The organism is Butyricimonas sp. DFI.6.44 (assembly GCF_022132345.1).
GTDB lineage: Bacteria > Bacteroidota > Bacteroidia > Bacteroidales > Marinifilaceae > Butyricimonas > Butyricimonas muris.
In genome coordinates this window covers 57,476-115,146 of record NZ_JAKNJD010000001.1, presented here as the reverse complement: position 1 = coordinate 115,146, position 57,671 = coordinate 57,476, and the positions used below count along the sequence as shown (strand labels likewise).

Sequence of the window (57,671 nt, the reverse complement as noted above, 5' to 3'; positions counted from 1 at the left end):
ATTATCATCCTTATTGCCAGGAGAAGGTTCCATCGTGTGGGAGCAAGCCCTAAACGCATACAAAGGTACAAAAGAAAACAATCGTTCCGTACGCTTAAGAACGAACATGAAATTAGGTTACGAAATCATAGAGGGATTGAATATTTCTTCTTCCTTGGCTGCTGATTATGTCATTGACCGTCGAAACTATTTCCAACCGGCAAATTTAAGCTATTCCGGTTATTCTAAAAGCATCGGGGAAACGGGGATAAATCTCATGGTTCTAAATGAAAATTTATTGACATACAAAAAAGTAATTCATGAAGACCATCATGTTGACTTTGTAGCCGGTTTCTCTTACCAGTATGATCAAGAGGAATACAACGGAGGATACGCCCAAAATTCACCAAGTGATAAAATATATTATGCCCCGGATGGAATGCCGGATATCGGGTATGAAGATTGGGGAGGTGGCGAATCTCGTCCAATCGCTTTCAAAAATTATCAATCCGACATGCAAGAAAAATGTTTACTCTCTTATTTTGCCCGTTTGGAATACGGTTTTCGAGATAAATATCTACTTTCATTTAGCATTCGCAGGGACGGAAGTTCCACATTTGGAAAAAACAACCGTTGGGGAACTTTCCCCTCTATCGCAGCAGGATGGAATTTTTCTGAAGAAAACTGGATAAAAGAACACTTAGCATGGTTCTCTTTCGGTAAAATACGTGCAAGTTGGGGACGTTCTGGTATGCATTTCGCACAAAACTATTTAGCATTAGGAATCTTTGTCACGGATATTCCTTACATGGGTAACGGAATGATTCGTCCCCAATGGTTTGGAGGACTATATAATGATAAATTGAGTTGGGAAGAAACCGACCAATATGATTTTGGAACTGACTTGGATTTTTTTGACTATCGCTTAGGATTTACGGTTGATTATTATTACCGGCTTACAGACAAATTACTTGATAGAATCAATTTACCCACAGGCTCTTATCAACGATATGATTCCCAATGGCAAAATGCAAAAACAATTTCAAACGAAGGTATAGAACTAATGGTTCGTTACGAGATATTCCGACGTCCCGAGCTGTATTGGAAAATTTCTATCAACGCTGCCAAAAACTGGAATCGCTTCAAAAAATCCACGAACGGAAAAGATGACGGAGCCGAACGAATTATAGGAAAAGCTTTAAACGGAATTTATTTACCTAAAACAGACGGCTATATAAATTCACAAGATGAAATGCCCGTGTTCTATAATTCTGTTGGTGTAAGTCATTATCTAGGAGGAGATGAAGGTAATAGTACTTATTTCAAACCCGGGGATTACAAGTTCATTGATGTGAACGGTGACGGACAAATCGGTTTTGAAGACCGAGTATATTGTGGCAGTGCCTTACCCGAGATAAGCGGAGGAATTGTGAATGAAGTACGTTGGAAAAATTTTGATTTGAATATGCTGATATCCTATCAATTAGGACGACATATGATAAATTATATATCTAAAAGATGTTTGGGCATGCCCGGTGAATACCCCGCTATCGCAATGAATTTAAATAAAGTAACTTTCTGGGAAAAAAACGGAGATAAATCAGATTTCCCCATGTGGCAAGGAAATGCTGACCACAACTGGGGTAGCGTTAAGGATGACGTAGAAAAAGTAAACTGGTTAAAGCTAAAGACCGTAACTTTAGGCTATTCGCTCCCCCAAAATTGGATCAAACGTTGTGGGCTTTCAGAATTACGTTTCTTTGCCAGTGGAGAAAACTTGTTCACGTGGACAAACTATTCCGGTATAGAACCGGAAACGGTGGATATTCGCTCCGGAATAGATGGAAACAATGGAGCATTACCCTATCCATTGGCTCGCAAGTTTACTTTAGGTTTAACGATAAAATTCTAAACCATGAAACACATATATTATTTATTCCTCTTCACATTTTTATTGAATTGCACGGCTTGCGTGGATTCCTTGGACATGAGCCCGGAAAACTCTGTCACATTCATGAATGTTTTTGAAACAGAACGAGAACTAGAGATTGGCGTAATGGGTGCGGAAGCCTCTGTACGCAATGAATGCGTTGGTCAAGACCTTGCCCCCAATGGAGAATATTCGGATTACATTGAAGAAGGTTCATCGTCACTATTACAAGAACATGAACCCTTTATGTATATTGTAGATTGGGATTGGTTTTATCGTGTAATCTCATACGCTAATGTACCATTACCTTATATTGATAAAATTGACATGCCAAAAGAAAGACGCGATTTTTACAGGGGACAAATCTACTTCTTTAAAGCATTTGCTTACTTGCATATCGTTCGTCTATGCGGAGATTGCGTCTTGATTCGTGACGAAGTGGAAACCACCCCACAAGGGCAAACCTCTTGGATAAAAGTAATAGATTACGCCATTGAATTAGCTAAAGAAGCGGTACAACTTCTCCCCGAATGGGACAAATTAACGGACGCAAACGGCAATGCTGTAACTCATCGTGCCCGTCCATGCAAAGGTGCGGCAAATGCCTTGTTAGCCCATTTGTGCGCGTGGAAAGCTGGTTGTAAATACATGGCAAAACCGGAAGACCGAAATTATGATGAACAGGAACTGTGGAAAATAGCGGAACAAGCTTGCACGGACATCATCAAGCGGGAAGATATTTATAAACTAGCGGATACCCCGGAAGACATGTGTGAAACAACCTTCATGGGTGGTTCAAAGGAGAGTGTTTTCGAGAGTATTTTCCGAAATTATTGGGATGAATTGGCTCAGACAAAATGGGATCAACGTCTAGCTTCAACCGATATGGCAGTATTTTATCAAGGCTATCCAGTGGTTACGGGGGCAACGATGGCTAATATACAATACATGAGATTCCGAATCACGAATGAAACCGTTGAAAAAATGTTCTCCAAAGACGATTTAAGACGAGATGCTTGGTTTTATCGGTATGAATATATGCGTGATTCCGTGGATATTGATATAACAGGCGGATACGCTTACCCTTACAAACACCGTAAAGCCTATGTTTCCACGGACGGAGGTGCGGGCGGCGGAGAATTTATCAATTTCGACGCTAATAAAATCTGGTGGCGATTAGCCGATATTATTCTATTGAGAGCTGAATGCCGGGCTAGATTAGGTGGCAGTTACCTGCAAGGTGCGATAGACGACCTAAACACGATCCGGACTCGTGCAAAAGCAAAATTATATGATGCATCCGAGTATGGCGGTAACTTGCGTTATACAATATTTAAAGAACGGGAAAAAGAATTCCTGATAGAGGGTGGACGTTGGTTTGACGTGTTACGCAATGAATACTACAAAACGGAATTATATGGCGGTTTTCGTAACGTAAGCGCCCAAGATATTATTGACGGTGTATTCTTTGGTGCCCTTCAAAGTTCAAATTTTTGGGATAACCCCTTGTTAAGGCAAAATATATATTGGCAACGAAGAATGTAAATGGAACAACGTAAATCTATTAAATTGAAGTTTATGAAAAAAATATATAATATATTTGTTTGTATTAGTGCCGCAATCTTCCTGTCTTCTTGTACCGCACAAGATTGGTATGACAGCGGGGTTTCCAGCCCTTATCATGATTGTTCTATCATGGAGTATTTACGAAAAGATACATATAACTGGGAATTAACCGTAAAATTGATAGAACGGGCAGGATTAACCGATATGTTCGAGGGAAAAGACTCGAATTACAAAGAGATTACTTTCTTTGCTCCCCCGAGTTACACTATATTACGACATTTATGGAATAACGGTATGGAATCAGTGGACGAGATGAGTATAAAGGATTGTAAAGCAATCGTGCTACGCCACGTGTTGAACAAAAAATACTTGAAAGCCGACTTTGCATACCGTAATGTAGACTATATGATTGACGACGAATTACAAGACGGAGGAACGGATGTTGAAACTTTAGGCGGCAGTCATTTACGAATTTATCGAGATAAATCGGCTTATGGCGGAGTTCCTGATTTAGGTCCCGAGACCATGTACATTTATTCTTTTACAAAAGCAACAATGGTTCCTCTCGCCACCCCAGACATTCAACCTCTGAATGGAGTAGTTCATGCATTGAATTATAATTACGATTTGGGAAGAATATAATGGAGGTATTAAAAAATTAAAACTATGAAGAATATAATTATATTGACGATTATTGCCATGGTTACTTGGCTTGGAGTCGGGTGTCAAGATGTAACCATAGGCTATTTATTGACAGAAAATGCCAGTTATGAAACCGATTCAATGATTGTAAAAAAAGATTTAGATATTACACCTCCAAGTTGGGGTATTTGGTCGAACCCGGAATATTACGATTTAATCAACATGGGGATACCACCTGAAGAAATTCTCGAATGGGGAATCGAACCTACTTATGAAGGTATGGGAGGAGAAGGAGAAGATTATTATCGGTTAAAGTGGAAACAACCATGGGTAAGCGTACCTATCGAAGGCATTCAAGGAACTCAACAGATTTATGTTACCGTGAAAGAAATCAAAACAACGAATGGCGATGCTAATAAATTAGCGGATTGCCTAACTGTTAGAGGTAATGGAATATTCGAGGTTCCTATTGAACATGATATTCCCGTCGGACGTTACGTGATCTCCTTAAATTTCTCGAACGAGGGGTACTCGAAAGACGTAAATGATTGTTTCACCATCATCGTTAAATAAACCATCGTTGTGTGTCAGGAGGGCACTTTCACTAATGCCCTCCTCTACCCCTTCACAAAAATAATCCTTGTTTTCCCGGCGTTTGACAAGGAATGTTAAGCCTATAAAGTCGAAATAGACTTGAATTTATTAATCACCAAAGGAAACGAGCTCGTGTCTTTACAGGATTTGTCAAATGACCACCGGAAATATCTTGACCGGTTTCTCACCTTGCAACGAGAGTCTTTCGAAAGAACTAAAGCCAGCCTGCTCGGCACGACCTCTTTCCGTCCATCCGATTTCATGCTTGAAGGTACCGAAATAGACTTGAACGAATTAATCAATTTCCTATGGCATTCCGGTGCGGTGAAAGGCATCACTCCCGGTGTCACGAAAAAGGCTTTCGCGGGATACTTCTCGGCCATGATGAACCGGAAATGCGCCAATAATTTCGAAGATAGGATACACCAATCTCTCGGGCGTTACAACCCGCTTAAATACGTGGACAAACTGCGGGAGCAGTACCTCGATTATGCGGAGCAACGAGAACAGAGAAAAAAATAACTTCCCTTCCTTTTCACTAACCACAAATCTACAATATTATGGAAAAATATATTGACATCGAGTATCAACTCCACATGTTACTGGAATGTAACCACACGTTATTGAACCAAGTGGAAATATTGCTCAACCGAGTGGACCAACAAACGATAGCCCCAACTACAGAATGGCTGGACGGCAACGATGTCTGTCGCATTCTGAAAATATGCCCCCGAACATTACAAGTTTATTGCAACAAAAATATCCTCCCCTTCCGGCGTTTAGGAGGCAAAGTATTTTTCAGCAAAACGGACATCGAGGCAACATTGGAAGCGAAGAAATTTTAACGAAGAACACGTATTAAACAATCTGCATTTCTTGCAAATCCACTTGTTAAAAGTGGATTTGCAAAACAATGACAAGTTTATACTAAAATCAAAACCATTAAAGAATACATGAGAACCTTATTTTTCCACATATTCATCAGCAATCTCAATTAGGTCAAGTTTTATATCATCCCAATTTTTACCAAGCAAACATATAGGATCAGGAAATTCATCCGCAACACTAAAATCAGTGAACAATCGTAACAACTCTTTGGGCTCATGTTCCCACGGATGCCTTTTCTCATGAAAAGCAAACATTTCAGATAGTGGAAATCTAGCAAGCAAAAGATGTAAATCCCAAAAATCCTTTTTTCGTCCACCGCAAGACACCACATTCATTTTCATCGCAATAATATCACTTAGGCTAGCCATACGTATATTGTCAATGATTTCAATCTCATTTATAAAAGAATCCGTGTACATCAGATCAAGTTTTATATAATTATCAGCAGACAACCCTATATAATATGATCTGCCATTTCCCACTACCGAAGTTGTATCCGTGGATTCATAATATGGAAATCTAGCACGAAGATAAGATTCAAAATTCCGGTAATTTAGACTACCGTATTCTACATCTGTGAATAAATCAATATCTTCTGAAATACGATGACCAAATCGCAAACTGAGATTAGTTCCACCAACCAAACGAAACGGGTTAAACAATTCTTCCGCCATCAGCATATCAAGAATTTCCTTCAAATATGGTTTTACCGTTTCATAATGTAATACTGTCATTAGAATGTTTCGTTTTAGTAATCCGATAATAATTGTTCGATTTGTAACCTTCAAGTTCAGTAACCTCTATATTATAGAAACGTGCTATTTCTTTCTTCTCTGCTTTATTTCCTCGTTCTAAAACCCTTTGTATTACGGCTTTTTTGTATTTACCCCAGTCTATCGAATCAAAATCTACGTCCCAAAACAAAGACTTTCGGATATTGGGAATTCCAGATACAGACCGACTTAATTCCTTATTCTTAAATTCTATTACTAAATAATACGCCTGAAGAGCATATAAGAATCCATCTTCGTATCCCAATGCCTGTTCTATCTTAAGAGATAATTCAATTGTCAGTTGCCGCCGCCCGTTAATTATAGCATTAAGAGTTTGACTATGAACACCAATAGAAGCAGCGAAAGAACGCTGGCTGAGATTTTTCTTTTTTAAATCTCGGCTAATGATCTTTCCCGGATGAATTCCTTTTAATATGTCAATTTTATGCACCATAATTCTTTTTACAAAGATACGAAAATGCAAACAAATTTGTTTGCATTTTTATAACAAAAATCACAACACTAATTCCCGAAACAGTTTCTCGAACGTCACGTCAAGGTCGGCAGAGAAACCGGGATGAGGACGGGAGGTCTGTATTGAAGTACTCCGGACGGCGGTAAGCCAACGGAAACGTTCGGGAATTTCAAATTCGGCAATAGGACCGCCCTCTTTCGCACCGGAACAGATACGATCGAAAACACGCAGATTATTTTCTATCACCTCAACCTCCGCCTCCGGAAAAAGCGTTCTCAATTTATCCTCGTGCAGGATATATTTTGCCTTGAGGTATTTTTTCCGTTTGGAAAACAAAATGATTCCCACGTTCACAAATTCTTCCCGTTCCACCCGGGGCACAACCCGGATGACCGCATATTCATACAAGTATTTCTCTGGCATGTTGAGCTTCTTTTATAAATATTTCCGAATTTGCTACCCGCTCCACAAGGAAACGCACGTAAGTATCTTTAATCTCCGAAGGCAATACGCCGAAATCTTCCCAATTCAACCATTCGTCGGGAATCAAATGGACAATCTCCCGTATTTTTTCCGGCGTGAGCAAGGCTTTCAGTCCGGCATCCACTTCCACCAACCGGCTCGCCCGAGGCAACAAGACATGATCTTTTACCTGCCCGAAAGGACTCAAGACGTGTTTTTCCCAATTCACCCACGAGTAATGAAAATAAAGTGATGAACCGTGGTCTATCAACCAAAGTTCCTTGTGCCACATCAACAAATTGGTATTTCGTATCGTGCGGTCGATATTCGTGAGCAAGGCATCCAACCAAACAATTTTCGATGCCAATTCGGGATCAATTATATTCACCGTGGGATCGAACCCTAATGCCCCCGACAAGAAATGAAGCCCCAAGTTTAACCCCCGGCTCGCTTTCAGCAAATCCTGTATCTCCTCGTCGCCTTCCGCCTGCCCGAATGCTTCGTCCAGTTGAAGAAACACGATCTCGGGCACCCGTAATCCCAAAGCACGAGCCACCTCTCCCCCGATCAGTTCAGCGATCAAAGCTTTTGCCCCGTGACCTGCACCCCGGAATTTCACCACGTATTTGAATTCATCATCCGCTTCCGCCAATGCCGGCAAAGAGCCGCCTTCACGCAAGGGCATGATATACCTCGTAACATTTGCAGTCCGTAACTCCATATCGTTCCTTTATTTTAGCAAAAACAAAGATATAAATAAACGACAATTTTACCGGAGATTTCACTCGAAATACTCTATTAACTTTTTTTATTTAAGCAGTAATATTGTATGTACAAATTAAAAAACAAAAGATATGAAAGAAAAAAGTATGACAGACGAAAACATGAGTCTATTGTTGAAAAACAGCAGAACATTGATAGACAAAGTCAACTTGTTGCTGGAAAAACTGGAACATTACACTTACACCCCGGCAACCGAATGGTTGGATTCCGGAGAGGTATGGCGTTTCCTGAAGATGGGAAAAGAGGATATGAATTAAAAACAAGAAAGGGGTAAAAACCCCTTTTCTTCAAAAACTCCTCCGTCTGCTTCGCAGCCACCTCCTCTATAAACAGAGGAGGAGCTGGTGAATCTTTCCAAAAACGGCGAGTAACCAAGCTTCCCCTCTGTTTATAGAGGGGGTACGGCGTAGACGGGAAGAAGCTAAAATGACTTTTACCCCTTTCTTGTTTTTTAATATCTCCGATTGTTCCCGCCGCTTCTTTCAACACGGGGACGTGCAACGGTTACGCTAATTGTCTTTCCTTCAAATTCCGTTTCATTCAATTTAGCAATAGCCTCTTGAGCCTCCGGCTCATTCGCCATTTCAACAAACCCGAAACCACGTGACCTTTTAGTTTCGCGGTCTGTAATAATGTAGGCAGAAGTTACACTACCATACGCTGAAAATAATTCTTGTAAGCTTTCACTCGTCGTGCTATAGCTTAAATTGGATACATAGATGTTCATCATTTAGGTATTTAATTATTGATAATGGGTTATCCTTTAACTTGCAAGAGCGATTCTCACGGCATTCATGCCTTTACGACCGCGTTCCAACTCAAAAGTAACCATATTTCCTTCAACAATAGGGTTTTGGACGCTGGTAATATAGAAAAAATATTTTTCCGTACTATTGACATCCTTGATAAAACCGAATCCCCTGTCCTCGTTAAAATATTCCACCCGACCTCTCAACACGGTTTCTTCGGTTTCCTCTTTCTTTAATGTAGAGACAGCAATGTCTTCTATATTAATCTCCTGTTTGTTATTCATATCAGGAGGGGTATCGGTAATAAGACCATTTTCATCGACATAAGCGATCATATCCTCAAAAGATCCGTTACCGGCATTTGCTTTACGCTCCTCTTTGCGTTTCTGTTTTTCCAGTTTCTTACTCTGTTTCTTCTTTTCTAATTCTCTTTTACTAAACGATATCGCCATAGGCATTTATAAATTATTATAGTTATATTTATGCGGAGACAGATACCGCGTTCAATTCTTTTCCTGTCAGTTTCTGTATATTTTTAAGCATGATACTTTCTTCCTGTGAACAGAACGTCAGAGCAGTCCCGCTATTCCCGGCACGCCCGGTACGTCCGATCCGGTGCACGTAAGTTTCCGCCATATCAGGCAAATCGTAATTAATCACAATCTCCAGATTGGCAATATCTATTCCCCTTGCGGCAATGTCCGTGGCAATAATCACGCGAGTTTTACCCGATTTAAAATTCGAGAGTGCACGCTGCCTGGCGTTTTGAGTCTTATCACCATGAATAGCCTCACAGCCTATGCCCTGCTTGTTCAGCACCCGGGCAATTCTATCCGCCCCGTGTTTGGTTCTTGAAAAGACCAAAACCGTCTTTTTCTTTTCCTTTGCCAGAATCTCGACAAGCAATTTGCTCTTTTGAGATTTTTCCACGAAATACAATCTCTGGTGGATGGTATCGACGACCGACGACACGGGTGCCACCTCTATTCTAACGGGTTTGTACAGAATTGATTTGGATAGGTTAGCAATTGTCACGGGCATGGTTGCCGAAAAGAAAAGACACTGCTTTTGTTTCGGTAGCATAGGCAACAATCGTTTTATATCGTGTACAAAACCCATATCGAGCATCCGGTCTACTTCATCCAAGACGAAGTGACGGATATGGCTAAGGGAAATGTATTTTTGATTAATCAAATCCAGCAAACGCCCCGGCGTTGCCACCAGAACATCCACCCCGGATTGAAGTTGTTCTACTTGTGATCGTTGATTTACTCCCCCGAATATTACCGTGTGGCGTACACTCGTGTATTGGGCATAATCACGAAAACACTCATCTATCTGGATTGCCAATTCTCGTGTCGGGGTAAGGATTAATGCCTGAATCTCCCTTTTCCGGTTCTTGGGCATCTGTTGATCAAGCTGTTGAATAATGGGAATAGCGAACGCTGCGGTTTTACCCGTTCCCGTTTGTGCCAAACCTAATAAATCACGCCCCTCCAATGCGACCGGTATCGCCTGTTCCTGAATGGGAGTCGGCGTTTCATATTTCTTATTTACCAAAGCCTTCAATATCGGCTCCGAAATATTCAATTCTCTAAATGTCATAAAATATCTGCTACTTTACAGCTAGCTCTGTCTAATTAAAAATTTAAAACAAATAAGTTGATTTTGAAGTCAATTTTGACGATGAAAAGACCTGCCTGAATACGACAGAGCAAAGCACAGCTCTAAAAGATACAATATGAACTCGATTGTTTGTTCTGCAAAGATACGAAAAATAATTTAACAATCCAACTCACTCCCGCACTTCACTAGGGCAAACGCGTCAAAACGCTTTTCGCCCGGTTCATAAAGTTGAGCTTTCAGCTCCTAAAGTTTATAAAGTTCATAAAGTAACGGGCGTCCTTCGGACAAGGTTTACCGGCAGCCATGCTGCCGTGGACAAAGCGCCCGCTAGGGTCCATAAACCTTATGAACTTTATAGACTTTATAAACTTTTAACTAAAAGGGCGAAAAGCGTTTTGACGCGTTTGCCCTGCGCACTTCACCTTTGATTATGAATTGGAGGATGGGGCGGCGGGGATCGTTGCAGTAGAGCGTAATTTGTTTGCGTTGTTTGCCGATTCTTCCGGCGGAGTGGAAAACGACGTCAAGTTGAGTGGATTTGCCGGGGAGAATGACGCGTTGCCCGAGGACGACGGCGGTACAACCGCAGGTGGTTTCGATTTTGCGGAGCAGAAGGCTACCGCTGCCTGTGTTACGAATAGGGATGATGATCGATTTTTCTTCACCTTCCTTTAGCGTTCCGAAATCATATTCCAAAGAATCAACCTCTATTCGGGGAGCTTTGGCTTTTTCTTCCTCGCTCCACTCGTTAAAATTCTCCTTTACTTCAGCTTCGGCAACAACGCCGAAAGAATAATCCACTTCTCCATCAACCAAAAAACGGAGAACATTATAATATTCACCCAACAACATTTCATTTTCCGGTCGGAAAGTGATAATCAAAGTATCTATCTCACCGGAAGCAATATCATATCCTCCCAAACGCCAATCTTGAACGCTCCCTCCTATTTTCCGACAAGTCAACTCAGGGAAATTATTAAAGCCTTCCAATCGAACAGCCTTACTCTTGGGGTTATATACCATGACGGTATCCGTGTACTCCCGCCCGACATAAGTCGTACCTAAAGCAATATTCTCTTTATTGAACAACAGATCGCCCAAGGGGTAAATAAACCCTTCCGGAACTTTCTTCCCGGAACAGGCACACCCCCCCAAAGACAATATAAAAATCCAATAAAAATTTCTCATGACAAATCATAAATCGTTTATGAATTTCAAAGCTACTATTAAAATCTTAATTTCGTCCGGGCATTCTCCAAATTTTGTGGAGAAAACGTATTTTTGCCTCGAAAACAGCATAATTAATCAGAGAAAAGTAGTAATTAATGGTTTCGTTAGTGGATTATTTACTGTTCTGTTTATCCCTCCAAGATAAATTTGTTGCAGTAAAATGAAGCAAAATCTTTAATTATAAATTTTAATCCACCATGAAAACAAAGAATTTATTCATTGCACTTATTTCGATGTTGTTCGCCTTTCAAGCGTGCACGACGGATGACGTGTCATTAACAGAAACAGGTCCCGGTGACGGGACGAATCTTTATGCCATCAAAGACAATGCTTTCGGGGAATATCTAAAATACCTGAAGGTTGGCGGAGTTTATTCCCAAGTATCCAACGAGAGCGGGAACGCCGTTATCTCCTACGTGATCGACACGGTTGAATCCCAAGGCTACACGGGAGAGATCAACCTCAACAAGAGTAACAGTTCCATGACGAAACTGGAAACAGCCGGACTGACGACAGCTAAAGAGAAAATCAAAGACTTGGACGGCATCCAGTATTTTCCGGGAGCCACGTCATTAATCCTCACGTCAAACGAGTTGACATCCATCAATTTGAGCAAGTCTGTGAATCTAACCTTATTGAATTTGAACAACAACTGGATAGGTTCGTTGGATTTGTCGCAAAACACGAAATTAAAAACACTTTTATATAACGCCAGTAGCAGCGCATCTGCCCCGGAAAACAGCAAACTTATCGAGATTGATCTTACTCACAACGTGGAATTAGACACGATATCCATGACAAATCACGAGTTGGAAAATATCGACCTGTCACAGAACACGAAACTACGGGGAGTAAACTTTAAAGGTAACAGCAATACTTTGTACATACCGCAAGAAGTGTACGACAGATTGAATACGGCGACCGGATTACAGCCGAGCAAAGAAGCGGAAATCCCGGGAGAAGGGGATTACTACACGATTCCGGATAAAGCCTTCGGCGAATTTTTGCACTACCGTTTAAAAGATCAGGGTATCGTGGCAGAAGAAAACGGAACGTATAAAATTGACAAGACAAAAGCCGCCGCCTACACGGGAGAACTGGATCTGACCAAAAGCAAAAGCGCTATTACCGAACTCACGGAGGCCGGACTTGAAACGGCAGAAACCAAATTAACCGACTTGAGCGGTATCGAATATTTCACGGGAATCACCTCGTTGAAACTGGTTTCCAATCAAGTTACCTCTTTAGATATCACAAAACTCGTGAACCTCACTTATCTGGATTTGAACGCTAACTGGATCGGCAGTTTGGATTTAACCAAAAATACGAAGTTAGAATACCTGCGTTACGGGGCTAGTTCAAGTAAAGATGCCCCGGAAAACAGCAAACTTTCCAATCTCGACTTAACACAGAACACAGCATTAACCACCATTTTATTAAGCGGTCATTTATTGAATGACTTGGATTTAAGTAAAAACACGAAATTGACTGTCATTGACTTAAGTAAAAACCCGGGAGTTCCCTTTGTCGTTTCCTCTGAAGTTTACGACAATGTTGCAGCCGAAGGCAATAAGAACACGGTCATCGACAGTATCAAAAAATAACACCATGATTTACATAGGAGCACTTATTTCAATTCAATTCATTGCCCTGACTGCCTACTGGCTGTTCAAGAAATATCACGCGCAGGCGGTACTGCTTTTCAGCGGTTTGGCGATGTTGACCTTAGCATTGCTGCTGGGGTTCGATATTCCCGAACTGAAGAACGCTACCGGACTGAAAGAGTTCGATCTCTTCAAAGTGATACAGGAGATTTTCAGCGAGAAAGGTGCGGGAGTGGGATTGATGATTATGACCATCGGAGGATTCGTGGCTTACATGAAGCACATCAAGGCAAGCGATGCCCTCGTGTACGTTTCCATGCAGCCGCTGTCTATTTTCCGGAAGTACCCCTATCTCGCCGCATCACTGGTGATACCTATCGGGCAACTGCTGTTTATCTGCACTCCCTCGGCGACGGGGCTGGGACTACTGCTGGTAGCTTCCATCTACCCGGTTCTCGTGAGTCTGGGTGTCAGCAAACTGTCTGCCGTATCGGTAATCTCGGCATGCACGGTATTCGACATGGGGCCCGCCTCGGCAAATACAGCCAGAGCATCGGAACTCGTGGGGATGAATAACGTGATGTACTTTATCGAACACCAGATGCCGCTGACCATCCCTATGACGATACTGCTCATGGTAGTGTATTACTTCAGTAACCGGTATTACGACAGGAAAGACGCATTGCACAAACAACCCGAAGAACCCAAACGGGAAGATTTCAAGGTAGATGTACCTCTGATTTACGCCATTCTTCCGGTATTGCCGTTGATCCTGTTGATCGTGTTCTCGAAATACATTCAATTGTTCAACTTCTCGGTAGAACTCGACACGACGACAGCTATGTTCATGTCATTCTTTATCGCTATCATCTTCGAGCTGATCCGGCAAAAGAACCTCAAGAATGTATTCGCTTCCATCAAAACGTTCTGGGACGGCATGGGAAAAGTCTTCGCCAGCGTAATCACGTTGATCGTGGCCGCCGAAGTCTTCTCCAGAGGATTGATCAGCCTCGGCTTTATCGATTCGCTGGTGATGCTCTCGCAGCACATCGGGTTCTCCGGGGCAGCCATAGCCATATTGATGACACTGCTCATCTTCGCAGCTTCCATGTTGATGGGCAGCGGTAACGCATCATTTTTCTCGTTCGGACCGCTGGTTCCTTCCATCGCAACCAAAGTAGGATTGGATGGGGTGAACATGATATTACCGATGCAGCTTGCCTCCAGCATGGGGCGCGCAGCATCACCAATCGCCGGGGTTATCATCGCCATATCGGAAATCGCCGGGGTATCGTCCTTCGACCTTGCCCGCCGGAACCTGATTCCGCTATCGGTTACCATGATAGTCATGCTGGCATATCACTTCTTAATCGGATAAGGTATGAATATTACAATTATAAGAAACGCGAATATATACGCCCCGGAAAAACTGGGGATAAAAGATCTTCTCGTGTGTAACGGGAAAATAATCATGGTGGATGAGAAGATCGAGTTGACGAGTGTGAGCCACTCGAAGATCGATGCCGGGGGCATGATCGTGACCCCCGGTTTTATCGATCAACACATGCATATTATCGGTGCAGGCGGCAAAAGCGGTTATTTCTCCATCACCCCCGAAGTACAACCGAGCGAACTGATTCGCTGTGGAACCACCACGGTAGTAGGTCTGCTGGGTACCGACGGTATCACGAAAGAATTGACCACTCTCTACGCCAAATGCAAGTCACTGGAACAGTACGGTATCGGGGCATATATGCTCACGAGTTATTTCGCCGTACCCCCAAAAACGATCATGAACAGCGTGGCAGAGGATATGTTGTTTATTGACAAAATCATCGGTTGCAAGGTAGCCATTAGCGATGAACGGTGTTCATTCCCGACCAAGGAGGAGCTACTGCGCCTGATCAATCAAGTACACACAGGTGGTCTGACTTCCGGCAAGGGAGGAGTTTTACATATCCACTTGGGAGCGTTACCTTCCCGTATGCAACTCCTGTTGGAAATCGCACGGGAATATCCCACGCTGGTAAAACACATCTCTCCCACTCACGTGGGCAGAACGGCAGCCTTATTCGAGGAAGCCGTCGAGTTTGCCCTTCTGGGAGGAATGATTGATATCACCACGGGAGGCACCAAATACGATGAACCCTACAAGATTCTGTTGCACGGTCTGGAAAAAGGAGTACCTATCGACCGCATGACTTTCAGCAGCGACGGCAACGCAGGAATGAGCAAGAAAGATCCGGAAACGGGCGAACTCGTGTTCTACAAAGCCCCCTTGCACTTGAACCTGCAACAAGTGCAGAAACTGGTGAAAGAAGGTGGACTACCGTTAGAAGAGGCTCTCCGCCCGGTAACGACCAATCCGGCAAAGAACATGACCTTGCGCGCGAAGGGACGCATAGCCCCGGATTGTGACGCCGATTTCTGTTTATTCGACAACGAACTGAACCTGCAAGGCGTGATCGCAGGTGGTGTGGAATGGATGCGCCGGGGACAGTTGGTAAAGGTTGGAAATTTCGAAACGCTTTAACTTGAAACGAAAAGATGAAAAAATATAAGTTCATATTTATGCTGTTTATGCTGGGGTTCTGTTTTCCCGCTCTCTCCCAAGAGAACGAAACGGAAGACGACGACTCGGAAGCCGTAACGGCAGATTCCGATGCAGCTAAAATCATCGTGAATAAATACCGTCCGGGTGACGGAATCACGTTCTCCGCACCGGACGGGGGATACAACATCAACCTACGGGGATTTATTCAAACTTCCTTTGAAACCCGCAAATACGAGGGTGACGATAAATTCTATTCCCGTTTCCGGATGCGACGTTTACGTCTTCGCTTATCCGGTGACGCTTGGGGTGGTAAAATCAGCTACCGTTTACAGACAGACTTCGCTCAAGCCAATGGCGGCGACGGCGAATTAAGCGGGATGCTACTGGATGCCTTTATTTCTTACAAACCCGTGAAAGGACTAACCTTGACTTTCGGACAAAAGTCCACCCCGACGGATAACCGGGAATTGGGAATGACTTCAAACACGCTACAATTGGTCGACCGCAGTAAACTATCCTCTTATTTCGGTTCCATCCGGGAAGTGGGTATTTTCGTGGACGGTTCTTTCCGTGTCGGACACACGGGTTACATCCGTCCCTCGATTGCCATCACGGACGGCGATGGTAGCGCTACCTTTACCCGCCGTCACGGGGGATTCAAATACGGGGCTCGTGTCAATTACCTGCCTTTCGGGCTATTCCGGGCTTACGGGGAGAGCCGTGGCGGGGACATGGTAAGAGAAGTAGTCCCGAAACTTTCCATCGGTACGGCATTCAGTTACAATGTCGGCATCAGTGACCGGAGAGGTCGGGAAAGCGGTTCTATCCTCTACTTGAACGACGAGAACAAAGAAGCATTACCGGATTACATCAAATTCGTGGCAGACTTCCATTTCAAATACATGGGATTCTCCATGCTGGGCGAGTTCGTGAAAACATGGGCGCACGTGCCAAGTGAAATCACGCAACGGGTGAGAAACGACGGGACAACCTCGACCGACTTCAGCGGAGATATGGAAAAATACGTGAAGGGACGCATGATGCTGGGTTCCGGGTACAATATCCAAGCCGGGTATATGTTCCCCTGCCGCCTGTCGATCGATGCCCGGTACACGCATTTCGATCCGGCAAAAGATTCGTTCCTGCATAACGAACTATACTTCAACCGGAACAACTTTTACGAAATCGGACTCGGCAAATACCTGACGAAATCATACGCCGTGAAAGTACAGGCTTCCGTCGTATTCGTGGATGCCGAACCGGGTAGTAAAAACGTGAATAGTGTCGTGACCAAGGGCAACGAAACGCTCTTTCAAGCTATGATCCAGTTCTCATTCTAATAACAGCAAAAGATGAATACGATGATAAGATACTTATTGACATTATTGATTCTCGTGCAGGTCGGTTCACTTTGGGCACAACAACCTGCCAAAGTTGCCAAAAAATTCTTCCCTGACCCCGAGATGGATATTCAGACACCGTGGTTCCAGAAAGGACGGAAATTCACGACATACAACGAGATGATGACATACATCCGTCAACTCGTTACGCGACATCCCGACAAAGCGACGCTGAACTTTATCGGGAAAACACAGAAAGGTAAAGAGATCCCCGCCGTCACCATATCCGGGAAGACCAAAAATACCAAGATGAGAGTATTATTCCTCGGACGGGTACACGGCGATGAACCGGGCAGCACGGAGAGCATGCTCTACACGATGGAACGCCTGTTGAACGATCCGGAACTGGCATACCTGTTGCAACGTCTGGAAATCACGATCATCCCCATGGTCAATATCGACGGGGGCAGTCATCTGGAACGGGTAACCGCCAACACGCTGGACCTGAACCGGGATCAAAGCAAACTCGCTACACCGGAAGCCGTGGTTCTACGGGCATTTTACAACACCTACAACCCGCAAGTCGTGATCGACTTCCACGAGTTCCAACCCCTACGTGCCGACTACACGCTAATCAGCACGGATAACATCACCAACTCGTTCGATGCCATGTTCCTCTACACGGGCAACCTCAACGTGCCCGAAGAGTTGCGCAACCTCACGGCGGGCAAATTCGTCGGAAACGCTCGTGAAGCACTTGACTCCAAGGGACTTCGCCATCACGACTATTTCACAACCTCGAAGAAATTCGGGGAAGTGGTATTCAACGTGGGCGGTATCAATCCCCGTTCAACAGCCAATGCTTTCTCTCTGGGTAATTCCGTGGCTATATTAATGGAATTACGGGGCGTGAAAATCGGTAAGACATCCTTGAAACGCAGAATCAACACCGCTTTCACGCTAGCCGAATCGTACTTGAAAACGGCATATGACAACTTCGACGAGGTAATGAATATCACGGCGGAGGCTGCCCGCTCTAAAAACGATATCGTGGTCACCAGTAAAGCCAAAACGGTAGATGATTACGTGCTTCCGTTCATCAGCATGAACACGAATGAAATCGTGGAACTGGAAGTAAACGCCAACCTGTCGTTGGAGTCCACCCCTACCCTCACCCGGAAACGCCCGGAAGCCTATTATATTACCGCTTCCCACCCGGAGATCACTCAAAAACTGAAACAACTGGGGGTAACGGTCGAAACCCTAACCGCCCCGGCAACCGTCGAGGTGGAAGCATACACGGTAGAGTCGCACAAAGCGGAATACTCGTTATTCGAGAAATTCTATCCCGTGAAAGTGAAAACAAGTGTCGCCGCCAAAACCGTGACCTTCCCCACCGGATCGTTCGTGATTCCCATGAATCAGAAGAACGGTAACGTGGCGGCATCGGTACTCGAACCGGAAGCACCGAACGGTTTTATCAATTACCGGGTTTACGAAACAAAACAAGGAGAGGAATTACCGGTCTACCGGAAAATGAACAGTGAAAAATAAGGGAATTACAGCAATATGAAAACATTATTTATAGCTATCATAACATTATTATCAGCAACCACAGTTGTTGCACAAGATAATAAAAACACGGCCAAATTTGAATTGGGCAAAGGATTGGATATCAATTTAAACAATGGCGAGTACCACTTCAACTTGAACGGATTTATTCAAGTTTACGGGGCTTACCGCAACCAGAAAGACGGCGAGGACGAATCGGTTTTCGGCGTGAAGAACGCTTTCTTCGGGTTTAAAGGAGGCGCTTTATACAACAAGTTCACTTTTATGCTGGAAGTCAATTTCGCAGATTCCAACCCGTTGATGGACGCGTGGGCAGCCTACAATTATAAAGACTACCTCACGATTACCGCCGGACAGAAACAGACATTCACCAACAACCGGGAGATGATGATGCACGAGAAAGGATTGAGCATGGCGGAACGGAGCATCGTGAGTCAATATTTTTCGGGTACGGGACGCGAACTCGGACTTTTCTTCGAAAGCAAATTCCATATCGGGAATGTAGGCTTGAAACCCTCTATCGCCATCACCACAGGCGACGGGAGAAACTCGTTCGGCTCCAGTTCTGTTGACGCGGACATGGGCGGTTTAAAATACGGGGGACGTCTGGACGTACTTCCCCTCGGTGAATTCAAACCGGGCAACGACGGCGTGGGTGCTGACTTCGCGCGGGAAGCCACCCCGAAATTATTGATCGGTGGAGCCATGAGCTACAATGACGGGGCAAGCAACAGCGCAGGTGAAGGCCATGGTGATTTTATCCTCTACGACAAGGACGGGGATACACGATTCCCGGCACTCCGCAAGATTGCAGCCGACTTGTTATTTAAATGGCAAGGCCTGAGCGTGATGGCCGAATACGTGAACTCCTCGGCTACCGACTTGAAAGGTATTTACACCAAATCAACGGGTGATCTTCCCCTCCAGCCGGAAGAGATTGCCAACTACTTGAGCATCGGAAACGGGTACAACGTACAAGTGGGTTATATCTTGAAAAACGGCTGGGCATTCGACGCCCGTTACAGCAAAGTAAAACCGGAATTTAAGGAAACCGCTAAATCCGTATTACTTGAAACCGATGAATACGCCGTGAGTGTTGCCAAATATCTCATTGACAACCGCTTGATGTGTCAAGGCTCTTTCAGTTACTGGAAAAACCCGAACCTGAAAACTTCAAACGAGAAATTAAGCGCAGAATTATCGTTACAAATCATCTTCTAAATCACAAATAATAATCAGAAACGCTTTATGAATTTAAGAATATCTATATTACTGTTGCTTTTCGGCTTTACACTCACTAGCTGTGAATGGAAAAGCGACGTGGACGATCCCATTCTGAATCAACTGGGGACAGGACGGGGAATCGTGACCTACACGGGCTACGAACCGTTGAAGGACAAACCGATAAATTTACATTTCTACATCCCGGAAGGCGATATCAAGGCAATGCCGATCGTGTTTATTTTGCCGGGGACGTCCAGAAATGCCAATGACTATCTGGATGCTTGGGTGAAACATTTCAAAGACCGGAAAGTAATTGCCATTGCCTTGGAATTTCCCCAGAATCATTATTCCACGAGCGAATACATAGAGGGAAATATGTTCAAGAACAACAAGGCACTTCCGGAAGAACAATGGTCATACTCGGTGATTGAAGCCATTTTCGATCACGTGAAATCAGAAACGGGCAATCAATCCGTGCAATACAACATGTTCGGTCATTCCGCGGGAGCTCAATTCGTGCATCGTTTCGTCACTTTCAAACAAAACACGCACCTGAACAAAGCCATAGCAGCAAATTCCGGTTGGTACACGGTGCCCGACACGAGAATAGAGTACCCTTACGGGTTGAAAAACTCCGGTTTCTCCGATCTGTCTACCCTAACACATTTATTCGGCTCCAACTTGATCGTGGCATTAGGGGATCAAGATACCGACCCGAACGACAGTTCTTTACGCCACACGCCGGAAGCCGATGCGCAAGGTCTGTACCGTTACGCCCGCGGGGAACACTATTACAGCGAAAGCCAACAAATCAGCCAAACCAACTCGATGATTTTCAACTGGAAAAGAGTCATCGTGAAAGGTGTGGCACACGATTTTGAGGCAATGATGGTGGAAACGGCGGATTACTTGGGTTTATAAACTCATCGTTAATTTCTATAACTATATAAAAAATAAATATTTGTTTGCTTCCTCAAATTGTAGTAATATTGTAATGCAAAGTTACTACAAAAAAGTGAAATGCGGAAAGATATAGTGATAGAATTGAGTTACAAGGGTTTTGGTTGAAGTGGCGATAATCCGTGAAGCCATTACAATCCCTGCCGAAGCCAAATCCTGACGCCGCTACGTTACTTGTTCGTAACCATGCCCGAAAATGCGACAAACGGGTACGAATAGCGAAACAAGGCTCTAAGGAATAGTGAGTTATCCATAACTCATGCGAAAAATCAGGTTACGGAAAAAGATTGCGCCGTTCCTCCCCGTTTTGCGTACCAACACCGGACTCTTCACCAACTAATTTTGAAACCCAAAAATTAAGGACAATGAAGAGTACATTTTCAGTAATCTACTACCTCAAGCGTCAGGTAGTGAAAAAGGACGGGACAGTTCCCGTCATGGGACGCATCACGGTGGACGGCAGCCAGACACAGTTCAGCTGCAAACTGACTGTCGATCCGAAACTGTGGGACACCAAAGGTGGACGTGTCACGGGCAGAAGCACGGCGGCACTCGAAACGAACCGTATGCTTGACAAGATGCGGGTACGCATCAACAGGCATTATCAGGAAATCATGGAGCGTGACAACTTCGTCACGGCGGAGAAGGTGAAGAACGCCTTTCTCGGACTGGAACACCGCTACCACACGCTGATGCAGGTGTTCCGCCAGCACAACGAGGACTACGAGAAGCAGGTGGAGGCAGGCATGAAAGCCAAAGGCACGCTGCTGAAGTACCGCACCGTTTACAAGCACATGCAAGAGTTCCTCGACATCCGCTACCATGTGAAGGACATCGCCCTAAAAGAGCTTACCCCGGCTTTCATCTCCGACTTCGAGATGTTCCTGCGCACGGACAAGCACTGCTGCACCAATACCGTGTGGCTGTACGTCTGCCCGTTACGGACGATGGTATTCATCGCCATCAACAACGAGTGGCTGACGCGCGACCCGTTCCGCGAGTATGAAATCAAGAAGGAGGAAACAACACGCAGTTTCCTGACCAAAGATGAGATCCGCCTGCTGATGGAGGGGAAACTGAAAAACGCCAAACAGGAATTGTACCGCGACCTCTACCTGTTCTGCGCCTTCACGGGGCTGTCGTTCGCGGATATGCGCAACCTTACGGAAGAGAATATCCGCACCTACTTCGACGAACACGAGTGGATAAACATCAACCGCCAGAAAACGGGCGTGGTGTCCAACATCCGCCTGCTCGACATCGCCAACCGCATAATCGGCAAATACCGGGGACTGTGCGGGGACGGCAGGATATTTCCCGTTCCGCATTATAACACGTGCCTTGCCGGTATCCGTGCCGTCGCCAAGCGTTGCGGCATCACCAAGCATATCACGTGGCATCAGAGCCGCCACACGGCAGCCACGACGATATTCCTCTCCAACGGTGTTCCCATCGAAACGGTCAGCTCCATGCTCGGACACAAGAGCATAAAGACGACGCAGATTTACGCAAAGATAACCAAAGAGAAGCTCAATCAGGACATGGAGAACCTTGCCGCAAGATTGAACGGCGTCGAGGAATTTGCAGGTTGCACCATCTAAAAAGAAAAGCCATGAAACGTGACACAATCATCATCGAGGACAAGGCAGTCAGCGTAACCGGTAACGACGTGTGGATGACCGCCACCGAAATAGCCGGATTGTTCCATACGACCGTCCCGGCAGTGAACGCCGCCATCAGAGCCGTCCGCAAGTCGGACGTGCTGAACGACTACGAGGTGTGCCGCTACATGCAGCTTGAAAACGGGCTGCACGCGGACGTGTACGCCCTTGAAATCATCATCCCGGTCGCTTTCAGGGTGAATACCTACAACACCCACCTGTTCCGCACATGGCTGGTGGGAAAGGCACTCTCACAAGAGAAACGGCAGACATACGTGATGTTCATACAGAACGGAAAAGCCGGGTATTGCTGATTGCACATACCCCATAAGACAAGTAAACGGGTAGCACCACAAAAGGTGTCACCCGTTTACTTTTTCATGAAACCGCCTCACTCCAGCGGCTTGCGGTAGTTCGCTTCCAGTACCCCGCGCAGCCCCGTTTCCGGGTAAAGCACCTTCCCTCCCAAAAGTATGAAGGGCAACACGCGGTTGTTGCGGTATTCCTGCAAGGTGCGCCGGCTCACACGGAGCAGTTCCGACACCTCGCCGTCCGTCAGGTAACGTTCCCCGTCCAGCGGAGGACGGTAGCTTTCCAGAAATGCGGACAGCCATTTCGAGCCTTTGCGCATATCCTGCACCACAGAGGCTATCGGCTCGTCTTCCATCGTAAAAACATCGTTGTTCTCGTTCATCATAACTTCGGATTCAGTGGGTGAATAAATCAAATCATCTGCCGTGCGGATAGAGCGTGCCGACAAGCGGTATCAGCCGCTTCACCTCCTCTGGCTTGTAATAGAACCTGCGGTTTATCTGCGAGTAGCCGATAAGCCGCCTGTCACGCAGCGTCTGCAACGTGCGCGGGCTTATTCTCAACTGCCCGCAGACCTCCTCGCCCGTGAGCCATCTTTCCATGCGCCCCGTGTCGCTTTTGCGCCTCAGGGCGGCGACCTTCTCCGAGAGTGCGCCGAATGCCGCCACCATCATCTCGAAAGTCTTTTTCTCGATAGATACTATTTCCATATTCATGTCATTTAGAGTTTGCCGCAAAGGTAACGAAACGGCATACAAGACGTATCGTTTTCCGCTGAAAGGCTGCCTGTTGCGCCGTTTGACCGGGTTACGGAGCCATCTTCCGCAAAAATCTTACGTGAGTCACGTAGTGAGTTGTTAAAGCCCCTTTTGTTTATTGCCGAATTTTGTCGCAGAAACAAAAAGAAAGGACTGAACATGAAAGTGATAACAATGGAAAGTTCCGCCTACAAGGAGATGATGGCGCAGATTGCGAACATCGCAGGGTACATCCGCGAGGCAAGGGACGAGAAGAAACGGAAGCGGGAAACCGAAGACAAGCTGCTTGACACGGCACAGGCGGCGAAGATGCTCAACGTGAGCAAGCGCACCATGCAGCGTATGCGCACCGACCACCGTATCGAGTATGTGGTGGTACGCGGAAGCTGCCGCTACCGCCTTTCCGAGATACTGCGGCTATTGGAGGACAACACAGTAAGGAACGAGGAAGGGACAATAGACACCCTGTTCCACAACCACACGCTGCGCACGGGCGGCAAACCAAAAGGAAGGAGGACATAGGTCATGGAACTGCTCACACGAAACAACTTCGAGGGCTGGATGCAGAAGCTGATGGAACGGCTCGACCGTCAGGACGAACTGCTGCTGGCGATGAAGGCTGAGGGGAAACAGCCCACTATCACGGAAAGCATCCGCCTTTTCGACAATCAGGATTTGTGCATGTTGCTCCAGATAAGCAAACGCACCCTCCAACGCTACCGCAGCGTAGGCGCATTGCCCTACAAGACGCTGGGCAAGAAGACCTATTACAGCGAGGAGGACGTGCTGACATTCCTTTCCAACCATATCAAGGACTTCAAAAAGGAAGATATAGCCTTCTACAAGGCTCGTATCCATAATTTCTTTCATAAATAACCCATTAAAACATTTTTCAGATGGCAAAGAAAAAAGACGAAAAGGACGTGCTGGTAGTCCGTGACGAGAAGACAGGCGAGATCAGCGTGGTAGCCGGGCTGAACGCGGACGGCACACCCAAGCGCACCCCCGCAAAAGCGGAGAACGCGCAGAGTTTCCTGCAATTCGACCGACATGGCGACGTGCTGGACAACTTCTTCAAGAACTTCTTCCGGCAGTGCAAGGAACCCAGCCGCTTCGGTTTCTACCGCATTGCGGCAGACCAAGCTGAAAATCTCTTAGAGGTGATGAAGCAACTGCTGAAAGACCCCGAAGCGAACAAGGAGCTGCTCGCCCCTCACAAGGTGGACACCTCCGACTATGAGAAGAAGGTGCAGGAAGAGATGGCAGCACAACAGACAGAGAAACAAGAACCTCAAAAACAGGAGAACATGGAACAACGGAAAGAACAGCAACAGGACAAATCCGAACAGATGCAGGGCAAACGTGGCTACCAGCCCATCGACGAGAGTAAAATCAACTGGCAGGAGCTGGAGGACAGATGGGGCGTAAAGCGGGACAACCTTGAAAAGTCCGGCGACCTTACGAAGATGCTCAACTATGGCAAGTCCGACTTGGTAAAGGTCAAACCGACCTTCGGCGGCGAATCATTCGAGCTGGACGCCCGCCTCTCCTTCAAGAAGGACGGTGAGGGAAACATCAGCCTCGTGCCGCACTTCATCCGCAAGGAGCAGAAGCTGGATGAGTACAAGGAACACAAATTCTCCGACAATGACCGGAAGAACCTCCGCGAAACGGGCAATCTCGGTAGGGTCGTGGACATTGTGGACAGGGAAACGGGCGAGATCATCCCCTCCTACATCAGCATCGACCGCAAGACGAATGAAATCACGGACATTCCGGCAAGCAGGGTGCGCATCCCGGAGCGCATCGGCAAGACGGAAATCACCACGCAGGAGCGGGACATGCTCCGCGCCGGACTGCCCGTACGCGACAAGCTCATCGAGCGCAACGACGGCAGAAAGTTCGTCACCACCCTGCAAGTGAACGTGGAGCAGCGCGGCGTGGAGTTCGTGCCGGGAACCGGCAAGTCGCCCCGTACCGCACAGACACAGGAAACCAAAGGCGACACATCGAAAAGTCAGGCGCAGGGCGGGGAAAATGCCGCACAGACCAAGAAGGAGCAACGCCGCAACACGTGGACGAACGAGGACGGCAGCATCCGCCCCATCAGCAAATGGAGCGGCGTGAGCTTCACCGACCAGCAGAAAGCCGACTATGTGGCGGGTAAAGCCGTGAAGCTGGAGAACGTGACCGACAAGCAGGGCTTCCATGCCACGATGTATATCAAGTTCAACCCGGAGAAGGGACGCCCGTACCGCTACGACACGAACCCTGACAATGCACAGCAGGTTGCTCCGTCCAACGAGAGCCGCACGCAGGTGGCGGTGAACAACGATGGCAAGACCAACGAGGCTACAAAGAATCTGAGAGAGCCGTTGCAGAAAGGTCAGACCAACCCGAAGGACGCCCGCCAGCAACAGCAGCAGGAGAAGCCGCAGAAGAAAACGGGCAAGGGCATGAAAATGTAATCCCGTGTCCGCCACTGAATCCAAAATAAAATCCAAAGTATCAACAAAAAAGAAGAAGACATGAAGACAATCATTGCAGAAAAGCCCTCCGTGGCACGTGAAATCGCCCGCATCGTGGGCGCGACAAAGAGAGAGGAAGGATATTTCGAGGGAGGCGGTTATGCCGTGACATGGGCATTCGGACACCTCGTTCAGCTTGCCATGCCCGACGGCTACGGCGTGCGCGGATTTGTCCGTGACAACCTCCCGATTATTCCCGACACATTCACGCTCGTCCCCCGTCAGGTCAGGACGGAGAAAGGTTACAAGCCCGACAGCGGCGTGGTGTCGCAGATAAAAGTCATCAAAAGACTGTTCGACACAAGCGAACATATCATCGTGGCGACCGATGCCGGACGCGAGGGAGAGCTTATCTTCCGCTACCTCTACCACTATACGGGTTGCACCACTCCTTTCGTGCGCCTGTGGATCAGCTCTCTCACCGACAAAGCTATCCGCGAGGGACTGCGGAAACTCGAAGACGGCAGCAAATACGACAACCTCTACCTCGCCGCCAAAGCGCGGAGCGAATCCGACTGGCTCGTGGGCATCAACGGCACACAGGCGTTATCCATCGCCGCCGGACACGGCACGTATTCCGTGGGGCGGGTGCAGACACCAACGTTGGCTATGGTATGTGAACGCTACTGGGAGAACCGCCGCTTTACGTCCGAAGCATTCTGGCAGCTCCATATCGCAACGGACGGTTGCGACGGCGAAGTCGTGAAATTCTCATCCTCCGAGAAATGGAAAGAGAAAGAACCGGCGATGGAACTATATAATAAGGTAAAGGCGGCAGGTTGCGCCACTGTCACGAAAGCCGAGCGCAAGGAGAAGACGGAGGAAACTCCCTTGCTCTACGACCTGACCACGCTCCAGAAAGAAGCCAACGCCAAGCACGGCTTCACGGCGGAACAGACGCTTGAAATCGCGCAGAAACTCTACGAAAAGAAGTTGATAACCTATCCGAGAACGGGAAGCCGCTACATCCCCGAAGACGTGTTTGCCGAAATTCCCAAACTGCTCGCTTTCATCGGCACACAGCCCGAATGGAAAGACAAGGTGCGGGCAAAAGCCGCCCCGACACGCCGCAGCGTGGACGACGGCAAGGTGACAGACCACCATGCCCTGCTCGTCACGGGTGAGAAACCGCTCTTCCTCTCCAAAGAGGACAATACCATCTATCAGATGATTGCCGGGCGCATGGTCGAGGCATTCTCTGAGAAATGCGTCAAGGATGTGACCACTGTCACGGCGGAATGTGCCGGAGTGGAGTTTACCGTAAAAGGCAGCGTCGTGAAGCAAACCGGATGGCGTGCCGTCTATGGCGAGGAAAAAGAGGAAATTACCATCCCCGGCTGGCAGGAAGGCGACACGCTGACACCGAAAGGCTCGTCCATTACCGAAGGAAAGACCAAACCCAAGCCGCTGCATACCGAAGCCACCCTGCTCTCGGCAATGGAAACGGCGGGCAAGGAAATTGAGGACGACGCACTGCGGCAGGCGATGAAGGACTGTGGCATCGGTACTCCCGCCACACGCGCCTCCATCATCGAAACGCTTTTCAAGCGCGGTTACATGGAACGCTGCAAGAAGTCGCTTGTTCCCACCGAAAAAGGACTTGCCCTCAATTCCGTCGTCAAGACGATGCGCATCGCCGATGTTGCCATGACGGGCGAATGGGAAAAGGAGCTGGCGCGTATCGAGCGCGGGGAACTGTCCGACGACACCTTCCGCAAGGAGATAGAGGCGTACACACGTGAGATAACCTCCGAACTGATCTCGTGCGACAAGCTCTTCGGCAGCCGTGACTCCGGCTGCGCGTGTCCCAAGTGTGGCACGGGCAGGATGCGGTTCTACGGCAAGGTGGTACGCTGCGACAACACGGAGTGCGGACTGCCCGTGTTCCGGCTGAAAGCGGGACGCACCCTGTCCGACGATGAAATCAAAGACCTGCTCACCGAAGGGCATACCAAGCTGCTCAAAGGGTTCAAGAGCAAACAGGGCAAGAGTTTCGATGCTGTTGTCGCCTTTGACGGGGAATATAACACGACTTTTGTGTTCCCGGAGGCTAAAAAGGACAAGAAATTTTCAGGACGGAAGAAATAGTATTAACTTTGCCACTTGTTCAGAGTAATGAATTGTTCTTCGATACCGGATTACACTCATACTTTGGATTTAGTGGTGGCACTCGGAGGGATACCGAGTGCCTTTTTCTTCCTTTTTCCAACCGATTATCCCGTTAATTATCAATCCGCTAAATCCAAAGTAATGAACAACAAGAAGAAAAACGAGGGTCAGACCGACTTTTCCTATTACGGTCTGTACCTGCTGGACTATCTCCGCACGAACAAGTTTGAACAGGCTGACGACACCGCTTTCATACGGGAACGGGCCGACCGTGCCGCCGAAACGTATGAGAGGGCACGGCTTGAAGGCTATCCCGCCGATGGTGCGCAGGAACTGGCGATGGACACGCTGCTGCGCGGACTGCATTATTCCCGTTACGCCATCCTCCGCGAAGTCGTGGAAAACGAGTTTGCCGATGAAGTGCCGGAAGAGAAGCGTGAAGCCTTTGTCCTGAAACTGCTGCCGCTTGTCGGCAACGTGTTCTCCGTCTATGACCTCTCGGATGACAATTTCGCCCTGTCTTCCGATTACGACCTGCTCTACACGGAGCTGACGGGAGCAACCGTCCTTTACTTAGACGAATATGGCGTTTAACCGCAAACAGAAACTGCGGGACAACATCGAGGCGATACGGACGGCATTCATCCTTGACAGGGAAAATAGGACAGCGACAACCGAAGAGCGTGCCATACTTCAAAGGTACTGCGGTTTCGGCGGTCTGAAATGTATCCTCAACCCTGCAAAGGAACTGACGGATGCCGTCCGGTGGGCGAAATCCGACCTCGAACTGTTCGCCCCGACGGTGGAGCTGCACAGGCTTATCCGTGAGAACAGCAAGGACGAAACAGAGTACAAGCGGTTTGTGGATTCGCTGAAAGCGTCCGTGCTGACCGCTTTCTACACCCCCAAAGAGATAACCGACACCATCGCGGACGTGCTGGCAGATTACAGCGTCCGCCCCGCCCGTATGCTCGAACCGTCGGCAGGTGTCGGCGTGTTCGTGGATTCCATGCTGCGGCACAGCCCCAATGCGGATGTGATGGCTTTCGAGAAGGATCTGCTCACGGGTACAATCTTGAGGCATCTCTATCCCGACCAGAAAATGCGCACCTGCGGTTTTGAGAAAATCGAAAGACCGTTCAACAATTATTTCGACTTGGCGGTGTCCAACATTCCGTTCGGTGACATTGCCGTGTTCGACGCGGAGTTTCAGCGGAGCGACTCTTTCGGCAGACGCTCCGCCCAGAAAACCATCCACAACTATTTCTTTCTCAAAGGACTGGATGCCGTGCGTGACGGCGGTATCGTGGCGTTCATCACCTCGCAAGGGGTATTGAATAGCACCAAGACCTCCGTGCGTAACGAGCTGTTCAGTCAGGCCAATCTGGTATCCGCGATACGCCTGCCCAACAACCTGTTCACGGACAACGCGGGCACGGAGGTGGGCAGTGACCTGATTGTCCTGCAAAAGAACCTCAGCAAGAAGGAAATGTCGCAGGACGAGCGGCTGATGACCGTGATACAGACGGACACGAAAACCGCCCTGACCGACAACGCCTATTTCATCCACCACCCGGAACGCATCGTGCATACGATGGCGAAACTTGACACAGACCCCTACGGGAAGCCCGCTATGGTTTATCTGCACGAGGGCAAGGCAGCAGGCATCGCCGGGGATTTGCGCCGTATGCTCGACGAGGATTTCCATTACAGGCTTGCCATGCGCTTGTATTCGGGTTCAATCCGGCAGGCAGGAACGGAAGAAAAAGTTGCCGTTCAAAATAAAGTAGAGCGTCCTGCCATAAAATTGGAAACAGTATCCTCGGCGCAGACGGTGGAAACTCCGACAGAAAAGCCGCAACCCGCAGATGAAAAGCCGGAGATAGAACCGCGCCCGCAATATTCCGCAGGCGTGCAGCTCACCCTGCTTGACCTCTGGGGGATGACGGAAGAGGTCAGCCAACCGAAAACCTCCAAAAAGAAAAAGACGGTGAAAAAGGCAGTTACGGCAAAGTCCACTCCGCCCAAACCGAAAGTCACGGTTACACCGACAGCTCCAACTGCAAAACCCGCAATGGAGAATAAGGAGGTGAAAGCGGAGAACACCGCCAAGCCTGCCGACCCGGACGACATCTATGCCACACTGGACTGGGATACCAATCCTCCCATCAACGGTTTCTATGAAATGATGATGGGTTTGACGCCGGAGCGTAGGAAAGAACTTCGGGAACTGGCAAGGCAGCATAACGAGAAACAAGTGGCGGAAAAGACGGAAGTGAAAGCCGTGCCGGAAACTTCCCGTGAGCAGCCACGACAGGAGGAAACACAGCCGGAGGCAGTCGCCGCACCTGCCGTTACAGATACCCCATCGGAAGCGGTGGGGACTTTCCTTTTCCCCGACATCGAAGCGGAAAAGCCGAAGGAGGAAGTCGTGGACCTTTCTCCGCGTGCCTACCACCGCACGCCGGAGATGCACCTGCGCGAAGGGTCGCTGGTGGCTGACCGGGGGCGTCATAACATCGGCTACCTGAAAGACATCACGCCATACGGGGCGACATTCCAGCCGCTCGACCTGAAAGGATACCAGAAGGAAAAGGCGTTGTTGTATGTGTCGCTGCGTGACGCCTACGAGCGTCTGTACCGTTATGAATCGCTCCGGCGCGAGGCAAATGTTCCGTGGCGAGAGCATCTGAATACCTGTTACGATGAGTTTGTCATGCGCTACGGCAACCTCAACGCCAAGCAGAACGTGAAGTTAGTGATGATGGATGCGGGCGGGCGCGACATCCTTTCGCTGGAACGGATGGAAAACGGAAAGTTCGTCAAGGCGGACATCTTCGAGCATCCTGTTTCCTTCGCGGTGGAGAGCCATGCCAACGTAGGCTCTCCCGAAGAAGCCCTGTCTGCGTCGCTCAACAAATATGGTACGGTCAATCTCGACTATATGCGGGAGATAACCGACAGCACGGCGGAGGATTTGCTCACTGCCCTGCAAGGGCGCATCTACTACAATCCGCTCGTGACCGGTTACGAAATCAAAGACCGTTTCATCGCCGGAAATGTCATAGAGAAAGCGGAACGCATAGAGGCATGGATGGGTGACAATCCCGAAAATGAGCGTATGCCGGAGGTGAAGCAGGCGTTGGAGGCTCTGAAAGATGCCGAGCCGCAGCGCATCGCCTTCGAGGATCTGGACTTCAATTTCGGGGAACGCTGGATTCCGACGGGTGTCTATGCCGCCTACATGAGCCGGCTGTTCGACACGGAGGTGAAAATCGCCTATTCCGCAAGCATGGACGAGTTTTCGGTGGTGTGCGGCTACCGCACCATGAAAATCACGGACGAGTTTCTGGTGAAGGGGTATTACCGGAACTATGACGGTATGCACCTCCTAAAACACGCCCTGCACAACACCTGCCCTGACATGATGAAGTCCATCGGCAAGGACGAGCATGGCAACGACATCAAGATGCGCGACAGCGAGGGAATACAACTCGCCAACGCCAAGATTGACGAGATACGAAACGGCTTCTCCGAATGGCTCGAAGAGCAGTCGCCGCAGTTCAAGGAGCGGCTTGTGACGATGTATAACCGCAAGTTCAACTGTTTCGTGCGCCCGCGCTACGACGGCTCCCATCAGACCTTTCCCGACCTCAACCTGAAAGGGCTGGCAAGCCGGGGTATCAAGAGCGTCTATCCCTCACAGATGGATTGCGTCTGGATGTTGAAACAGAACGGCGGCGGAATTTGCGACCACGAGGTGGGAACCGGTAAGACGCTGATAATGTGCATCGCCGCGCATGAGATGAAGCGTCTGAATTTGGCACACAAGCCGATGATTATCGGGCTGAAAGCCAACGTTGCGGAGATTGCAGCCACCTATCAGGCGGCATATCCCAACGCACGTATTCTGTACGCTTCGGAGAAGGACTTTTCGACCGCCAACCGTGTGCGCTTCTTCAATAATATAAAGAACAACGACTACGATTGCGTCATCATGTCGCACGACCAGTTCGGCAAGATACCGCAGTCGCCGGAATTGCAGCAGCGCATCCTGCAAGCAGAGCTTGACACGGTGGAGGAAAACCTCGAAGTGCTACGGCAGCAGGGAAAGAACGTGTCGCGGGCGATGCTGAAAGGATTGGAGAAGCGCAAGCACAACCTTGAAGCGAAGCTGGAGAAGGTGGAACACGCCATAAAGTCACGCACGGACGACGTGGTGGATTTCAAGCAGATGGGCATCGACCACATCTTCATAGATGAGAGCCACCAGTTCAAGAATCTGACTTTCAACACGCGCCACGACCGTGTGGCGGGATTGGGAAACAGCGAGGGAAGCCAGAAGGCACTTAACATGCTCTTTGCCATACGCACCATACAGGAGCGCACAGGAAAAGACTTGGGTGCGACCTTCCTCTCCGGCACGACTATCAGCAACTCACTGACTGAATTGTACCTGCTGTTCAAGTACCTGCGCCCGAAGGAGCTGGAACGGCAGGACATAAGGTGTTTCGACGCTTGGGCGGCGATATTTGCCAAGAAGACGACGGATTTTGAATTTAACGTGACGAACAATGTGGTCCAGAAGGAGCGTTTCCGCTACTTCATCAAAGTGCCGGAGCTTGCCGCCTTCTATAATGAAATCACGGACTACCGCACGGCGGAGGATGTGGGCGTTGACCGTCCTGCCAAGAACGAGATACTGCACCATATACCGCCCACGCCGGAACAGGAGGACTTCATACAGAAACTGATGCAGTTCGCCAAGACGGGCGATGCCACCTTGTTGGGCAGGCTGCCGCTTTCGGAAACGGAAGAAAAGGCGAAGATGCTCATCGCCACGGACTATGCCCGGAAAATGGCACTCGACATGCGCATGATAGACCCGAATTACGAAGATCATCCCGACAACAAAGCGAGTCACTGTGCCAAGATGATCGCGGAGTATTATCAAAAATACGACGCCCAGAAAGGCACGCAGTTCGTTTTCTCTGATTTGGGGACATACCAGCCGGGCGACGGGTGGAACGTCTATTCGGAAATCAAGCGCAAACTGACGGAGGACTACGGTATACCGCCAAGCGAGGTGCGCTTCATTCAGGAGTGCAAGACCGACAAGGCGCGGAAGGCGGTGATAGACGCCATGAACGCCGGGACGGTGCGTGTGCTGTTCGGCTCTACCTCTATGCTCGGAACGGGTGTGAACGCCCAGAAACGGTGTGTGGCTATCCATCATCTCGATACGCCGTGGCGACCGTCCGACTTGCAACAGCGTGACGGACGCGGAGTTAGGGCAGGTAATGAGATTGCCAAACATTTCGCCGGGAACAACGTGGATGTAATCATCTACGCGGTGGAGAAGTCACTGGACAGCTACAAGTTCAACCTCCTGCACTGCAAGCAGACTTTCATAAGCCAGCTCAAAAGCGGTGCGATGGGTGCGCGTACCATCGACGAGGGGGCAATGGACGAAAAATCGGGCATGAATTTCTCGGAATACATGGCGTTGCTCTCCGGCAATACCGACCTGTTGGACAAGGCGAAACTGGAAAAGCGGATCGCATCGCTCGAAGGGGAACGCAAGTCGTTCAACAAGGGCAAGCGTGATTCGGAGTTCAAGCTGGAGTCAAAGACCGGCGAGTTGCGCAACAACACGGCTTTCATAGATGCCATGACGGAGGACTGGAACCGCTTCCTGTCGGTGGTGCAGACCGACAAGGAGGGCAACCGCCTTAATATAATAAAGGTGGACGGAGTGGATTCCGCCGATGAGAAGGTCATCGGAAAGCGTTTGCAGGAGATAGCCAAGAATGCCACGACCGGAGGGTTGTACACGCAGGTCGGTGAACTTTACGGTTTTCCGATAAAGGTGGTGAGCGAAAGGATACTCAAAGAGGGATTGGAGTTCACCGACAACCGCTTCGTGGTCGAGGGGAACTACAAGTACACCTACAACAACGGGCATCTGGCGATGGCTGACCCGTTGGCCGCCGCCCGCAACTTCCTCAACGCGATGGAGAGGATACCCTCCATCATCGACCAGTACAAGGCGAAGAACGAGGTGCTGGAGATGGAGATACCGCAGTTACAGGAGATAGCGGGTAAGGTGTGGAAGAAGGAGGACGAGCTGAAGCAGTTGAAGTCCGAACTTGCCGCCCTTGACCGAAAAATTCAGCTGGAGCTTGCGCCACCCACGCCCGAAGTCGCAGAAAAGGAGAATGAAGGGCAACAGCTCAAGCCGGAAGCGGAAGATGTGAGGAACAGGCAGGCGCAATATCCCGAAAATGCACCGCCGCAGATACGCAGTCCGGCGGATAGTATCGTTGCCAACCATGTCATAATCGGGCGTCCGGGACTGTATGCCAAGGAGGAAACCCGGTCCAAAGGATTGAAAATATAACCTAAGGAATTTTATCTGAAGTATTAATAAGGGCTATCCCAAAAGGTCTAAAAGTAAATTTTATCCTTTCTGCAAGTATCTATAGGATGGCAACTGCATTTTTTTCTTTTTGGGCAGCCCTTATTAAAATTTATTCTTATTTTAGGTTATATACATTCATGTCCATTTATGTAAAAAATTCCTGCTGACCTTGTTTATGTCTTGTCAGTCACCATTTGCAAAACCATATTTGACCCTCAAAGAGGCTGAATTTGATAAGTAACTTGCTACATACTCATAATAAGGAGCTAAATAGAACACGAATGGGAAATACACAAATGCTAAACTAAAGAAGATATTGGCCAAAATAAACGCTATACCGAGAGAGAAACTTGATTTTTCAACTTCCTAAAACGGTGTTGTTCAAACATTTCTACTTATTTGTACTTGCCAGTTGAACCTACGCTTCCCTAATAAAATGTCTATGGTAAAAAGTTAAAAAATCCTCCCACTTTTGTTAGATATATTTTTTTGTGTAATTTTGTAATCGTTATGCGGCAGTAATAATATACATATTAATACGAGTTAGTAATCCTGTAGTTCTCATATGCTACGAGGAGGTATTAAAAGGTGCGTTTCGACAATGCATCTACTGTAGTATATTATTGCTTAATCCAAATGAATATTATAAATTTAGGAATTCTTGCTCACATTGATGCAGGAAAAACTTCCGTAACCGAGAATCTGCTGTTTGCCAGTGGAGCAACGGAAAAGTGCGGCCGTGTGGATAATGGTGACACCATAACGGACTCTATGGATATAGAGAAACGTAGAGGAATTACTGTCCGGGCTTCTACGACATCTATTATCTGGAATGGAGTGAAATGCAATATCATTGACACTCCGGGACACATGGATTTTATTGCGGAAGTGGAGCGGACATTCAAAATGCTTGATGGAGCAGTCCTCATCTTATCCGCAAAGGAAGGCATACAAGCGCAGACAAAGTTGCTGTTCAGTACTTTACAAAAGCTGCAAATCCCGACAATTATATTTATCAATAAGATTGACCGTGCCGGTGTGAATTTGGAGCGTTTGTATATGGATATAAAAACAAATCTGTCGCAAGATGTCCTGTTTATGCAAACTGTTGTCGATGGATCGGTTTATCCGGTTTGCTCCCAAACATATATAAAGGAAGAATACAAAGAATTTGTATGCAACCATGACGACGATATATTAGAACGATATTTGGCGGATAGCGAAATTTCACCGGCTGATTATTGGAATACGATAATCGCTCTTGTGGCAAAAGCCAAAGTCTATCCGGTGCTACATGGATCAGCAATGTTCAATATCGGTATCAATGAGTTGTTGGACGCCATTTCTTCTTTTATACTTCCTCCGGCATCAGTCTCAAACAGACTTTCAGCTTATCTCTATAAGATAGAGCATGACCCCAAAGGGCATAAAAGAAGTTTTCTTAAAATAATTGACGGAAGTCTGAGACTTCGAGACGTTGTAAGAATCAACGATTCGGAAAAATTCATCAAGATTAAAAATCTAAAGACTATTTATCAGGGCAGAGAGATAAATGTTGATGAAGTGGGTGCCAATGATATCGCGATTGTAGAAGATATAGAAGATTTTCGAATCGGAGATTATTTAGGTGCTAAACCTTGTTTGATTCAAGGATTATCTCATCAGCATCCCGCTCTCAAATCCTCCGTCCGGCCAAATAAGCCCGAAGAGAGAAGCAAGGTGATATCCGCTCTGAATACATTGTGGATTGAAGACCCGTCTTTGTCCTTTTCCATAAACTCATATAGTGATGAATTGGAAATCTCGTTATATGGTTTGACCCAAAAGGAAATCATACAGACATTGCTGGAAGAACGATTTTCCGTAAAGGTCCATTTTGATGAGATCAAGACTATCTACAAAGAACGACCTATAAAAAAGGTCAATAAGATTATTCAGATCGAAGTACCACCCAACCCTTACTGGGCCACAATAGGGCTGACTCTTGAACCCTTACCGTTAGGGGCAGGGTTGCAAATCGAAAGTGACATCTCCTATGGTTATCTGAACCATTCTTTTCAAAATGCCGTTTTTGAAGGGATTCGTATGTCTTGCCAATCTGGTTTACATGGATGGGAAGTGACAGATCTGAAAGTAACTTTTACTCAAGCCGAGTATTATAGCCCGGTAAGTACACCTGCTGATTTCAGACAGCTGACCCCTTATGTCTTCAGGCTGGCTTTGCAACAGTCAGGTGTGGACATTCTCGAACCGATGCTCTGTTTTGAGTTGCAGATACCCCAAGTAGCGAGTTCCAAAGCTATTACAGATTTGCAAAAACTGATGTCTGAGATTGAAGACATCAGTTGTAATAATGAGTGGTGTCATATTAAAGGGAAAGTTCCATTAAATACAAGTAAAGACTATGCCTCAGAAGTAAGTTCGTACACTAAGGGCTTAGGCATTTTTATGGTTAAGCCATGTGGGTATCAAATAACAAAAGACGGTTATTCTGATAATATCCGCATGAACGAAAAAGATAAACTTTTATTCATGTTCCAAAAATCAATGTCATTAAAATAATGGAGCGGTCAGGAAATTTCTATAAGGCAATACGGTTGGGATATATACTTATCTCCATTCTTATCGGATGTATGGCATATAATAGCCTCTATGAATGGCAGGAGATAGAAGCATTAGAACTTGGCAATAAAAAAATAGACGAGCTCCGAAAAGAAATAAACAATATCAATATTCAAATGATAAAATTTTCTCTATTGGGTGAAACAATACTGGAATGGAACGATAAAGATATCGAGCATTACCATGCACGGCGTATGGCAATGGACAGTATGCTCTGCCGTTTCAAGGCCACCTATCCAGCAGAGCGCATCGATAGTGTGCGCAGTCTTTTAGAGGATAAGGAACGACAGATGTTCCAGATAGTCCGGTTAATGGATGAACAACAATCTATTAACAAGAAGATAGCCAATCAAATTCCGGTTATTGTACAGAAAAGTGTGCAGGAACAGTCCAAAAAGCCAAAACGAAAAGGTTTCTTAGGCATATTCGGCAAAAAAAAGGAAGTAACTCCAGCAGTATCAACCACTATCCTTCATTCGGTCAATAGAAACGTAATCAGCGAACAGAAAGTGCAGGATCGCCAATTGTCGGAACAAGCCGACAGCCTTGCAGCTCGTAATGCAGAACTTAACAGACAACTGCAAGAATTGATTTGCCAAATAGAAGAAAAGGTACAAACCGAACTGCAAAGCCGGGAAAACGAAATAGTTGCCATGCGTGAAAAGTCATTTATGCAAGTAGGCGGTTTAATGGGATTCGTTCTTCTATTGTTACGCGAGTTCGGGATAAGATATAGCTTATAAAAGTTGGTAATCTCGCAAATATTTTGTAACTTTATAGCTGTAAATCAATCAGTTATCAAAAACATAAGCGATGATTACCGAAAACAAAGTTATAGAAATTTTCTGTATTATGGATGAGTTTTGCCGGAATTTTGCATCCGAGTGTGAGAAAAACCTCCTTTTGGAGGACAAAGAGCACCGTCACCGCAACCGCAAGGGAAAGTTAAGCCATAGTGAGATAATGACAATACTTGTCTGTTACCACTTCGGCTCGTTCGCCAATTTCAAGCATTACTACCTCTTTTATATACGTCAGCACCTGTCCGGTTGTTTTCCTGATGCCGTTTCGTACAACCGCTTTGTCGAACTCATGCCCCGCGTGTTCTTCCACATGATGCTCTTCATGAAGCTTCAAGGCTTTGGCAAATGCAGCGGCATCAGTTTTGTGGACTCCACGATGATACCCGTGTGCCACAACCTGCGCCGCTATGCCAACAAGGTATTCAAGGGCTTGGCGACGGACGGCAAGGGGACGATGGGATGGTGTCACGGCTTCAAGTTGCACCTTCTGTGCAATGACAGCGGAGAGATCATAACCTTTTGTCTTACAGGCGCAAATGTGGATGACAGGGACAAACGGGTGTGGACAATTTTCGCCAAAGAACTCTACGGAAAGGTCTTCGCCGACAGGGGATACATCAAACAGACGCTCTTCGAGGACCTCTTCGACAGGGGCATACATCTTGTGCATGGATTGAGGGCTAACATGAAGAACAGGCTCATGTCCATGTGGGACAAAATCATGCTGCGCAAGAGGTACATCATTGAATGTATCAACGACCTGCTTAAAAACAAGGCGAACATCGTACATTCGAGGCATCGTTCCATACACAACTTCATCATGAACATCTGTGCCGCACTTACGGCGTACTCCTTTTTCGAGAACAAGCCGGAGGCACTGCCTGTACATGTGGAAAAATCAAACCAACTCACACTCTTTTGAACATAACTTATCCCGAACTCGCGTATTGTTGTTAATTTCCTACATCATCATACATCGTGATGCAAAAAGCATTAAACAATACAAGCACAAGACAACTGATTTGATAAGGCAACTGGAACAATCCGTACAACGGAACGAGGCACTGATAACGTCAAGGAAGAAGGCGGTACATACTATCACCCATGAACTGCGCACACCGCTGACAGCAATAACAGGCTATGCCGGACTGATACGGAAAGAACAGTGTGAGGATAAGTCCGGGCAGTATATCCAAAACATACTGCAATCCTCCGACCGTATGCGGGATATGCTTAACACTTTGCTTGACTTCTTCCGCCTGGACAACGGCAAGGAACAGCCCCGTCTGTCACCCTGCCGGATTTCAGCAATCACGCACACACTTGAAACGGAGTTCATGCCTGTTGCCGTGAACAAAGGGCTGTCCTTGTCCGTGAAGACTGGACACGATGCCATTGTATTGACCGACAAAGAGCGAATAATACAAATCGGGAATAACCTGCTGTCAAACGCTGTCAAGTTCACAGAAGAAGGCGGTGTTTCTTTGATTACTGAATATGATAATGGAGTTCTGACACTGGTCGTTGAAGATACAGGTACAGGCATGACAGAAGAGGAACAGAAACAAGCGTTCGGTGCGTTTGAACGTCTATCAAATGCCGCCGCAAAGGAGGGTTTCGGGCTTGGGCTTGCCATAATGCGTAATATTGTGTCGATGCTTGGCGGAACAATCCGTTTAGACAGCAAGAAAGGGAAAGGCAGTCGTTTCACAGTTGAAATTTCTATGCAGGAAGCTGAAGAACAGCTTGGATATACAAGCAATACACCTGTTTATCATAACAATAAATTCCATGATGTTGTCGCCATTGACAATGATGAGGTATTACTTCTGATGCTGAAAGAGATGTATTCCCAAGAAGGAATACACTGCGACACTTGCACCGATGCTGCGGCACTGATGGAAATGATACGCCAGAAAGAATACAGCCTGTTGCTGACAGACTTGAATATGCCCGATATAAACGGTTTCGAATTGCTGGAACTGTTGCGTTCGTCCAACGTGGGCAATTCACCAACAATCCCGGTGGTTGTGGCAACCGCTTCGGGCAGTTGTAACAAAGGGGAACTATTGGCAAAAGGCTTTGCCGGATGCCTGTTCAAACCGTTCTCCATATCGGAACTGATGGAGGTTTCCGACAGGTGTGCCATAAAAGCGACACCGGACGGGAAACCGGACTTTTCCGCCTTATTGTCCTATGGCAATGAAGCCGTCATGCTGGAAAAGTTGATAACTGAAACAGAAAAGGAAATGCAGGCGGTACGGGATGCAGCAAAAGAAAAAGACCTGCAAAAGCTGGATTCCCTGATCCACCACCTGCGCAGTTCGTGGGAGGTGCTCCGTGCCGACCAACCGCTGAATGTACTTTACGGATTGCTTCGTGGCGATGCTCTCCCGGATGGTGAAGCGTTAAGCCATGCCGTGACTGCCGTGCTGGATAAGGGAGTGGAAATAATACGGTTGGCAGAAGAGGAAAGGAGAAAATACGAAGATGAATAAGACAAAAATAATTGTGGTGGAAGACAACATCGTGTATTGCGAATATGTCTGCAATATGCTGTCACGGGAGGGCTACCGCAATATGAAGGCTTACCACCTCTCAACCGCGAAGAAACATCTGCAACAGGCAACAGATAATGATATCGTGGTTGCCGACCTGCGTCTGCCTGACGGCAGTGGCATAGACCTTTTGTGCTGGATGCGAAAGGAGGGAAAGATGCAGCCCTTCATCATTATGACCGACTACGCCGAAGTTAATACCGCCGTGGAAAGCATGAAACTCGGCTCGATAGACTATATTCCCAAACAGCTTGTGGAGGATAAACTTGTCCCCCTGATCCGTTCCATACTGAAAGAACGTCAGGCAGGACAACGCCGTATGCCTATATTCGCCCGTGAAGGTTCCGCCTTTCAGAAAATCATGCACCGCATAAGGCTGGTAGCCGCCACCGATATGAGCGTGATGATATTTGGTGAGAACGGCACGGGCAAGGAGCATATTGCCCACCTGTTGCATGACAAGAGCAAACGTGCAGGCAAGCCATTTGTGGCGGTGGACTGCGGTTCACTCTCCAAAGAGCTTGCACCGTCGGCTTTCTTCGGACACGTCAAAGGTGCATTTACAGGTGCGGACAATGCCAAGAAAGGATATTTCCATGAGGCGGAAGGCGGCACGTTGTTTCTGGACGAGGTAGGAAACCTCGCGTTGGAAACCCAACAGATGTTGCTCCGTGCCATACAGGAGAGGCGGTATCGCCCGGTCGGAGACAAGGCAGACCGGAATTTCAATGTCCGCATCATCGCTGCTACCAATGAAGATTTGGAGGTATCGGTGAATGAAAAGCGTTTTCGGCAGGATCTTCTGTACCGCCTGCACGACTTCGGGATAACCGTTCCTCCGTTGCGTGACTGTCAAGAAGACATTATGCCGCTGGCAGAGTTCTTCCGTGATATGGCAAACAGAGAGCTGGAGTGTAGCGTGAGCGGGTTCAGTTCCGAAGCACGTAAAGCGTTGCTGACACACGCATGGCCGGGCAACGTGCGGGAACTTCGGCAGAAAGTTATGGGTGCTGTATTGCAGGCGCAGGAAGGTGTTGTCATGAAAGAGCATCTGGAACTTGCCGTGACGAAACCGACCTCTACTGTCAGCTTCGCCTTGCGCAATGACGCGGAGGATAAGGAGCGGATATTGCGTGCGTTGAAACAGGCAAACGGCAACCGGAGTGTCGCCGCAGAACTGCTCGGCATAGGCAGGACAACACTATACAGCAAACTTGAAGAGTATGGACTTAAATATAAATTCAAGCAATCATAGCCCGTAATTCACTGAATTTGGCTATCTTTGCATAACATTTGAGAAAAACGGCGATTGGCAGGAGCTTTTCGCCGCCAACATATAGGATAAGACCGCAAGGCGTTTCAAGCGAAAATCTGGTAAATTGGAACTACGGAGACGATTGCGTGATGCTTATGCTATGCTTACGCATAGCGTGCATTCACGTACTCTCCGTAAAGGCTTTACCAGAGCCATCGCTTGAAGGTAGTGTGAATTGCACGCTACTTTTTTACCCTTGCCTAACGAAAGGAAACGATTATGGGTAAAGTTCAGATTCTCGCCGTACTGACGATGGACGGATGTCTTTCTTCAGAGTTATATGATAAAGCACATCAGGATTTGTGCCTTGACCGTTGCGGTCTTGATGAAATCAGGAAGAAAGCCTTTTACCGTGTGACACCGGACTATTCCATTTCAATGCTGCACGAATGGAGAAAAGACTGCACAAACATCCGTTACCTCGCGGAAGCCACACCGGACACGGCAGACTATATAAACGGACTGCTGCGGATGCACGCTGTGGATGAAATCATACTATACACCGTTCCTTTCATATCCGGAAGCGGACGACATTTTTTTAAGTCGGCTCTGCCAGAGCAACACTGGACGCTTTCCTCTTTGAAAAGCTATCCCAACGGTGTATGTCGCATTATCTATATCCTTGATAAAAAAGCAAGATAGCCAAAATGTGCGGCAAGCATACATTTCTATTTTCAGGAATAGAATAAATGTTCCGATTACAAACAATTTAAGTCGGAGATAATTTGTCCTTGTGAAAAAATACTGAATTTTATACCTCTGAAATCCAGCACTTTGTAAAATTGAGTGTTGGATTTTTTATTTTCTGCCGCGTTTTTTGCCAATTATATTCATGTGCGCACGCAGAAAACAAAGTGTAATTTTCAAAATTGACAGAACCATGAATTATTTCTTGCTGGCGGAAACCGACTTTTTCCGCCTGATAAACGAAGCCGGCGACTGCAATATGGAAACGGCATACACGGCTTTCGCCACCCAAGTGATCGAACTGTGCAACGGCGGCATGGACATGAACCTTACCGTCATCGCGCTTGCCTACATCGAAATCGAGTTGCAGCACCATCCCGTACGTAATCTGTCAGAAGAAAAAAGAGAGATTGCCGCCTACGTCAGCAAGGCTCTGTCTTTCGTAAGAAAGATGCAGAAATTCCTTGCCACGCCCCAAGTGCCACCACTAATATCCGCCAACAACGCAACAGAAACCACCGCCAGCCTTCTTCAATGGACGGGCAATGCCATCGACCTCGTGGAACTTATCTACGGCATAGACGTGATGGGCTGCATCAACAACGGCAATATGCCGCTCAAACAGCTCGCCCCACTTCTCTATAAGATATTCGGGGTTGATTCTAAAGACTGCTACCGCTTCTACACTGATATCAAACGCCGGAAGAACGAAAGCCGCACCTATTTCATTGACAGGATGCAGGAAAAACTGAACGAGAGAATGTTGCGTGATGAGGAGTTGGAGCGGATGAGAAAATAAAAAAATATCCATTACATATGAGAAGACAGGAATACTCGTATCCTGTCTTTTTATTTTCATTTAATTATATATTAATTAGCACAATATATGTGAGTTTTTCATTCCTATAAGGACAAATTTCAGAAACGTATGTCTGGTAAATTATTGAGTCATCATAGTATGAACATATATCATTACTAAAAACAATGAAACAACTTCCATAAGATTGTGGTTGTAAAAATCGCCATTTAATAGCCCGTTTTTTTTGTAAAATTCGCCAATTAAAAAAATATGATTATCTTTGCATTATATTTTATAAGGTATGGAAACAGTAAATAGAATACTTCAAGAGAAGATTACAGCACGAATCGCGCCCAATAAAGCAGTACTGATTTTTGGTGCTCGCCGTGTTGGTAAAACGGTAATGATGCGTAAAATTGTGGACAACTATTCAGGTAGGACGATGATGCTCAACGGCGAAGACTACGACACATTAGCACTATTGGAGAATCGCTCAATAGCCAATTATCGGCATTTATTGGATGGTATTGATTTGCTGGCTATTGATGAGGCACAGAACATACCACAAATCGGTAGTATTCTGAAGTTGATAGTTGATGAAATACCGGGAATAAGTGTCTTGGCAAGTGGTTCTTCGTCATTCGATTTGCTGAATAAGACTGGTGAACCGTTGGTCGGCCGCAGTACGCAATTTCTCCTTACACCATTCTCGCAACGGGAAATCGCACAGACGGAAACGGCACTTGAAACCCGCCAGAACCTCGAAGCGCGCTTGATTTACGGTTCCTATCCCGAAGTAGTAATGATGGAGAACTATGAACGTAAAACAGACTACCTACGTGATATTGTCGGTGCATACCTGCTTAAAGATATCTTAGCAATTGACGGCTTAAAAAATTCGAGCAAGATGCGCGATCTACTGCGATTGATAGCTTTTCAGTTGGGCAGCGAAGTTTCTTACGAAGAGTTAGGTAAACAACTCGGCATGAGCAAGACGACCGTTGAAAAATACCTCGACCTATTGGAAAAGGTCTTCGTTATCTATCGTCTGGGGGCTTATTCGCGTAACCTACGCAAGGAGGTTACAAAAGCTGGCAAGTGGTACTTCTACGACAACGGCATTCGCAATGCCATTATCGGGGCTTTCTCACCGCTGGCCATTCGGCAGGATGTCGGTGCGCTGTGGGAGAACTACATCATCGGAGAGCGGCGCAAAGCGAACTTCAATGAGGGACTGCACAGGGAGTTCTATTTCTGGCGCACCTACGACAAACAGGAAATCGACCTGATTGAGGAGAGTGCCGACAGTCTTACCGCCTTGGAGTTCAAGTGGGGAAATAAAATGCCGGCCGCACCGAAAGCCTTCCAAGAAGCCTATCCCTATGCCGAGTTTCATGTGGTAAATCGGGAGAATTATTTGGAGTTCGTATAATCAATAAATTACGTATATGGAAACAAAACTACAATCCAAACAGCAATATCCGCGGTTTATCCAAAATAAACCGTGTGGTATTGACAAATTCGATGGAGGTTCGCAAGAAAGGTTGGCAAAAACTATTGCTCGCCATTTTTGTCAGAATGATTCATTGGATGAGGAATGTACTTTACCTCGAATTATCGGCATCGAAGGTATTTGGGGATCTGGAAAATCCAACGTGGTTAAAATGTTGGAACGTGAATTATCAGACGACTATTACTTTTTTGAGTATGACGCATGGGGACATCAAGAGGACTTGCAACGCCGCTCTATATTGGAATTGCTTACAAGCAAACTTATTGATGATGGTATCCTATCTGGAAATGCAACAATAAAAGTCAAAGGTGGAGGTACGAAAACCGTATCATGGTCTGAAAAGCTGAAATATTTATTAGCCCGTAAAACGGAGACCGTAACCGAAAAATATCCCCTTATCAGTAATGGTATGGTTGCGGCATTTTTGGTTGCAGTTTTAACTCCGATATTTACATTTATTGCGTATGCAGTAAAACCTACACCCACAACATGGTGGTTTTCTTTATTGTCTATTATCATAGCTGCACTGCCAGTTCTTATTGCATTGTGCGTTTGGAAATGGGCATATAGCAAAGATCATAAATATGGATGGAGTTATATGTTAGCTATTTATCAAGATAAAGTCGAAAAGGACGTTTGCTATGAGACTTTGAGCGAAGACGAACCAACGGTTTACGAGTTCAAAACATGGATGCAAGACATTTCTGATTTTATCAAGGAAAAAGGACAACGTAAATTAGTCCTTGTTTTTGACAACATGGATCGTCTCCCCGCTGAAAAAGTAAAAGAATTATGGTCTTCTATCCATACGTTCTTCGCCGATAGCGGTTTTGAAAATGTTTGGGCTGTTATTCCTTTCGATGAAACACATTTAGCTTGTGCATTCGGAGATGAGACCGACGAACAAACGAAACAACTGACCAAGTATTTTATCAATAAAACTTTCCCTATTGTTTATCGTGTTGCTCCTCCTGTTATTACCGACTATCGAAGTATATTCAACAAACTGTTTGTTGAAGCATTTGGAGAAACAGAAAATGAAGCGAAAGAAACTATAAATCGGATATTCAGATTGGTAAATCCTAATGCCAATGTTAGGGAAATTATATCATATATCAATGAGATGGTCGCTCTTAAACAAGAGTGGTGTAACGAAATTTTGATGATAAACATAGCATTGTTCTGTTTGAAGAAGACGGATATTCCGGCAAATCCAGTAGAACAAATATTGTCCGGCGACTATCTGAATGGCATTCAAACAATAATTAACAATGATCTGCAAACACAACGCGAAATTGCAGCTTTGGTATATGGTGTCGATGTTGAAGATGCTCGACAAATTCCATTGAAAAAATATATTGAAGGCTGCATCAACGGAGAAGAAGACCACGACATAAATCAATATGCAGAGACTAATAAACAATTTGACACTGTATTAGAAGAAGTTATACAATGTATGGACAATGCGCTTATCGATAAGATTATACATTGTTTGCATAAATTAACTCGAAAGAGCGATGTTATTCTGCGTGTATGGCAAAGAATAGCACAATTGAAATTAAAAGAATCCATAGAGAAGCAGGTGTTCCCTGTCGAATACCAAGAACTGCTGTTGCATTTAGACACGGAAAGCCAAAACCATGTGATTGCTCAATTATATAAGAAGATAGTTCGGTTCAATGACTTCAATGGCGGCGACTATTTCAAAACGTTAGATGCAATAGACAGGTTTATTGCGCAAAATAAGTTGGCGTGCGATTTTACGTCATTGATTGAAGCAAAAACAGTCAAGCCAAATACATTTATCGATTATATTCAAGCTGCAAATGCAACAGATGCTGCCTATCGGGATAACGCGACAACTAAAGCATATAAATATTATCAAGTAGCAACAAATTCGGAGGCGCTCGATAATTATTTGGCAAACTTACTACCCGATAATTTCGACCATGCAGATATTGTAAAAACGTTAAAAGATAATTCTACCTATACGTTTCCAACGCTTTTGCAAGCGATCACGAATTGCATTGATGAACAGAATGTAAATAAAGATAATATAGGGGCTATATTTACAACCTATCGTTTATTGGCATCTGACGAAGAAAGACCTTTACCTGTAACGTTAGATTCAACCTACATAAATCAGTTGCATTCTGAATTAGAAACTGATGGCCGAAACATTAAAGAGTCTGGATATTACGATTTAGTCGCCATGCAATTGGCACATGGTCATTCCGTTTCCTTAATAGAGGGTGGAGATATAAAATATGTTGCAGAACTCATGGACTATTATGTGGATCATGGAGACTTATTAGTAAATAGTGTGGGATGGAATATACCGCTATTAAATGAAACACTACAATACATGGTAAATCATAAACTTGGCTATAAATTATTGCTCTCAGACATATTGCCCCAATTTGAAGATATTAAGAACAGAATAGGTGTAACGGATGAGGTATTTATCGAGCATTTAGCAGAGTGGAATACCGATTTGGATAAGTATATCACTAAGAACAATATTAAAGATGTAATTCCTGACGCATCTTTTTACGATTTGACCACTAAAATAAGCAATGTCCTGACCGATCATATCAATAAAATAGCGTTCGAAGCGTTGTCTGAAATAAGTGTTGATACATTATACGCCCAAAGAACAGCACATACATCATATTATTGGTTTGTCGCAATAAAACATTTACTGGCTAAAATCAAATCCTTGCCAGATAACTTGACTGAATTTGGCAAAAAGATTCTGATGGATATTGCTTCTGGAACTCAAAGTTTGAATCCTTTCCCTAATTGTTTCAAGAATATAGTTGAAAGATTGGATAAACGAAAAATTAAATCGACAGTTACCGATATAAGAAATGATTTCTGCATCGGTAAAAAGACTATCAATGCAATAAAGTTTCAATTTTTCGAAACATGGCTTAGATCGCATGGTAATTTGAAAAGTCAAGCTGGAGACGTTATTGATAAAATAGTGAAACCTGTAATTTCCGATGGGGCATGCCGTTCATTGATTCTGCAAAACAAAGATTTTTATATGGATTTAATAAATACAGCAGGGGATGATGCTTATGAATTGAAAAAGAGTCTCCGAAACCTCATACAAAAAGATTCAGATCCGCAATTGGTTAAATTTGTCAATTCGATAGATTCAGTACCTGAGGTTGAAACCGCGTAAGTATTTGTCTAACAAGTCCGAATTTTACGATTTTACCCGTCAGAACTGAAGTGCCCCCCAAAAAAATTGTATCCAACTTTTGGGGGTCACTTCAAACTTCGATAGGGATAATTTTCAATTTTGGGGACTTGTTAGACAGTCTCATTATCTGGTAGCAGTTTACACAGCACCGGATCGTTTTTGATACGCTCCAGTTCCTCCTGCACAATCTGCTTCACCTCTTCCTTGATGCGCCGGTAGTTCGCCTGCACCGTTTCCTTCATGCGGTCGTTGCCGTCCTCGTCCGTGAAGTTTGTAATGACGGGAATTTTCTTGTAGGCACTTTCTTCCCGTTTCACCTTTTCGGCATCCACCACAATCTCGCAATGAAAAATCTTCTGCTCGATACGCTCGTTGAAGTTGTCGGATACAGAACCGACAAACATTCCCTGCGTAAGCCCGGAAATCTTACTCGGTGGAATGAGCGCGTCCATCTGCGTGTTGATGGAGGTGGAAACATCCTGCCGGTTGATGGAGATGGACTGCCGTTTCTGCAACACCTTACCGAACCGCTCGGAGAGCGTCTTGGCTGTTTCCCCCACCACCTGACCGGAGAAAATATTGCCGACAGTGTTCATCACCACTTTCGCCTCTTTGTCCCCGTAGTCACGCACTAACTGGCTGAAATCCTGAAAGCCCAGACACACGGCAACCTTGTTGCTTCGGGCGGTAGCTATAAGATTGTCCAACCCTTTGAAGTATATTGTGGGCAACTCGTCGATGATGACCGATGACTTCAGCATCCCCTTCTTGTTGATGAGCTTCACGATACGGGAATTATACAGACCGAGTGCCGCACCGTAGATATTCTGACGGTCGGGATTGTTACCCACGCAGAGGATTTTCGGCTCTTCGGGATTGTTGATGTCCAGCGTAAACTCGCTGTCTGACATCACCCAGTAGAGCTGCGGTGAAATCATCCTCGAAAGCGGGATTTTTGCCGACGCTATCTGACCCATGAGCTGCTCCGCAGCCCCTCCAAGCCACGCATCCATGAACGGCGAAAGGTAGTTCTCCAGCTCCGGATAAGAGGTCAGTATCGGAAATATATCCTCGTAACGGCGGTTCAGAAACTCGATAGCATGGGGAAACGTGCAAAACTTCCCGTTCTGATAGATTTTGAGATACCAGATAATACTGGCAAACAGAATGATAGGTGACTCCACGAAGAAGTCGCCCTGCTTTTGCACCCACGTTTTATTGAGGTTGAGCATTATTGTGTAGGCACTCTCATAGGCATCCGTAATATCTTCCATAAAATCCGGGTGAATGGGATTGCACCGATGAGAGCGTCGCGGGTCGTCGAAGTTGATCACATAGAACTTCGGCTTTACCTTGTAGCCGTCCGGGTGGTTCAGCAAATGGTTGTAGGCAATAGTAGATAGGTCGGGATACTTGAAATCGTAGATGTATTGACTAAAGCCCTTTTCAATCTGTTGCTTGATAAAATTGTTTACCACGGCATAGGACTTGCCGCTGCCCGGCGTACCCAACACGATGGACGCACGGAAGGGATTAACTACATTGATCCAACCGTTGTTCCAGCGTTTCCTGTAATAGAAACGTGTCGGCAGATTGACCGAATACTCGCTTTCGATAAGCCTCGTTTCCTGCATGAAACTCTCGTTCTCGTTGTTGAAAACATCCTCCATCAAATTGTGTTTCAACAGGCGGCTCATCCACAGACCACCCATCAACAGGCAGACATAGCCCGTTCCAATGGTAAGGACATACAGTCCCGTCACCGCTTCAAGCGGCAGCGGCAGGGGCAGCAACCACCAGTTCAGGAAAAACAGCACGAACCCGACGGCAAATGCTGTCCAGATTCTCCCCCAAGTGATTTTCTCACCCTTGACACCCTTCGTACCCAGACAGGACAAGGCAAGCAAAAGGACGGAAAACAGCTTCGTGTAGAGAATGGAATGGAACAGCCCCGCCGTGCGGTCGAAGTTCAGAAGGATTTTGTCCACCACGCCGATGTTCACGCCCCACAGCCGGATGGCTTCGTAGCAGAACCAGTACACGTTCATGACCACTAAAATGATACTCACGGCACGCAGAAAATCCATGATTTTCGCCAATGCCCTCAAATCGTCTTCTTGTTGTGACATACATTGATTTTTTAATTGTTGATACTCTGATTACATACCCAAGCCCTTGCGTTTTTTCTTCTTTTTGCGCTTCATCGCCCGGATGAAAGCCTCTTCCTCGGCATCTACCGCCGGACCTTCGGGAGTGAGCAAGCCCATACCGCCCGATATATCTTCACTGTCGTAGGCGGTCTGCCCGTGTGCCTTGTCCGCAGCATCCACAGGGATGGATAGCGGTATCGGCGGTTGTCCGGCGTATGGCAGGGTGAAGTGTTCCTGCAAGGCATTCGCCGAAAGCTCCTTACCCATGCGCGAACCGTTCAGCACGCATCCCGTGCGGTGGTCGATGAAGGTAGCCCCATAGATGCGCCCTTCCTCTGTGTAGCGCAGTACGGTGTCGATGCCCTTCTCTTTGAGTTGGGATACAAATTTGTCCTTGTCATAAGTGCCTTGCAGCACGGAAAGGACGGTGCGTTTCGTCATGTCTGCCAGTTTCCTATCCTTGATTTCCGATTTGGAACGGACAAACTTCTTCTGTACGGCTTCATAGCCTGCGGACTTCCCGAAAAGCGAGGATTTGAACGGGTTGCCCACCTTGTTACCCTTGTCGTCCGTGACGGAATAGACCAGCCCGTGATACTCCCGTCCGCGCACGTTGCCCCTCGCTTCCTCCACCGTCATATTATATAAGGAAAGGAGCGCACGGTATTCGCCCATCGTCTGGAAACGGTACTGCCCATTCAGAGCCTTCACGGTGTTGCCTACCTGCTTCTTCACATCACCTGCCGATGCGGCCACCTTGCGCAACGGATTATCCAATCTCTGATTTTTACGTTCTGCCGGATGCAATCCGTACTTCTGTTCCAGTTCCCTGCGGATACGGTCGCTGCGGCGGTAGAGAAAATCCCGGTTGAGCCTTTTCCCGTTCTCGTCCACGTTGACCGTCACGATGTGCAGGTGGTGGCGGTCGATGTCCTCGTGCTTGAATACAAGATAAGGCTGGTTTCCGAAACCGAGTTTTTCCAGATACTCGCGGGCGATATTCTGCAACTCAATATCGGTCAGCACATCCTCCGGGTGCGGGTTGAGAGAGATATGCACCACCGGCTTCTCGATCTTCATCTGCGGTGGCAGGAAGGTGAGAAAACCCTCCATCGCCTTGCCTATGTCCACCGTTCCCGAACCGTCATTGTAGATGCGGTTGGTGGTGAGAAGCCGCCCCTGCGCCTCGTTAATCTTCTCCCCGTTGTAGGCAATCGCGCCGTACAACGAACTTCCTACACTGATTTTTGCGACCATTTTGCCTCCATTTCCCTTGAAAGTTCCACAATCCGGCGGCTCAGTTTCACGAGTTCGACGGTGTGTTGCTCTAATTTGTAGAGCAACGCCATCGCCTTTTTCTCTGAAAAATGCAGCCTCAGTTCCTTCACGACTTGGTTGTAATTCGTACCCACGGCACGGAATTGTGCATGAAAATCCGACAGTTTGGTGTAATAGTCCACCAACGTCTTGTCCACCTTCAGCACCTTGAACGGTTGCCCGAAGAAGTGCGCTTTGAGGAAAACAGACCGTGCATAGACACCCGATTTTCCGAACATGGCGAGGAAACGGTTGTGTTCCTCCTCGTTGAAACGGACGGTGTACCGGTACACCGCCGGATCAAGTTTGGGATTTCTCCCTGATTTGCTTTTCCTTTTCTCTTTCATATTACTTTGGATTTAGCGGATTGACGGCATAAGCCGCCGCTTCGGATTACAGCACCGCAGTTCTGAAAGGCTTCCCGACTTCGGAGGGAAAGCCCGCCCCCTGCAAGGGCAAGTGCTTTTCGTGGCTGCTCAAAATATTTTGAGCGGCTGAAAAGACATCTTGCTATGTTCAGGTGAACATAAAAATCCGTCAGGGGACGGATTGGGAAAATACCTTTCAGGACTCCGGGCCGCGCGTCATCGGCGAACCCTGCTGTCCGGGTGCAAAGTTACGCCCTTAAAGCGGTATCGGACAGATGCTTGACCCGGTCAATGACTGCCAACCGGCGCAACGTGCCGCCACTTGCCGGAGAAGTGATACAGGTTCCAAAATATACTTGTTTATTTGCAGCATGATTCAAGAAACGAACGATTTGAAGATATGATAAACGGAACATTCAAATACCCGGAAATCCGCTTCTTCGGATACTTGCCGAAACGGATACCCGAACCGTCGGAAACCCGGTTCTCCGACAATTCGGTGACGTATGGATTCAATGACTTCATGACGCAATGTCGTCAATCACCATTTGTCCGACGCACCGCTTCACCACAGAACCGGATACGCGACGACCCGCCTGCGTGTGTAGTCACGGAAGCGGATGGTGCGACAGCCAAATCCGTATGGAAACAGAAAAACAAATCATCAACAATTAAAATAAATGGAACTATGAGTAAGGAAATCTTCGTTGCATTCGCAACACAGAAAGGTGGCATCGGCAAATCCACTGTCACGGCACTTGCCGCCAGCTACCTGCACAACGTGAAAGGCTACAATGTCGCCGTCGTGGACTGCGACGACCCGCAGCACAGCATCCACGGGCTGCGCGAACACGAAATGGGGCTTATCGACAGCAGCACCTACTTCAAGGCTCTCGCTTGCGACCATTTCCGCCGGATCAAAAAGAACGCCTACACCATCGTCAAAAGCAATGCGGTGAACGCCCTCGACGATGCCGAGAGGATGATTGCCACTGAGGACGTGAAACCCGACGTGGTGTTCTTCGACATGCCCGGCACACTCCGAAGCAACGGCGTGATAAAGACGCTCTCGCAGATGGACTACATTTTCACTCCGCTGAGTGCCGACCGCTTTGTCGTGGAGAGTACCCTGAAATTCGTCACGATGTTCCGCGACAGGCTGATGACTACCGGACAGGCGAAAACAAAGGGGCTGCATCTGTTCTGGACGATGGTGGACGGCAGGGAGAGGAACGACTTGTACGGCATCTACGAGGAAGTGATAGCCGAAATGGGCTTTCCGGTACTTTCCACCCGCTTGCCCGACAGCAAGAAGTTCCGCCGTGACCTTTCGGAAGAGCGCAAGAGCGTTTTCCGCTCCACCATCTTCCCGATGGACACGGCACTGCTGAAAGGGAGTGGCATCCGGGAGTTTTCCGAAGAGATAAGCGACATCATCAGACCGCAGTGAGCATGGGCAGCAGGAAAGTGAACACGGAAGGCATCGACGAGGAACTGCTGTTAGCCTCCATCGGGCGGCGCACACAGGACGGGACACTGCGCCCCGCACAGGAAGTACCCGCAGCTGCACCGACCGAAGAGGACACCGCCGCACCGGAACCATCTCCTGTGCAACCCGTAACACGGGAAAAAGCGCAGAGGGAAAGTGGACGCCGGAAAAGGCAGGACGAGGACTACAACGAGCTATTCCTGCGCCGCAACGAGATAAAGACCCGCCAATGTGTCTATATCAGCCGTGACGTCCACGGCAAGATCCTCAGAATCGTGAACGACATCGCCGGAGGGGAAATCTCAGTAGGCGGATATGTGGATACCGTGCTGCGCCAGCATCTGGAACAGCACAAGGAGAGAATCAACGAACTGTACAAGAAACAACGTGAAGATCTGATTTGAAAATGGAAAAAGAAATGACACCGAATGAAAAAAGACCACAGCAAGACTGCGGAGGTATGTTTACCCAAGTGCAGGCGAGTGTGGAAATACTGTCGCCTGTCCCGGTAAGCGGCAAATGCAGTGAGAAGGACTATGAACGCCTGTTCATCCGCGACCCGGAAGTAAAGGCACGTGAGGGGAAGATGGCGTATGTGCGCCCGGAGTACCACGAGCGTATCATGCGTATCACCCGTGTAATCGGGCATGACCGGCTTACGCTGTCCGCTTACATCGACCATGTGCTGACGCACCACTTCAACCAGTGCGAAGATGCGATAAAGAGCCTTTATGCCCGAAATTACAATTCAGTATTCTAACCAAAAACGGAAGGATATGAATTACACAATCAGCATGACAGACATTCTGCTGGCGGTATCGGTCGGCTGCAACCTCTGGTTCCTGTTCCTGCTCCTTTACGAGCGCATCATGGACACGCGGATTGTCCGCTTCTTCAAGGGCATTGTCGGATTATGGCGGTCACTGGACGGGAATGAGGCTAAACGCATAGCGGCACACGAGGAAGTCCCTGCGGAAAAGGCGGACATCATCGGCAAGAGCCGTTTCAGGATGGCATCCACCCGGACAACCGCTGCCATACCGACGCAAGAAGCCGCCACTATTGAAAAAGGCATTGAGCTGTCGGAGGAAGAGGCTACTTTTGACGACGGAAAAACGGGAAACGCATCCCGCCCGGCACAAGTCCCGGAGGAAAAACTCGATGAGACCTTCACGAGCATACCGCCGGAGGAACTGGGATACGGGGACGACGAACCGGAAGAGGACGCCTCGGACACGCCACGGGCTTCGGGCAGCAGCTTTGACGAGATTGACGACGCCTGCAAGACCGCCAAAAACCCGGACGCGACACAGGCGGAACGTGAAAAGGCGGCTAAGGTGTTCACCGACATGGAGGGCACGGAGTTGTACGAGAAAATGATGGAAGGCTCTTCGGAGATAGGCATCCGCATCAAGGGGCTTATCGAGATTCGGCTGAAGAAATCTGAAAAGGAGTTCGTCGTGCCGGACAACATCGAGGAGTTCGACATTCGCAACTATGTATGACAACAATAAAAGAAATGAACATGAAAGAATGACATCAACCCACGCGGCGAGGAAACGCAAGGCGCATCCCCATCCGCAACGGACACGCCCACGTCCGTGGAAACAAACGGGCATCCACTAAAACCAAAGTAAAGAAACAAAGTATCAACCGCCCGACAAAGGACCATCCACCCTTTTGACGGCAAAAAACAAGAACAGTTTATGAACAAGAACATCTTGAAAAACAGAAAAGCAATCCTCTCCGCGGCACTTGTCATCGCCGCAACCGCCTCCGCTTTCGCGCAGGGAAACGGCATCGCGGGCATCAACGAAGCCACCTCTATGGTGAGTTCTTATTTCGACCCCGGAACTAAACTGATATACGCCATCGGTGCAGTCGTCGGGCTTATCGGGGGCGTAAAAGTGTACGGCAAGTTTTCATCGGGCGACCCCGACACCAGCAAGACAGCCGCCTCGTGGTTCGGCGCGTGCATCTTCCTGATTGTTGCCGCCACCATCCTGCGCTCATTCTTCCTTTAATAAATAATGTATGGCTGAATACCCAATCAACAAGGGTATCGGCCGTCCGGTAGAGTTCAAGGGCTTGAAGGCACAGTACCTCTTCATCTTCTGCGGAGGTCTGCTGGCTCTCTTCGTCCTGTTCGTCATCCTCTACATGGTCGGTATCGACCAGTGGATATGTATCGGCTTCGGCGCGGCATCGTCCTCCCTCCTTGTATGGCAGACCTTCGCGCTGAACGCCCGGTACGGTGAACACGGGCTGATGAAATTAGGAGCGGCACGGAGCCATCCCCGATACCTTATCAACCGGCGGCGGATAACCCGTCTGTTCAAACGACAACGAAAGGAAGAAAGACAATGAGGAATACATCGAAAATGACAACACTGGAAAACAGGTTCCCACTTTTAGCGGTGGAGCATGGCTGCATCATCTCAAAGGACGCCGACATCACGGTGGCTTTCGAGGTGGAACTACCGGAACTTTACACCGTGACGGGTGCGGAGTACGAGGCGATACACAGTTGCTGGTGCAAGGCTATCAAGGTGCTGCCGGACTACTCCGTCGTCCACAAACAGGACTGGTTCATCAAGGAACGCTACAAACCGGAGCTTCAGAAGGACGACATGAGCTTTTTAAGCCGCTCTTTCGAGCGTCACTTCAACGAGCGTCCGTACCTGAAACACACCTGCTACCTCTACCTGACCAAGACAACAAAGGAGCGTAACCGGATGCAGAGCAATTTCAGCACGCTGTGCCGGGGACATATCATCCCGAAGGAGCTGGACAGGGAAACCACGACCAAGTTCTTGGAAGCCTGCGAACAGTTCGAGCGCATCATGAACGACAGCGGGCTTGTCAGGCTGCGCCGCCTCTCCACCGATGAGATTGTGGGTACTGAGGGAAAGACGGGACTTATTGAACGCTACTTCTCGCTCATGCCGGAAGGTGACACCACCTTGCAGGACATCGAGCTTTCGGCAAGGGAGATGCGCATCGGCGACAACCGCCTGTGTCTGCACACCCTCTCCGACGCGGAAGACCTGCCGGGCAAGGTGGCTACCGACACCCGTTACGAGAAGCTCTCCACCGACCGGAGTGACTGCCGACTGTCATTCGCCTCCCCGGTGGGGCTTCTGCTCTCCTGCAACCATATCTACAACCAGTATGTGCTGATAGACAACAGTGAGGAAACCTTGCAGAAGTTCGAGAAGTCCGCCCGTAACATGCAGTCGCTATCTCGCTATTCAAGGAGCAACAGCATCAACCGCGAGTGGATAGACCAATACCTGAACGAAGCCCATTCCTACGGACTGACCTCGGTACGGGCACACTTCAACGTCATGGCGTGGAGCGACGATGCGGAGGAACTGAAGCATATCAAGAACGACGTGGGCAGCCAGTTGGCAAGCATGGAATGCGTGCCGCGCCACAACACCATCGACTGCCCGACACTCTACTGGGCGGCGATACCCGGCAATGCGGCGGACTTCCCGGCGGAAGAGAGTTTCCACACCTTCATCGAACAGGCGGTGTGCCTGTTCACAGAGGAAACCAACTACCGCAGCTCGCTCTCGCCCTTCGGCATCAAGATGGTGGACAGGCTCACGGGAAAACCGCTGCACCTTGACATCTCCGACCTGCCCCTGAAGCGAGGTATCACGACCAACCGCAACAAGTTCGTGCTGGGTCCTTCGGGCAGCGGCAAGTCTTTCTTCATGAACCACCTCGTGCGCCAATATTATGAGCAAGGCGCACATGTGGTATTGGTGGACACGGGAAACTCCTATCAGGGCTTGTGCGGCATGATCCGACGCAAGACAGGCGGAGCGGACGGTGTGTATTTCACCTACACGGAAGATAAGCCCATCAGCTTCAACCCGTTCTACACCGACGATTACATCTTCGACGTGGAGAAGAAGGACAGCATCAAGACCCTGTTGCTGACGCTCTGGAAGTCGGAGGACGACAAGGTGACAAAGACGGAGAGCGGCGAGCTGGGCAGTGCCGTGAGTGCCTATATTGAGCGCATCCAATCCGACCGTAGCATCGTGCCGTCGTTCAACACCTTCTACGAGTATATGCGTGACGACTA

General features: G+C 47.4%; 50 protein-coding genes and 2 pseudogenes (2 of these 52 running past the window's edge). 38 read left to right on the top strand and 14 right to left on the bottom strand.

The genetic code is table 11. The features are described 5' to 3' along the window. From L0M98_RS00555 to L0M98_RS00530, 6 genes are all read left to right on the top strand, one after another. Window positions 1–1,891, top strand: the 3' portion of a protein-coding gene (locus L0M98_RS00555; protein WP_227214586.1) for a SusC/RagA family TonB-linked outer membrane protein. The gene continues 1,580 nt to the left of window position 1, outside the view; only the last 1,891 of its 3,471 coding nucleotides appear in the window; the start codon falls outside the window, past its left edge; its stop codon occupies window positions 1,889–1,891. Window positions 1,892–1,894: 3 nt separating this feature from the next. Beyond that, a complete protein-coding gene (locus L0M98_RS00550; protein ID WP_227214585.1) occupies window positions 1,895–3,454 on the top strand; it encodes a RagB/SusD family nutrient uptake outer membrane protein in 1,560 nt (519 codons plus the stop codon). A gap of 33 nt (window positions 3,455–3,487) precedes the next feature. Continuing rightward, window positions 3,488–4,117 (top strand): fasciclin domain-containing protein, encoded by a 630-nt coding sequence (locus tag L0M98_RS00545; protein WP_186975237.1) that lies wholly within the window; start codon window positions 3,488–3,490, stop codon window positions 4,115–4,117. A gap of 24 nt (window positions 4,118–4,141) precedes the next feature. Next, window positions 4,142–4,690, top strand: a complete 549-nt coding sequence (locus L0M98_RS00540) for a hypothetical protein (RefSeq protein ID WP_099292221.1) — start codon at window positions 4,142–4,144, stop codon at window positions 4,688–4,690. A 120-nt stretch (window positions 4,691–4,810) separates the two neighbouring features. Beyond that, on the top strand, window positions 4,811–5,233 hold the full coding sequence (locus L0M98_RS00535; RefSeq protein WP_099292220.1) for a hypothetical protein: 423 nt from the start codon (window positions 4,811–4,813) through the stop codon (window positions 5,231–5,233). A gap of 38 nt (window positions 5,234–5,271) precedes the next feature. Beyond that, a complete protein-coding gene (locus tag L0M98_RS00530; RefSeq protein WP_227214584.1) occupies window positions 5,272–5,556 on the top strand; it encodes a helix-turn-helix domain-containing protein in 285 nt (94 codons plus the stop codon). 117 nt (window positions 5,557–5,673) lie between these two features. Here the strand turns inward: L0M98_RS00530 and L0M98_RS00525 are convergent, their stop codons facing one another. Genes L0M98_RS00525 through L0M98_RS00510 form a run of 4 tightly spaced genes read right to left on the bottom strand, consistent with a single transcriptional unit; the run spans window position 5,674 to window position 8,030 of the window. Further along, entirely contained in the window at window positions 5,674–6,333 is a 660-nt protein-coding gene (locus L0M98_RS00525) for a nucleotidyl transferase AbiEii/AbiGii toxin family protein (protein WP_227214583.1), read from the bottom strand. Continuing rightward, window positions 6,314–6,826: a HigA family addiction module antitoxin gene (locus L0M98_RS00520; RefSeq protein WP_186975233.1), complete on the bottom strand. Its 513-nt coding sequence runs from the start codon at window positions 6,824–6,826 to the stop codon at window positions 6,314–6,316. Before L0M98_RS00520 ends, L0M98_RS00525 begins: the two co-directional genes overlap by 20 nt. A gap of 60 nt (window positions 6,827–6,886) precedes the next feature. Continuing rightward, on the bottom strand, window positions 6,887–7,270 hold the full coding sequence (locus L0M98_RS00515) for a DUF3037 domain-containing protein (protein WP_227214582.1): 384 nt from the start codon (window positions 7,268–7,270) through the stop codon (window positions 6,887–6,889). Next, complete coding sequence (locus tag L0M98_RS00510) at window positions 7,248–8,030, bottom strand: HipA family kinase (protein ID WP_227214581.1); 783 nt, start codon at window positions 8,028–8,030, stop codon at window positions 7,248–7,250. The genes L0M98_RS00515 and L0M98_RS00510 overlap by 23 nt, the downstream gene beginning before the upstream one ends. 133 nt (window positions 8,031–8,163) lie before the next feature. On the opposite strand from L0M98_RS00510, the gene L0M98_RS00505 reads away from it, so the two are divergent. Further along, on the top strand, window positions 8,164–8,349 hold the full coding sequence (locus L0M98_RS00505; RefSeq protein WP_227214580.1) for a hypothetical protein: 186 nt from the start codon (window positions 8,164–8,166) through the stop codon (window positions 8,347–8,349). A gap of 194 nt (window positions 8,350–8,543) precedes the next feature. On the opposite strand, the gene L0M98_RS00500 is transcribed toward L0M98_RS00505, so the two are convergent. The 4 genes from L0M98_RS00500 to L0M98_RS00485 form a co-directional block, all read right to left on the bottom strand. Next, complete coding sequence (locus tag L0M98_RS00500) at window positions 8,544–8,819, bottom strand: RNA recognition motif domain-containing protein (protein WP_099292214.1); 276 nt, start codon at window positions 8,817–8,819, stop codon at window positions 8,544–8,546. A gap of 36 nt (window positions 8,820–8,855) precedes the next feature. Next, the gene (locus L0M98_RS00495) at window positions 8,856–9,299 is read right to left on the bottom strand and encodes a cold-shock protein (RefSeq protein ID WP_176555055.1); all 444 of its coding nucleotides are present in this window, start codon (window positions 9,297–9,299) and stop codon (window positions 8,856–8,858) included. A 22-nt stretch (window positions 9,300–9,321) separates the two neighbouring features. Next, window positions 9,322–10,446 (bottom strand): DEAD/DEAH box helicase, encoded by a 1,125-nt coding sequence (locus tag L0M98_RS00490; RefSeq protein WP_227214579.1) that lies wholly within the window; start codon window positions 10,444–10,446, stop codon window positions 9,322–9,324. A gap of 396 nt (window positions 10,447–10,842) precedes the next feature. Further along, window positions 10,843–11,655, bottom strand: coding sequence for a DUF1573 domain-containing protein (locus tag L0M98_RS00485; RefSeq protein ID WP_227214578.1), 813 nt, complete (start codon window positions 11,653–11,655; stop codon window positions 10,843–10,845). A 239-nt stretch (window positions 11,656–11,894) separates the two neighbouring features. Between L0M98_RS00485 and L0M98_RS00480 the strand changes: the two genes are divergently transcribed. From L0M98_RS00480 to L0M98_RS00440, 9 genes are all read left to right on the top strand, one after another. Then, window positions 11,895–13,301, top strand: coding sequence for a hypothetical protein (locus L0M98_RS00480; RefSeq protein ID WP_227214577.1), 1,407 nt, complete (start codon window positions 11,895–11,897; stop codon window positions 13,299–13,301). Window positions 13,302–13,305: 4 nt separating this feature from the next. Next, window positions 13,306–14,679: a C4-dicarboxylate transporter DcuC gene (dcuC, locus tag L0M98_RS00475; RefSeq protein WP_099292208.1), complete on the top strand. Its 1,374-nt coding sequence runs from the start codon at window positions 13,306–13,308 to the stop codon at window positions 14,677–14,679. 3 nt (window positions 14,680–14,682) lie between these two features. Next, a complete protein-coding gene (gene iadA, locus L0M98_RS00470) occupies window positions 14,683–15,834 on the top strand; it encodes a beta-aspartyl-peptidase (protein WP_227214576.1) in 1,152 nt (383 codons plus the stop codon). Between the two features lie 14 nt (window positions 15,835–15,848). Beyond that, window positions 15,849–17,195 carry a porin gene (locus tag L0M98_RS00465; RefSeq protein ID WP_227214575.1) on the top strand — a complete coding sequence of 449 codons (1,347 nt, stop codon included), beginning with the start codon at window positions 15,849–15,851 and terminating at the stop codon, window positions 17,193–17,195. A gap of 21 nt (window positions 17,196–17,216) precedes the next feature. After that, window positions 17,217–18,749: a M14 family zinc carboxypeptidase gene (locus tag L0M98_RS00460; RefSeq protein ID WP_227214574.1), complete on the top strand. Its 1,533-nt coding sequence runs from the start codon at window positions 17,217–17,219 to the stop codon at window positions 18,747–18,749. A gap of 15 nt (window positions 18,750–18,764) precedes the next feature. Continuing rightward, window positions 18,765–19,988: an OprO/OprP family phosphate-selective porin gene (locus L0M98_RS00455; protein WP_227214573.1), complete on the top strand. Its 1,224-nt coding sequence runs from the start codon at window positions 18,765–18,767 to the stop codon at window positions 19,986–19,988. Window positions 19,989–20,015: 27 nt separating this feature from the next. Beyond that, window positions 20,016–20,912 carry a hypothetical protein gene (locus L0M98_RS00450; RefSeq protein ID WP_099292203.1) on the top strand — a complete coding sequence of 299 codons (897 nt, stop codon included), beginning with the start codon at window positions 20,016–20,018 and terminating at the stop codon, window positions 20,910–20,912. 404 nt (window positions 20,913–21,316) lie between these two features. Continuing rightward, on the top strand, window positions 21,317–22,552 hold the full coding sequence (locus L0M98_RS00445; protein WP_004291422.1) for a site-specific integrase: 1,236 nt from the start codon (window positions 21,317–21,319) through the stop codon (window positions 22,550–22,552). An 11-nt stretch (window positions 22,553–22,563) separates the two neighbouring features. Then, window positions 22,564–22,926, top strand: a complete 363-nt coding sequence (locus L0M98_RS00440; protein WP_004291423.1) for a hypothetical protein — start codon at window positions 22,564–22,566, stop codon at window positions 22,924–22,926. A 77-nt stretch (window positions 22,927–23,003) separates the two neighbouring features. On the opposite strand, the gene L0M98_RS00435 is transcribed toward L0M98_RS00440, so the two are convergent. Together L0M98_RS00435 and L0M98_RS00430 are read right to left on the bottom strand one after the other, a co-directional pair. Then, a complete protein-coding gene (locus L0M98_RS00435; protein WP_004291424.1) occupies window positions 23,004–23,309 on the bottom strand; it encodes a helix-turn-helix domain-containing protein in 306 nt (101 codons plus the stop codon). 31 nt (window positions 23,310–23,340) lie between these two features. Continuing rightward, a complete protein-coding gene (locus tag L0M98_RS00430; protein WP_004291426.1) occupies window positions 23,341–23,640 on the bottom strand; it encodes a helix-turn-helix domain-containing protein in 300 nt (99 codons plus the stop codon). A 138-nt stretch (window positions 23,641–23,778) separates the two neighbouring features. On the opposite strand from L0M98_RS00430, the gene L0M98_RS00425 reads away from it, so the two are divergent. The 15 genes and pseudogenes from L0M98_RS00425 (at window position 23,779) to L0M98_RS00355 (ending at window position 48,227) form a co-directional block, all read left to right on the top strand. Continuing rightward, entirely contained in the window at window positions 23,779–24,204 is a 426-nt protein-coding gene (locus L0M98_RS00425) for a helix-turn-helix domain-containing protein (protein ID WP_004291432.1), read from the top strand. Window positions 24,205–24,207: 3 nt separating this feature from the next. After that, window positions 24,208–24,558 carry a helix-turn-helix domain-containing protein gene (locus tag L0M98_RS00420; RefSeq protein ID WP_004291454.1) on the top strand — a complete coding sequence of 117 codons (351 nt, stop codon included), beginning with the start codon at window positions 24,208–24,210 and terminating at the stop codon, window positions 24,556–24,558. A 20-nt stretch (window positions 24,559–24,578) separates the two neighbouring features. Further along, window positions 24,579–26,150, top strand: a complete 1,572-nt coding sequence (locus tag L0M98_RS00415; RefSeq protein ID WP_004291455.1) for a DUF3945 domain-containing protein — start codon at window positions 24,579–24,581, stop codon at window positions 26,148–26,150. A gap of 60 nt (window positions 26,151–26,210) precedes the next feature. Beyond that, the gene (topB, locus tag L0M98_RS00410) at window positions 26,211–28,298 is read left to right on the top strand and encodes a type IA DNA topoisomerase (RefSeq protein ID WP_004291456.1); all 2,088 of its coding nucleotides are present in this window, start codon (window positions 26,211–26,213) and stop codon (window positions 28,296–28,298) included. A 27-nt stretch (window positions 28,299–28,325) separates the two neighbouring features. Continuing rightward, window positions 28,326–28,913 (top strand): DUF1896 domain-containing protein, encoded by a 588-nt coding sequence (locus L0M98_RS00405; RefSeq protein WP_004291461.1) that lies wholly within the window; start codon window positions 28,326–28,328, stop codon window positions 28,911–28,913. Then, window positions 28,903–34,719: an N-6 DNA methylase gene (locus tag L0M98_RS00400; RefSeq protein ID WP_004291462.1), complete on the top strand. Its 5,817-nt coding sequence runs from the start codon at window positions 28,903–28,905 to the stop codon at window positions 34,717–34,719. The genes L0M98_RS00405 and L0M98_RS00400 overlap by 11 nt, the downstream gene beginning before the upstream one ends. A gap of 657 nt (window positions 34,720–35,376) precedes the next feature. Continuing rightward, window positions 35,377–37,302: a tetracycline resistance ribosomal protection protein Tet(Q) gene (gene tet(Q) / locus L0M98_RS00395; protein ID WP_004291466.1), complete on the top strand. Its 1,926-nt coding sequence runs from the start codon at window positions 35,377–35,379 to the stop codon at window positions 37,300–37,302. Beyond that, a pseudogene (locus L0M98_RS00390) lies at window positions 37,302–38,075 on the top strand (hybrid sensor histidine kinase/response regulator); the annotation flags it as partial. The gene tet(Q) and the pseudogene L0M98_RS00390, both read left to right, overlap by 1 nt. A 100-nt stretch (window positions 38,076–38,175) precedes the next feature. Beyond that, window positions 38,176–39,087 carry an IS982 family transposase gene (locus tag L0M98_RS00385; RefSeq protein ID WP_118482646.1) on the top strand — a complete coding sequence of 304 codons (912 nt, stop codon included), beginning with the start codon at window positions 38,176–38,178 and terminating at the stop codon, window positions 39,085–39,087. A 22-nt stretch (window positions 39,088–39,109) separates the two neighbouring features. Continuing rightward, a pseudogene (locus L0M98_RS00380) lies at window positions 39,110–40,663 on the top strand (hybrid sensor histidine kinase/response regulator); the annotation flags it as partial. Beyond that, complete coding sequence (locus tag L0M98_RS00375) at window positions 40,656–41,978, top strand: sigma-54-dependent transcriptional regulator (RefSeq protein ID WP_004291471.1); 1,323 nt, start codon at window positions 40,656–40,658, stop codon at window positions 41,976–41,978. The pseudogene L0M98_RS00380 and the gene L0M98_RS00375, both read left to right, overlap by 8 nt. 279 nt (window positions 41,979–42,257) lie before the next feature. Next, on the top strand, window positions 42,258–42,680 hold the full coding sequence (locus L0M98_RS00370) for a dihydrofolate reductase family protein (protein WP_004291474.1): 423 nt from the start codon (window positions 42,258–42,260) through the stop codon (window positions 42,678–42,680). Between the two features lie 238 nt (window positions 42,681–42,918). Then, entirely contained in the window at window positions 42,919–43,524 is a 606-nt protein-coding gene (locus tag L0M98_RS00365) for an RteC domain-containing protein (RefSeq protein WP_004304269.1), read from the top strand. 301 nt (window positions 43,525–43,825) lie between these two features. Then, window positions 43,826–44,956, top strand: a complete 1,131-nt coding sequence (locus L0M98_RS00360; RefSeq protein ID WP_004291480.1) for an ATP-binding protein — start codon at window positions 43,826–43,828, stop codon at window positions 44,954–44,956. A gap of 16 nt (window positions 44,957–44,972) precedes the next feature. Next, a complete protein-coding gene (locus L0M98_RS00355; protein ID WP_227214572.1) occupies window positions 44,973–48,227 on the top strand; it encodes a P-loop NTPase fold protein in 3,255 nt (1,084 codons plus the stop codon). A gap of 131 nt (window positions 48,228–48,358) precedes the next feature. Here L0M98_RS00355 and mobC read toward each other — a convergent pair whose 3' ends face one another. From mobC to L0M98_RS00335, 4 genes are all read right to left on the bottom strand, one after another. Next, entirely contained in the window at window positions 48,359–50,377 is a 2,019-nt protein-coding gene (mobC, locus tag L0M98_RS00350) for a conjugal transfer protein MobC (protein WP_004291482.1), read from the bottom strand. A 30-nt stretch (window positions 50,378–50,407) separates the two neighbouring features. Next, window positions 50,408–51,655 carry a conjugal transfer protein MobB gene (mobB, locus tag L0M98_RS00345; RefSeq protein ID WP_004291483.1) on the bottom strand — a complete coding sequence of 416 codons (1,248 nt, stop codon included), beginning with the start codon at window positions 51,653–51,655 and terminating at the stop codon, window positions 50,408–50,410. Continuing rightward, window positions 51,634–52,062 carry a conjugal transfer protein MobA gene (gene mobA, locus L0M98_RS00340; protein WP_004291488.1) on the bottom strand — a complete coding sequence of 143 codons (429 nt, stop codon included), beginning with the start codon at window positions 52,060–52,062 and terminating at the stop codon, window positions 51,634–51,636. Before mobA ends, mobB begins: the two co-directional genes overlap by 22 nt. A gap of 381 nt (window positions 52,063–52,443) precedes the next feature. After that, the gene (locus L0M98_RS00335) at window positions 52,444–52,608 is read right to left on the bottom strand and encodes a hypothetical protein (RefSeq protein WP_196029218.1); all 165 of its coding nucleotides are present in this window, start codon (window positions 52,606–52,608) and stop codon (window positions 52,444–52,446) included. Here L0M98_RS00335 and L0M98_RS00330 point away from each other — a divergent pair. From L0M98_RS00330 to L0M98_RS00300, 7 genes are all read left to right on the top strand, one after another. Next, the gene (locus tag L0M98_RS00330) at window positions 52,607–53,533 is read left to right on the top strand and encodes a ParA family protein (RefSeq protein WP_005783105.1); all 927 of its coding nucleotides are present in this window, start codon (window positions 52,607–52,609) and stop codon (window positions 53,531–53,533) included. The two genes, L0M98_RS00335 and L0M98_RS00330, sit on opposite strands and share 2 nt — an antisense overlap. A gap of 2 nt (window positions 53,534–53,535) precedes the next feature. After that, window positions 53,536–53,976: a DUF3408 domain-containing protein gene (locus L0M98_RS00325; protein WP_004291503.1), complete on the top strand. Its 441-nt coding sequence runs from the start codon at window positions 53,536–53,538 to the stop codon at window positions 53,974–53,976. 2 nt (window positions 53,977–53,978) lie between these two features. Next, entirely contained in the window at window positions 53,979–54,332 is a 354-nt protein-coding gene (locus L0M98_RS00320) for a DUF3408 domain-containing protein (RefSeq protein ID WP_004291505.1), read from the top strand. A 16-nt stretch (window positions 54,333–54,348) separates the two neighbouring features. Next, on the top strand, window positions 54,349–55,077 hold the full coding sequence (locus L0M98_RS00315) for a hypothetical protein (protein WP_004304280.1): 729 nt from the start codon (window positions 54,349–54,351) through the stop codon (window positions 55,075–55,077). Between the two features lie 201 nt (window positions 55,078–55,278). Continuing rightward, window positions 55,279–55,596: a DUF4134 domain-containing protein gene (locus L0M98_RS00310; RefSeq protein ID WP_002560983.1), complete on the top strand. Its 318-nt coding sequence runs from the start codon at window positions 55,279–55,281 to the stop codon at window positions 55,594–55,596. A 10-nt stretch (window positions 55,597–55,606) separates the two neighbouring features. Then, complete coding sequence (locus L0M98_RS00305; protein WP_004291514.1) at window positions 55,607–55,939, top strand: DUF4133 domain-containing protein; 333 nt, start codon at window positions 55,607–55,609, stop codon at window positions 55,937–55,939. Beyond that, window positions 55,936–57,671 carry the 5' portion of a TraG family conjugative transposon ATPase gene (locus tag L0M98_RS00300; protein WP_227214571.1) on the top strand. The gene runs 769 nt beyond the window's last position, so the window shows 1,736 of its 2,505 coding nt (coding positions 1–1,736); it begins with the start codon at window positions 55,936–55,938; the stop codon falls past the right edge of the window. Before L0M98_RS00305 ends, L0M98_RS00300 begins: the two co-directional genes overlap by 4 nt.

Coding starts and splice junctions, on each gene's coding strand:
- mobB (WP_004291483.1), bottom strand. CDS start 51,655: ATGGTCGCAAAAATCAGTGTAGGAAGTTCGTTGTACGGCGCGATTGCC.
- topB (WP_004291456.1), top strand. CDS start 26,211: ATGAAGACAATCATTGCAGAAAAGCCCTCCGTGGCACGTGAAATCGCC.
- L0M98_RS00540 (WP_099292221.1), top strand. CDS start 4,142: ATGAAGAATATAATTATATTGACGATTATTGCCATGGTTACTTGGCTT.
- mobC (WP_004291482.1), bottom strand. CDS start 50,377: ATGTCACAACAAGAAGACGATTTGAGGGCATTGGCGAAAATCATGGAT.
- L0M98_RS00400 (WP_004291462.1), top strand. CDS start 28,903: ATGGCGTTTAACCGCAAACAGAAACTGCGGGACAACATCGAGGCGATA.
- L0M98_RS00515 (WP_227214582.1), bottom strand. CDS start 7,270: ATGCCAGAGAAATACTTGTATGAATATGCGGTCATCCGGGTTGTGCCC.
- L0M98_RS00415 (WP_004291455.1), top strand. CDS start 24,579: ATGGCAAAGAAAAAAGACGAAAAGGACGTGCTGGTAGTCCGTGACGAG.
- L0M98_RS00520 (WP_186975233.1), bottom strand. CDS start 6,826: ATGGTGCATAAAATTGACATATTAAAAGGAATTCATCCGGGAAAGATC.
- L0M98_RS00525 (WP_227214583.1), bottom strand. CDS start 6,333: ATGACAGTATTACATTATGAAACGGTAAAACCATATTTGAAGGAAATT.
- L0M98_RS00485 (WP_227214578.1), bottom strand. CDS start 11,655: ATGAGAAATTTTTATTGGATTTTTATATTGTCTTTGGGGGGGTGTGCC.
- L0M98_RS00405 (WP_004291461.1), top strand. CDS start 28,326: ATGAATTGTTCTTCGATACCGGATTACACTCATACTTTGGATTTAGTG.
- L0M98_RS00490 (WP_227214579.1), bottom strand. CDS start 10,446: ATGACATTTAGAGAATTGAATATTTCGGAGCCGATATTGAAGGCTTTG.
- L0M98_RS00370 (WP_004291474.1), top strand. CDS start 42,258: ATGGGTAAAGTTCAGATTCTCGCCGTACTGACGATGGACGGATGTCTT.
- L0M98_RS00530 (WP_227214584.1), top strand. CDS start 5,272: ATGGAAAAATATATTGACATCGAGTATCAACTCCACATGTTACTGGAA.
- L0M98_RS00430 (WP_004291426.1), bottom strand. CDS start 23,640: ATGAATATGGAAATAGTATCTATCGAGAAAAAGACTTTCGAGATGATG.
- L0M98_RS00445 (WP_004291422.1), top strand. CDS start 21,317: ATGAAGAGTACATTTTCAGTAATCTACTACCTCAAGCGTCAGGTAGTG.
- L0M98_RS00460 (WP_227214574.1), top strand. CDS start 17,217: ATGATAAGATACTTATTGACATTATTGATTCTCGTGCAGGTCGGTTCA.
- L0M98_RS00305 (WP_004291514.1), top strand. CDS start 55,607: ATGGCTGAATACCCAATCAACAAGGGTATCGGCCGTCCGGTAGAGTTC.
- L0M98_RS00440 (WP_004291423.1), top strand. CDS start 22,564: ATGAAACGTGACACAATCATCATCGAGGACAAGGCAGTCAGCGTAACC.
- L0M98_RS00325 (WP_004291503.1), top strand. CDS start 53,536: ATGGGCAGCAGGAAAGTGAACACGGAAGGCATCGACGAGGAACTGCTG.
- L0M98_RS00315 (WP_004304280.1), top strand. CDS start 54,349: ATGAATTACACAATCAGCATGACAGACATTCTGCTGGCGGTATCGGTC.
- L0M98_RS00450 (WP_099292203.1), top strand. CDS start 20,016: ATGAATTTAAGAATATCTATATTACTGTTGCTTTTCGGCTTTACACTC.
- L0M98_RS00320 (WP_004291505.1), top strand. CDS start 53,979: ATGGAAAAAGAAATGACACCGAATGAAAAAAGACCACAGCAAGACTGC.
- L0M98_RS00360 (WP_004291480.1), top strand. CDS start 43,826: ATGGAAACAGTAAATAGAATACTTCAAGAGAAGATTACAGCACGAATC.
- L0M98_RS00505 (WP_227214580.1), top strand. CDS start 8,164: ATGAAAGAAAAAAGTATGACAGACGAAAACATGAGTCTATTGTTGAAA.
- L0M98_RS00545 (WP_186975237.1), top strand. CDS start 3,488: ATGAAAAAAATATATAATATATTTGTTTGTATTAGTGCCGCAATCTTC.
- L0M98_RS00455 (WP_227214573.1), top strand. CDS start 18,765: ATGAAAACATTATTTATAGCTATCATAACATTATTATCAGCAACCACA.
- L0M98_RS00510 (WP_227214581.1), bottom strand. CDS start 8,030: ATGGAGTTACGGACTGCAAATGTTACGAGGTATATCATGCCCTTGCGT.
- L0M98_RS00375 (WP_004291471.1), top strand. CDS start 40,656: ATGAATAAGACAAAAATAATTGTGGTGGAAGACAACATCGTGTATTGC.
- L0M98_RS00480 (WP_227214577.1), top strand. CDS start 11,895: ATGAAAACAAAGAATTTATTCATTGCACTTATTTCGATGTTGTTCGCC.
- L0M98_RS00465 (WP_227214575.1), top strand. CDS start 15,849: ATGAAAAAATATAAGTTCATATTTATGCTGTTTATGCTGGGGTTCTGT.
- L0M98_RS00500 (WP_099292214.1), bottom strand. CDS start 8,819: ATGAACATCTATGTATCCAATTTAAGCTATAGCACGACGAGTGAAAGC.
- L0M98_RS00385 (WP_118482646.1), top strand. CDS start 38,176: ATGATTACCGAAAACAAAGTTATAGAAATTTTCTGTATTATGGATGAG.
- L0M98_RS00310 (WP_002560983.1), top strand. CDS start 55,279: ATGAACAAGAACATCTTGAAAAACAGAAAAGCAATCCTCTCCGCGGCA.
- L0M98_RS00550 (WP_227214585.1), top strand. CDS start 1,895: ATGAAACACATATATTATTTATTCCTCTTCACATTTTTATTGAATTGC.
- L0M98_RS00435 (WP_004291424.1), bottom strand. CDS start 23,309: ATGATGAACGAGAACAACGATGTTTTTACGATGGAAGACGAGCCGATA.
- iadA (WP_227214576.1), top strand. CDS start 14,683: ATGAATATTACAATTATAAGAAACGCGAATATATACGCCCCGGAAAAA.
- L0M98_RS00420 (WP_004291454.1), top strand. CDS start 24,208: ATGGAACTGCTCACACGAAACAACTTCGAGGGCTGGATGCAGAAGCTG.
- L0M98_RS00330 (WP_005783105.1), top strand. CDS start 52,607: ATGACGCAATGTCGTCAATCACCATTTGTCCGACGCACCGCTTCACCA.
- L0M98_RS00365 (WP_004304269.1), top strand. CDS start 42,919: ATGAATTATTTCTTGCTGGCGGAAACCGACTTTTTCCGCCTGATAAAC.
- L0M98_RS00355 (WP_227214572.1), top strand. CDS start 44,973: ATGGAAACAAAACTACAATCCAAACAGCAATATCCGCGGTTTATCCAA.
- L0M98_RS00495 (WP_176555055.1), bottom strand. CDS start 9,299: ATGCCTATGGCGATATCGTTTAGTAAAAGAGAATTAGAAAAGAAGAAA.
- mobA (WP_004291488.1), bottom strand. CDS start 52,062: ATGAAAGAGAAAAGGAAAAGCAAATCAGGGAGAAATCCCAAACTTGAT.
- dcuC (WP_099292208.1), top strand. CDS start 13,306: ATGATTTACATAGGAGCACTTATTTCAATTCAATTCATTGCCCTGACT.
- L0M98_RS00335 (WP_196029218.1), bottom strand. CDS start 52,608: ATGAAGTCATTGAATCCATACGTCACCGAATTGTCGGAGAACCGGGTT.